At 63.0% G+C, this 54,957-nt stretch carries 59 protein-coding genes and 1 tRNA gene (1 of these 60 only partly in view); 33 read left to right on the forward strand and 27 right to left on the reverse strand.

Annotated elements, in window-relative coordinates:
* Positions 1 to 157 precede the first annotated feature (157 nt).
* A complete protein-coding gene (locus Q4G24_RS13325) occupies positions 158 to 523 on the forward strand; it encodes a hypothetical protein (protein WP_303367031.1) in 366 nt (121 codons plus the stop codon).
* A gap of 60 nt (positions 524 to 583) precedes the next feature.
* On the opposite strand, the gene rpsI is transcribed toward Q4G24_RS13325, so the two are convergent.
* The 3 genes from rpsI to Q4G24_RS13340 all read right to left on the reverse strand — a co-directional run bounded on the left by rpsI (position 584) and on the right by Q4G24_RS13340 (position 2,111).
* Positions 584 to 1,075 carry a 30S ribosomal protein S9 gene (rpsI, locus tag Q4G24_RS13330; RefSeq protein WP_303367032.1) on the reverse strand — a complete coding sequence of 164 codons (492 nt, stop codon included), beginning with the start codon at positions 1,073 to 1,075 and terminating at the stop codon, positions 584 to 586.
* A gap of 2 nt (positions 1,076 to 1,077) precedes the next feature.
* The gene (gene rplM, locus Q4G24_RS13335; RefSeq protein ID WP_303367033.1) at positions 1,078 to 1,542 is read right to left on the reverse strand and encodes a 50S ribosomal protein L13; all 465 of its coding nucleotides are present in this window, start codon (positions 1,540 to 1,542) and stop codon (positions 1,078 to 1,080) included.
* A 146-nt stretch (positions 1,543 to 1,688) separates the two neighbouring features.
* Positions 1,689 to 2,111 (reverse strand): PaaI family thioesterase, encoded by a 423-nt coding sequence (locus Q4G24_RS13340; RefSeq protein WP_303367034.1) that lies wholly within the window; start codon positions 2,109 to 2,111, stop codon positions 1,689 to 1,691.
* 57 nt (positions 2,112 to 2,168) lie between these two features.
* Here Q4G24_RS13340 and Q4G24_RS13345 point away from each other — a divergent pair, with 57 nt between their 5' ends.
* Positions 2,169 to 2,954: an enoyl-CoA hydratase gene (locus tag Q4G24_RS13345; protein WP_303367035.1), complete on the forward strand. Its 786-nt coding sequence runs from the start codon at positions 2,169 to 2,171 to the stop codon at positions 2,952 to 2,954.
* A 9-nt stretch (positions 2,955 to 2,963) separates the two neighbouring features.
* Here Q4G24_RS13345 and Q4G24_RS13350 read toward each other — a convergent pair whose 3' ends face one another.
* From Q4G24_RS13350 to Q4G24_RS13385, 8 genes are all read right to left on the reverse strand, one after another.
* Entirely contained in the window at positions 2,964 to 3,707 is a 744-nt protein-coding gene (locus tag Q4G24_RS13350) for a cytochrome c biogenesis CcdA family protein (RefSeq protein ID WP_303367036.1), read from the reverse strand.
* 119 nt (positions 3,708 to 3,826) lie between these two features.
* The gene (locus tag Q4G24_RS13355) at positions 3,827 to 6,355 is read right to left on the reverse strand and encodes a ribonuclease E/G (RefSeq protein ID WP_303367037.1); all 2,529 of its coding nucleotides are present in this window, start codon (positions 6,353 to 6,355) and stop codon (positions 3,827 to 3,829) included.
* Positions 6,356 to 6,865: 510 nt separating this feature from the next.
* Positions 6,866 to 7,294, reverse strand: a complete 429-nt coding sequence (locus Q4G24_RS13360; RefSeq protein ID WP_303367038.1) for a hypothetical protein — start codon at positions 7,292 to 7,294, stop codon at positions 6,866 to 6,868.
* Positions 7,295 to 7,306: 12 nt separating this feature from the next.
* Positions 7,307 to 8,632 carry a sigma-54 dependent transcriptional regulator gene (locus tag Q4G24_RS13365; RefSeq protein ID WP_303367039.1) on the reverse strand — a complete coding sequence of 442 codons (1,326 nt, stop codon included), beginning with the start codon at positions 8,630 to 8,632 and terminating at the stop codon, positions 7,307 to 7,309.
* Between the two features lie 14 nt (positions 8,633 to 8,646).
* Entirely contained in the window at positions 8,647 to 10,368 is a 1,722-nt protein-coding gene (locus Q4G24_RS13370; RefSeq protein WP_303367095.1) for an ATP-binding protein, read from the reverse strand.
* Positions 10,369 to 10,492: 124 nt separating this feature from the next.
* A complete protein-coding gene (gene purQ / locus Q4G24_RS13375; protein WP_303367040.1) occupies positions 10,493 to 11,161 on the reverse strand; it encodes a phosphoribosylformylglycinamidine synthase subunit PurQ in 669 nt (222 codons plus the stop codon).
* A 61-nt stretch (positions 11,162 to 11,222) separates the two neighbouring features.
* A complete protein-coding gene (locus Q4G24_RS13380) occupies positions 11,223 to 11,645 on the reverse strand; it encodes an EamA family transporter (protein WP_303367041.1) in 423 nt (140 codons plus the stop codon).
* Positions 11,646 to 11,706: 61 nt separating this feature from the next.
* Positions 11,707 to 12,918, reverse strand: a complete 1,212-nt coding sequence (locus Q4G24_RS13385; RefSeq protein WP_303367042.1) for an NADP-dependent isocitrate dehydrogenase — start codon at positions 12,916 to 12,918, stop codon at positions 11,707 to 11,709.
* Here Q4G24_RS13385 and Q4G24_RS13390 point away from each other — a divergent pair.
* A complete protein-coding gene (locus tag Q4G24_RS13390) occupies positions 12,905 to 13,252 on the forward strand; it encodes a hypothetical protein (RefSeq protein WP_303367043.1) in 348 nt (115 codons plus the stop codon). The two genes, Q4G24_RS13385 and Q4G24_RS13390, sit on opposite strands and share 14 nt — an antisense overlap.
* A gap of 294 nt (positions 13,253 to 13,546) precedes the next feature.
* On the opposite strand, the gene Q4G24_RS13395 is transcribed toward Q4G24_RS13390, so the two are convergent.
* Both Q4G24_RS13395 and Q4G24_RS13400 read right to left on the reverse strand, forming a co-directional pair.
* A complete protein-coding gene (locus tag Q4G24_RS13395; RefSeq protein WP_303367044.1) occupies positions 13,547 to 14,671 on the reverse strand; it encodes an HD family hydrolase in 1,125 nt (374 codons plus the stop codon).
* 74 nt (positions 14,672 to 14,745) lie between these two features.
* Entirely contained in the window at positions 14,746 to 15,405 is a 660-nt protein-coding gene (locus tag Q4G24_RS13400; RefSeq protein ID WP_303367045.1) for an alpha/beta hydrolase, read from the reverse strand.
* Positions 15,406 to 15,564: 159 nt separating this feature from the next.
* Between Q4G24_RS13400 and Q4G24_RS13405 the strand changes: the two genes are divergently transcribed.
* Positions 15,565 to 16,026 carry an Rrf2 family transcriptional regulator gene (locus Q4G24_RS13405; RefSeq protein ID WP_303367046.1) on the forward strand — a complete coding sequence of 154 codons (462 nt, stop codon included), beginning with the start codon at positions 15,565 to 15,567 and terminating at the stop codon, positions 16,024 to 16,026.
* On the opposite strand, the gene rnhA is transcribed toward Q4G24_RS13405, so the two are convergent.
* The 4 genes from rnhA to ispH are packed head-to-tail and all read right to left on the reverse strand — an operon-like array spanning position 16,023 to position 18,549.
* A complete protein-coding gene (gene rnhA, locus Q4G24_RS13410; protein ID WP_303367047.1) occupies positions 16,023 to 16,490 on the reverse strand; it encodes a ribonuclease HI in 468 nt (155 codons plus the stop codon). The genes Q4G24_RS13405 and rnhA overlap by 4 nt on opposite strands.
* A 9-nt stretch (positions 16,491 to 16,499) precedes the next feature.
* Positions 16,500 to 16,937, reverse strand: a complete 438-nt coding sequence (locus Q4G24_RS13415) for a DUF3429 domain-containing protein (RefSeq protein ID WP_303367048.1) — start codon at positions 16,935 to 16,937, stop codon at positions 16,500 to 16,502.
* Positions 16,934 to 17,539 carry a glutathione S-transferase family protein gene (locus Q4G24_RS13420; RefSeq protein WP_303367049.1) on the reverse strand — a complete coding sequence of 202 codons (606 nt, stop codon included), beginning with the start codon at positions 17,537 to 17,539 and terminating at the stop codon, positions 16,934 to 16,936. Before Q4G24_RS13420 ends, Q4G24_RS13415 begins: the two co-directional genes overlap by 4 nt.
* A 59-nt stretch (positions 17,540 to 17,598) precedes the next feature.
* Positions 17,599 to 18,549 (reverse strand): 4-hydroxy-3-methylbut-2-enyl diphosphate reductase, encoded by a 951-nt coding sequence (gene ispH / locus Q4G24_RS13425; protein WP_303367050.1) that lies wholly within the window; start codon positions 18,547 to 18,549, stop codon positions 17,599 to 17,601.
* A gap of 87 nt (positions 18,550 to 18,636) precedes the next feature.
* On the opposite strand from ispH, the gene Q4G24_RS13430 reads away from it, so the two are divergent.
* Positions 18,637 to 19,818, forward strand: coding sequence for a PQQ-dependent sugar dehydrogenase (locus tag Q4G24_RS13430; protein WP_303367051.1), 1,182 nt, complete (start codon positions 18,637 to 18,639; stop codon positions 19,816 to 19,818).
* Between the two features lie 81 nt (positions 19,819 to 19,899).
* On the opposite strand, the gene Q4G24_RS13435 is transcribed toward Q4G24_RS13430, so the two are convergent.
* Positions 19,900 to 20,460, reverse strand: coding sequence for an NYN domain-containing protein (locus Q4G24_RS13435; RefSeq protein WP_303367052.1), 561 nt, complete (start codon positions 20,458 to 20,460; stop codon positions 19,900 to 19,902).
* A gap of 76 nt (positions 20,461 to 20,536) precedes the next feature.
* On the opposite strand from Q4G24_RS13435, the gene folK reads away from it, so the two are divergent.
* The 5 genes from folK (at position 20,537) to Q4G24_RS13460 (ending at position 26,162) form a co-directional block, all read left to right on the forward strand.
* Positions 20,537 to 21,121 carry a 2-amino-4-hydroxy-6-hydroxymethyldihydropteridine diphosphokinase gene (folK, locus tag Q4G24_RS13440; RefSeq protein WP_303367053.1) on the forward strand — a complete coding sequence of 195 codons (585 nt, stop codon included), beginning with the start codon at positions 20,537 to 20,539 and terminating at the stop codon, positions 21,119 to 21,121.
* A gap of 69 nt (positions 21,122 to 21,190) precedes the next feature.
* Complete coding sequence (gene rpoZ, locus Q4G24_RS13445) at positions 21,191 to 21,550, forward strand: DNA-directed RNA polymerase subunit omega (protein WP_303367054.1); 360 nt, start codon at positions 21,191 to 21,193, stop codon at positions 21,548 to 21,550.
* A 25-nt stretch (positions 21,551 to 21,575) separates the two neighbouring features.
* Positions 21,576 to 23,690: a bifunctional (p)ppGpp synthetase/guanosine-3',5'-bis(diphosphate) 3'-pyrophosphohydrolase gene (locus Q4G24_RS13450; RefSeq protein ID WP_303367055.1), complete on the forward strand. Its 2,115-nt coding sequence runs from the start codon at positions 21,576 to 21,578 to the stop codon at positions 23,688 to 23,690.
* A 24-nt stretch (positions 23,691 to 23,714) separates the two neighbouring features.
* Complete coding sequence (locus tag Q4G24_RS13455; RefSeq protein ID WP_303367056.1) at positions 23,715 to 24,344, forward strand: DUF2062 domain-containing protein; 630 nt, start codon at positions 23,715 to 23,717, stop codon at positions 24,342 to 24,344.
* 255 nt (positions 24,345 to 24,599) lie between these two features.
* Positions 24,600 to 26,162 (forward strand): 2-isopropylmalate synthase, encoded by a 1,563-nt coding sequence (locus tag Q4G24_RS13460; RefSeq protein WP_303367057.1) that lies wholly within the window; start codon positions 24,600 to 24,602, stop codon positions 26,160 to 26,162.
* A 42-nt stretch (positions 26,163 to 26,204) separates the two neighbouring features.
* Here Q4G24_RS13460 and Q4G24_RS13465 read toward each other — a convergent pair whose 3' ends face one another.
* Positions 26,205 to 27,044 (reverse strand): glycosyltransferase, encoded by an 840-nt coding sequence (locus Q4G24_RS13465; protein WP_303367058.1) that lies wholly within the window; start codon positions 27,042 to 27,044, stop codon positions 26,205 to 26,207.
* A gap of 218 nt (positions 27,045 to 27,262) precedes the next feature.
* On the opposite strand from Q4G24_RS13465, the gene Q4G24_RS13470 reads away from it, so the two are divergent.
* Genes Q4G24_RS13470 through Q4G24_RS13495 form a run of 6 tightly spaced genes read left to right on the forward strand, consistent with a single transcriptional unit; the run spans position 27,263 to position 33,830 of the window.
* The gene (locus tag Q4G24_RS13470; protein ID WP_303367059.1) at positions 27,263 to 28,297 is read left to right on the forward strand and encodes a rod shape-determining protein; all 1,035 of its coding nucleotides are present in this window, start codon (positions 27,263 to 27,265) and stop codon (positions 28,295 to 28,297) included.
* Between the two features lie 10 nt (positions 28,298 to 28,307).
* Positions 28,308 to 29,237: a rod shape-determining protein MreC gene (gene mreC, locus Q4G24_RS13475; RefSeq protein WP_303367060.1), complete on the forward strand. Its 930-nt coding sequence runs from the start codon at positions 28,308 to 28,310 to the stop codon at positions 29,235 to 29,237.
* Positions 29,234 to 29,830, forward strand: a complete 597-nt coding sequence (locus Q4G24_RS13480) for a rod shape-determining protein MreD (RefSeq protein ID WP_303367061.1) — start codon at positions 29,234 to 29,236, stop codon at positions 29,828 to 29,830. Before mreC ends, Q4G24_RS13480 begins: the two co-directional genes overlap by 4 nt.
* Before the next feature lie 5 nt (positions 29,831 to 29,835).
* Positions 29,836 to 31,791: a penicillin-binding protein 2 gene (mrdA, locus tag Q4G24_RS13485; protein WP_303367062.1), complete on the forward strand. Its 1,956-nt coding sequence runs from the start codon at positions 29,836 to 29,838 to the stop codon at positions 31,789 to 31,791.
* A complete protein-coding gene (gene rodA / locus Q4G24_RS13490) occupies positions 31,792 to 32,931 on the forward strand; it encodes a rod shape-determining protein RodA (protein WP_303367063.1) in 1,140 nt (379 codons plus the stop codon).
* On the forward strand, positions 32,928 to 33,830 hold the full coding sequence (locus tag Q4G24_RS13495) for a glyoxylate/hydroxypyruvate reductase A (RefSeq protein WP_303367064.1): 903 nt from the start codon (positions 32,928 to 32,930) through the stop codon (positions 33,828 to 33,830). The genes rodA and Q4G24_RS13495 overlap by 4 nt, the downstream gene beginning before the upstream one ends.
* Here Q4G24_RS13495 and Q4G24_RS13500 read toward each other — a convergent pair.
* Positions 33,827 to 34,642 carry an SseB family protein gene (locus Q4G24_RS13500; RefSeq protein ID WP_303367065.1) on the reverse strand — a complete coding sequence of 272 codons (816 nt, stop codon included), beginning with the start codon at positions 34,640 to 34,642 and terminating at the stop codon, positions 33,827 to 33,829. The genes Q4G24_RS13495 and Q4G24_RS13500 overlap by 4 nt on opposite strands.
* Positions 34,639 to 35,217 (reverse strand): uracil-DNA glycosylase family protein, encoded by a 579-nt coding sequence (locus Q4G24_RS13505; RefSeq protein WP_303367066.1) that lies wholly within the window; start codon positions 35,215 to 35,217, stop codon positions 34,639 to 34,641. The genes Q4G24_RS13500 and Q4G24_RS13505 overlap by 4 nt, the downstream gene beginning before the upstream one ends.
* Positions 35,218 to 35,398: 181 nt before the next feature.
* Here Q4G24_RS13505 and Q4G24_RS13510 point away from each other — a divergent pair, with 181 nt between their 5' ends.
* From Q4G24_RS13510 to kdsA, 3 genes are read left to right on the forward strand one after another with little or no spacing between them, the layout of a single operon-like run.
* On the forward strand, positions 35,399 to 36,052 hold the full coding sequence (locus Q4G24_RS13510; protein WP_303367067.1) for an ABC transporter ATP-binding protein: 654 nt from the start codon (positions 35,399 to 35,401) through the stop codon (positions 36,050 to 36,052).
* Entirely contained in the window at positions 36,036 to 37,802 is a 1,767-nt protein-coding gene (locus tag Q4G24_RS13515) for a capsule biosynthesis protein (RefSeq protein WP_303367068.1), read from the forward strand. The genes Q4G24_RS13510 and Q4G24_RS13515 overlap by 17 nt, the downstream gene beginning before the upstream one ends.
* Entirely contained in the window at positions 37,799 to 38,641 is an 843-nt protein-coding gene (gene kdsA, locus Q4G24_RS13520) for a 3-deoxy-8-phosphooctulonate synthase (protein WP_303367069.1), read from the forward strand. The genes Q4G24_RS13515 and kdsA overlap by 4 nt, the downstream gene beginning before the upstream one ends.
* Before the next feature lie 17 nt (positions 38,642 to 38,658).
* Here kdsA and Q4G24_RS13525 read toward each other — a convergent pair whose 3' ends face one another.
* A complete protein-coding gene (locus Q4G24_RS13525) occupies positions 38,659 to 39,834 on the reverse strand; it encodes an NAD(P)/FAD-dependent oxidoreductase (RefSeq protein ID WP_303367070.1) in 1,176 nt (391 codons plus the stop codon).
* 93 nt (positions 39,835 to 39,927) lie between these two features.
* On the opposite strand from Q4G24_RS13525, the gene Q4G24_RS13530 reads away from it, so the two are divergent.
* Positions 39,928 to 40,002 (forward strand) — tRNA-Gln (locus Q4G24_RS13530).
* Between the two features lie 156 nt (positions 40,003 to 40,158).
* Here the strand turns inward: Q4G24_RS13530 and Q4G24_RS13535 are convergent.
* Positions 40,159 to 40,890: a Stf0 family sulfotransferase gene (locus Q4G24_RS13535; RefSeq protein ID WP_303367071.1), complete on the reverse strand. Its 732-nt coding sequence runs from the start codon at positions 40,888 to 40,890 to the stop codon at positions 40,159 to 40,161.
* Between the two features lie 285 nt (positions 40,891 to 41,175).
* Between Q4G24_RS13535 and Q4G24_RS13540 the strand changes: the two genes are divergently transcribed.
* The 11 genes from Q4G24_RS13540 to Q4G24_RS13590 all read left to right on the forward strand — a co-directional run bounded on the left by Q4G24_RS13540 (position 41,176) and on the right by Q4G24_RS13590 (position 50,205).
* Positions 41,176 to 41,535: a c-type cytochrome gene (locus tag Q4G24_RS13540; protein WP_303367072.1), complete on the forward strand. Its 360-nt coding sequence runs from the start codon at positions 41,176 to 41,178 to the stop codon at positions 41,533 to 41,535.
* Positions 41,532 to 42,803: an NAD(P)/FAD-dependent oxidoreductase gene (locus Q4G24_RS13545; RefSeq protein WP_303367073.1), complete on the forward strand. Its 1,272-nt coding sequence runs from the start codon at positions 41,532 to 41,534 to the stop codon at positions 42,801 to 42,803. The genes Q4G24_RS13540 and Q4G24_RS13545 overlap by 4 nt, the downstream gene beginning before the upstream one ends.
* On the forward strand, positions 42,803 to 43,777 hold the full coding sequence (locus tag Q4G24_RS13550) for a YeeE/YedE family protein (RefSeq protein WP_303367074.1): 975 nt from the start codon (positions 42,803 to 42,805) through the stop codon (positions 43,775 to 43,777). Before Q4G24_RS13545 ends, Q4G24_RS13550 begins: the two co-directional genes overlap by 1 nt.
* A gap of 2 nt (positions 43,778 to 43,779) precedes the next feature.
* The gene (locus tag Q4G24_RS13555) at positions 43,780 to 45,108 is read left to right on the forward strand and encodes an FAD-dependent oxidoreductase (RefSeq protein WP_303367075.1); all 1,329 of its coding nucleotides are present in this window, start codon (positions 43,780 to 43,782) and stop codon (positions 45,106 to 45,108) included.
* On the forward strand, positions 45,092 to 45,574 hold the full coding sequence (locus Q4G24_RS13560) for a thiosulfate oxidation carrier protein SoxY (protein WP_303367076.1): 483 nt from the start codon (positions 45,092 to 45,094) through the stop codon (positions 45,572 to 45,574). The genes Q4G24_RS13555 and Q4G24_RS13560 overlap by 17 nt, the downstream gene beginning before the upstream one ends.
* A gap of 3 nt (positions 45,575 to 45,577) precedes the next feature.
* Positions 45,578 to 45,907: a thiosulfate oxidation carrier complex protein SoxZ gene (locus Q4G24_RS13565; protein WP_303367077.1), complete on the forward strand. Its 330-nt coding sequence runs from the start codon at positions 45,578 to 45,580 to the stop codon at positions 45,905 to 45,907.
* Between the two features lie 260 nt (positions 45,908 to 46,167).
* A complete protein-coding gene (locus Q4G24_RS13570) occupies positions 46,168 to 46,632 on the forward strand; it encodes an Rrf2 family transcriptional regulator (protein WP_303367078.1) in 465 nt (154 codons plus the stop codon).
* Positions 46,633 to 46,782: 150 nt separating this feature from the next.
* On the forward strand, positions 46,783 to 47,781 hold the full coding sequence (locus Q4G24_RS13575) for a sulfate ABC transporter substrate-binding protein (RefSeq protein WP_303367079.1): 999 nt from the start codon (positions 46,783 to 46,785) through the stop codon (positions 47,779 to 47,781).
* A 1-nt stretch (position 47,782) separates the two neighbouring features.
* A complete protein-coding gene (gene cysT / locus Q4G24_RS13580; RefSeq protein WP_303367080.1) occupies positions 47,783 to 48,619 on the forward strand; it encodes a sulfate ABC transporter permease subunit CysT in 837 nt (278 codons plus the stop codon).
* Complete coding sequence (cysW, locus tag Q4G24_RS13585; protein WP_303367081.1) at positions 48,612 to 49,475, forward strand: sulfate ABC transporter permease subunit CysW; 864 nt, start codon at positions 48,612 to 48,614, stop codon at positions 49,473 to 49,475. The genes cysT and cysW overlap by 8 nt, the downstream gene beginning before the upstream one ends.
* A gap of 10 nt (positions 49,476 to 49,485) precedes the next feature.
* A complete protein-coding gene (locus Q4G24_RS13590; RefSeq protein WP_303367082.1) occupies positions 49,486 to 50,205 on the forward strand; it encodes a sulfate/molybdate ABC transporter ATP-binding protein in 720 nt (239 codons plus the stop codon).
* Between the two features lie 33 nt (positions 50,206 to 50,238).
* Here the strand turns inward: Q4G24_RS13590 and Q4G24_RS13595 are convergent, their stop codons facing one another.
* Positions 50,239 to 50,655 carry a cupin domain-containing protein gene (locus Q4G24_RS13595; protein WP_303367083.1) on the reverse strand — a complete coding sequence of 139 codons (417 nt, stop codon included), beginning with the start codon at positions 50,653 to 50,655 and terminating at the stop codon, positions 50,239 to 50,241.
* A gap of 155 nt (positions 50,656 to 50,810) precedes the next feature.
* Between Q4G24_RS13595 and Q4G24_RS13600 the strand changes: the two genes are divergently transcribed.
* Positions 50,811 to 51,704, forward strand: coding sequence for a LysR family transcriptional regulator (locus Q4G24_RS13600; RefSeq protein ID WP_303367084.1), 894 nt, complete (start codon positions 50,811 to 50,813; stop codon positions 51,702 to 51,704).
* Positions 51,705 to 51,752: 48 nt separating this feature from the next.
* On the forward strand, positions 51,753 to 52,031 hold the full coding sequence (locus tag Q4G24_RS13605) for a DUF2218 domain-containing protein (RefSeq protein WP_303367085.1): 279 nt from the start codon (positions 51,753 to 51,755) through the stop codon (positions 52,029 to 52,031).
* Positions 52,032 to 52,038: 7 nt separating this feature from the next.
* Here the strand turns inward: Q4G24_RS13605 and Q4G24_RS13610 are convergent, their stop codons facing one another.
* The 3 genes in view from Q4G24_RS13610 to Q4G24_RS13620 are tightly spaced (at most 58 nt apart) and all read right to left on the reverse strand, a layout consistent with a single transcriptional unit that may run on beyond the window.
* Complete coding sequence (locus tag Q4G24_RS13610) at positions 52,039 to 52,593, reverse strand: tetratricopeptide repeat protein (protein WP_303367086.1); 555 nt, start codon at positions 52,591 to 52,593, stop codon at positions 52,039 to 52,041.
* Positions 52,590 to 53,276, reverse strand: a complete 687-nt coding sequence (locus tag Q4G24_RS13615; RefSeq protein ID WP_303367087.1) for a Fe2+-dependent dioxygenase — start codon at positions 53,274 to 53,276, stop codon at positions 52,590 to 52,592. The genes Q4G24_RS13610 and Q4G24_RS13615 overlap by 4 nt, the downstream gene beginning before the upstream one ends.
* 58 nt (positions 53,277 to 53,334) lie before the next feature.
* Positions 53,335 to 54,957, reverse strand: the 3' portion of a protein-coding gene (locus Q4G24_RS13620) for a TonB-dependent siderophore receptor (protein WP_303367088.1). Its footprint extends 648 nt past the window's final position; 1,623 of the gene's 2,271 nt are visible here — the last part of the coding sequence; its start codon lies off the right edge, out of view; the stop codon is at positions 53,335 to 53,337.

Here is a 54,957-nt window from a genome sequence, read left to right on the forward strand (position 1 = left end):
CCCAACAAACAACGCGCAGATGAAGGAGACGTAAGAGCAAGAAGCAGCAGAATCAGCCCTGTCAATTAACTATGCACAGCAGGCGTCCGCATCGCGGCATCCGCAACATGAACCACGTCACCCATATGCCCACGGCATAGCGACAAGAGGGAACAGCATGACCTATAAGCTGATCGGGTATGAAGACATGCTCTACCCCGAAACACGACTGCTGGCCTTTGATCCTCTGAACAGCTTTCGGCACCTTGATAACCCATATCACGACATGGACCGCGACGACTTTCTGCATCAGCGGTCGGCACTGGAGTTCGTCCGTGATCAGATGACCGACGCCCAGCGGGCCGAGCTGGCACAAGTAGATGACCACCTTCGACAGAACGCCACAGTCTTTAATGAGGCTTTCACTCGCGTCCATGCGCTGACGGATCGCAGCACGGCATTGGATGGTTGGGTTGAGGATGCAGAAGGCAACACGCCGGCCATCCCGCGCAGCCATTGGTGGTGGTGGCCGCTTCCCACCTGAGCCCAAAAGCAAAAACGCGGCCCCGAGGGACCGCGTTTTCGTATCGCAATAGCGCCAGAATCAGCGCTTCGAGAACTGGAAGCTACGGCGTGCTTTCGCCTTACCGTATTTCTTCCGTTCCACCACGCGACTGTCGCGGGTCAGGAAACCAGCGGCTTTCAGCGCGGCGCGCAGGGCCGGCTCGTGCAGTTGCAAAGCTTTGGAAATGCCGTGCTTGACCGCACCGGCCTGACCGGACAGGCCGCCACCGGCAACGGTCGCCATCACGTCATACTGACCGGCAACGCCAGCAACTTCGAACGGCTGGCGCAGGATCATTTGCAGCACCGGACGGGCGAAATATTCGCTCATGTCTTTACCGTTCACAGTCACTTTGCCCGAACCCGGCTTGACCCAAACGCGGGCAACCGCGTCTTTGCGCTTGCCGGTCGCATAGGAACGGCCATGCTGGTCACGCTGCGCTTCGCGCTTGACCGGGGCTTCCGCCACGGCGGCTTCGCTGCCCGAAACGGCGGATTTCAGATCGTCGAGGGTTTTCACTTCTTCGGCCATGATCACGCGCTCCGGGTGTTCTTCTTGTTCAGCGACGCCACGTCGAGAACTTCGGGCTGCTGCGCCTCATGCGGGTGCTCGGCACCGGCGTAAACGCGCAGGTTGGTCATTTGCTGACGGCCCAGTTTGTTACGGGTGATCATACGCTCAACGGCTTTGACCACGACGCGCTCGGGGTGAGCGCCTTCCAGCACCTGACGTGCGGTGCGGTGCTTGATGCCGCCCGGATGGCCGGTGTGCCAGTAGTATTTCTTCTGGTCGCGCTTGTCGCCGGTCATCTGCACCTTGTCGGCGTTGATGACGATAACATTGTCGCCCATATCCATGTGCGGGGTGAAGGTCGGCTTGTGCTTGCCGCGCAAGCGGTTGGCGACGATCGTTGCCAAGCGGCCCAGAACGATGCCTTCGGCGTCGATCAGGATCCACTTCTTTTCGATCTCCGCCGGTTTAGCGGTATAGGTTTTCATCTGTCTGCCCTTAAGGGGTGTAATCCGAGATGCGGGCTTATCCACGATCCGGGCGCGTAAATCAACCCGCGCACCGGCTATTTAGTTAAGCGTTTTCAATGTGATACAAAATAGGTAATTAAATACCACATCGCAAGAGCCGGTTTTCACCCCGCTTTCGGCGGAATCGAATAGGTCATGCTGGATCGCGCCACCACCGCGTCGCTGCCCTCTGACCGGATCAGCACATCACCCACGGCCAGCGCCCGGCCCAGTTTCAGCAGCCGGCAATCCGCAATCAGCGCCACACCCGCCGCAGGTTTGCGCATGAAATCAATGCTGGCATTGGTCGTCACCGCCAGCGCCACCGGGCCGATCCGCGACAGAATCGCACAATAGACAGCCACATCGGCCAGCGCGAACATCGCCGGACCGCTGACCGTGCCACCGGGACGCAGGCTGCCATTATCAACTGCCAGCCGCATCCGCACCCCGTCGGGCGTAACCTCAGCTACCGTGAAGCCCTGCGCTTGCGGGAAATCCCGCGCCAGAAAATCGTTCAGCGCCGCTGCATCCATAATGGCTTTCATGCTTTCCCCCTGCCCTCTCTGCGCCTACCCTGAACCGGCAAAGGGAGGGTTTGCAACATGTCCGATCTGATTTTACGCGACGATTCCGGTGGCATTGCCCATCTGGAGCTGAACAGCCCCGGCAATTTCAACGCCCTGTCAGACCAGATGATCACGGCGCTGGATGCGGTGCTGGACAGTATCGCCGCAGACCCGACGATTCGCGTGGTGGTGCTGTCCGGGGCGGGCAAGGCGTTTTGTGCAGGTCACGATCTGCGCCAGATGCAAGCAGCACGCGACAGCGCCGATCAGGGGCGCGCCGCGTTTGAGGCGCTGTTTGCCCGCTGCGCTAAAGTTATGCAAAAGATCCCCACCCTGCCTCAGCCGGTGATTGCGCAGGTCCATGGGATCGCCACCGCTGCGGGCTGCCAGTTGGCGGCAAGCTGCGACCTGGTGACGGCCGCCGAAGATGCCCGCTTTGGCGTCAATGGCATCAATATCGGGCTGTTCTGTTCAACCCCGATGGTCGCGCTGACCCGCGTGGTGCCGCCAAAGCTCGCTTTTGAAATGCTGACGACCGGCGGCTTTATCAGCGCAGAACGTGCCTATGAGGCCGGATTGGTGAACCGGATATTTGCACCGGATGATCTGGCGCCGGGCACCCGTGTTCTGGCGGAAACGCTTGCGGCCAAGCTGCCTGCCGCGCTGCGAATCGGAAAGCGCGCGTTTTACGACCAGCAGGGGCTGGCACTGACGGACGCCTATCAGCAGATGGGCGAGACCATATGTGACAACCTGATGCGCGCCGACACCGCCGAAGGTATCGCGGCCTTTCTGGACAAGCGCGAGCCGGACTGGCCTTAACCGCTGGCCTTAACCGATCGTCGCCAGCACCGGGAAAGTCTCAAGCAGCCAGAACGAGAACGCGCTGAACTGCCCCGTCAGCATCATCAGCCCGACCGTCCAGAGCAGCAGGCCCGAGATACGCTCGATCTTATCCATGTGCCGTTTGATGCGGTTCATCACGCCCATGGCGCGATTGATGAAAATGGCGGCCATCAGGAACGGAATCCCCAGCCCCAGTGCATAAATCGCCAACAATGCCGCACCCCGGCCCATATCGGCGCTGGATGCGGCCAGCGACAGAATCATTCCCAGTTGCGGCCCGATGCAGGGCGTCCAGCCAAAGGCAAAGGCCAGCCCCAGCACATAGGCCCCCAGCGCCGAGCCGCCCTGATCGCCCGCATCCAGCCTTGCCTCGCGGTCCAGCAGCGGAATGCGGATGATTTTGAGGAAATGCAGCCCCAGCACCATAATCATCACGCCCGAAACCTGCATCAGCAGGTCCATATACTGCCCAAAAGCCCGGCCAAAAGCCGAGGCGGCGAAGCCCATCAGCAGAAACACCGTGGACAGGCCCAGCACGAACATCACCGCAGGCAGCACCGCGCTGCGTTCCCGCGTTTTCAGCCCGCCGACGCTGACGCCGGCCATATAGGCCAGATAGGGCGGCACGATGGGCAGCACGCAGGGCGACAAAAACGACAGGACACCAGCCAGCAACGCCACAAAAGCGGCTGGCATGAAAGCGGCTTCGGCAAGTTCAATTCCAAACATGGCGGCACCCTGACCCAAAGCCGGGCGGCGTGCCAGCCTTTTCAGCCTTCACAAATGCGTAGAGCAACGAAAAAGGCGCGACCTATGGCCGCGCCTCTCATTAATCTGAATTGTTCGTCTCAGGCGCTCCACCAGCCGCGCCGTTTCGGCTTGGCAGGTTCAGCCGGGACCGGCTCGACAACGGCTTCCGGGGCCGGGGCGGGTTCCGCCTCATCGGGTGCCGCGATCTGCTCAACCGCCGGAGCTTCATCCGATGCCGCGACCGGATCAGCCGCAGGCGCTGTTTCAGCCAGTTCCGCAACCGGGGCAGCCTGCGGGGCCTCGACCTCTGCCGCAGAGACGGCTGCCATATCGGCGCTTTCTTCGGTGGCGGCCCCATCAGCCGCCTGCGTTTCGGTCAGCGGCGCGGGCTGTGCCACCTCATCCGCGACGCCCTCAACCGGCATATCCTCGACAGCATCCGCCTTTTTGCGGCTGCGCGAACGAGAGCGGGACCGGCTTTTCGACTTGGGTTCAGCATCAGCCCCAGCCCCGGACTTCACCTCGGTTGCAACGGCTTCGACACCGGCTTCATCATCCGAATCGGCACTGTCCGAATCTGCTGTATCAGCGCCATTTTCGGCACCATCACCGTTTTTCTTGCGCCGCCGACGACGACGGCGCTTGGAGCGCCCGCCGCCCTCACCATCCTCGGAATCGGTCTCGGCGCGGGTGACGGCGGTTTCCCCCTCATCCGCCGCCTCGATGATGTCGTCATCCTCATCCTCGGCGGCCTCGTCGATCTGCGCCATCAGGCTGGCGCTGACCGACACCACCGGCGCGGTCACTTCCGGCACCGAGCGGATTGCGGTCTTGAACTTTTCGATGCTGTAATCGGGCGAGATCAGCGAGGGGTCAGCCTCGACCCGCACCGACATACCGTAACGCGCCTCGATCATGCCGATATGTTCGCGTTTGCCGTTCATCAGGAAATTAGCCACCGCGACCGGCGCCTTGACCAGCACCTCGCGCGAGCGGCGGCGCGTGCCTTCTTCCTCGATTGCACGCAGAATCGTCAGCGCCATGGAATCATCAGAGCGGATCAGCCCGGTGCCGTGGCAATGCGCGCAGGGCTGGGTGGTCGATTCCAGCATCCCCGGCCGCAACCGCTGGCGCGACATTTCCAGCAGGCCAAAGCCGCTGATCTTGCCGACCTGAATCCGCGCCCGGTCGGATTTCAGCTTGTCCTTGAAGCGTTTTTCGACGGCGGCGTTGTTCTTGCGCTCGTCCATGTCGATAAAATCGACAACGATCAGCCCGGCAAGGTCACGCAGGCGCAATTGCCGCGCGATCTCATCCGCCGCCTCGCAGTTGGTCTTATAGGCTGTGTCCTCGATCGAGCCTTCCTTGGTCGCCCGGCCCGAGTTCACGTCGATGGCCACCAGCGCCTCGGTGATACCGATAACGATATAGCCGCCGGATTTTAGCTGAACCACCGGGTTGAACATGCCGCCCAGATAGCTTTCCACCTGATAACGCGCATAAAGCGGCATCGGGTCGGCGTAATGTTTCACGTTCTTGGCGTGAGACGGCATGATCATTTTCATAAAGTCTTTGGCCACGCGATAGCCGCGTTCGCCCTCGACCAGCACCTCGTCGATCTCTTTGCTGTAGAGGTCGCGGATGGTGCGTTTAATCAGGTCGCCTTCCTCATAAATCGGCGCGGGGGCGATGGATTTGAACGTCAATTCGCGGATCTGCTCCCACAGCCGCATCAGATATTCGTAATCACGCTTGATTTCCGTCCGGGTGCGCTGGCTTCCCGCGGTGCGGATAATCAGGCCAGCCCCTTCCGGCACGGCCAGTTCGCCAGCGATGTCCTTCAGCTTCTTGCGGTCGGCGGCATTGGTGATCTTGCGGCTGATCCCGCCACCGCGCGCGGTGTTCGGCATCAGGACGCAGTAACGCCCGGCCAGCGACAGATAGGTGGTCAGCGCCGCGCCTTTATTGCCGCGTTCTTCCTTGACCACCTGCACCAGCATGATCTGGCGAACCTTGATGACTTCCTGAATCTTGTAGCGGCGGGCGCGAGGTTTGCGCGGGGCGCGAGCTTCCTCGGTCACATCTTCATCGGTCAGCGATTCGATTGCCTCATCAGCGCCCTGCTCCGCAGCCTCATCCTCAGCCTCGGGGGCGATTTCCATGCCCGCGATCTGCTCAGACACCGGCGCATCGGCACCAGCCTCGGCCGCATCAGCGGCAGCCACTTCATCGCTGGCGACGGCTTCCGCATCCGCGACCACCGCTTCGGCCTTGGCGGGCCTGCGGCTACGGGATTTCTTGTCCGCGCGGGCGCTTTCCTCGGCAGCGGCGGCCTCGGCATGGGCGCGCTCTTCCTCGATCAACGCCTGCCGGTCGGCAGCGGGGATCTGGTAATAATCCGGGTGGATTTCCGCAAAGGCCAGGAACCCGTGCCGGTTCCCGCCATAATCCACGAAGGCGGCCTGAAGCGAGGGTTCAACCCGCGTTACCTTGGCCAGATAGATATTGCCCGCAAGCTGACGCTTGTTGACCGTCTCGAAATCAAATTCTTCGACTTTGGTTCCATCCACCACCACGACGCGGGTTTCTTCCGCGTGGGTGGCGTCGATCAGCATTTTCTTTGCCATATGTCAGTCTTTCGCACGACCGCAGCGGCCCGCGCGAAGGCGGGGCCACTGTCCGGGCGTGATATGAGAAAGACGCGACAGGCACCCGGATATAGGGTGACGCGGCGGCAGGGGCTGCCCCCTGCCTCCGGTCTGGTCCTGTATCCAAAGCGCGATCCATCGCGTCTGTTACCTTTCTGGCCCCACCAAAAGCGAGGCGACGAATATCGGCCCAGAGGCCCGCAGGGGGCATGAGCGTGATTTTCCGCGCATCTGACCCCCTGCCCCTTCGGGGTCAGGCCGGGTTGGTTGCGCTGCGAAACTGCTACGGGTGCGCAACCTGTGATTGCATTGCGCCCCCGGATATTCTGACAATAAAGGGGAAGATACCGAAAAGACAATGGCTTTTCTGCCCGCCGCCCGCCAAGCCCCCGAAAATCGCAGATATTTCCCGCATGGGTTTACAGCAGATCAGCCAGCCCCGGAAAATGGTCTGCGACCGGAACCAAAGTGTAAGGGGTGCCGAACGGCTCAAGCAAATCGAAGGTCCGCACGCGCAACGGCCCGCCCAAGGATCAGCGGGCGCAGGTCCGTAACGCGCCCCGCCACAACCTCATATGGCCGCCGTCCAACCCAGACAGACGCCCCGCTGCGGATCAGGGCGGCGCAGCCCGGATCAGTCTCGGTCGGCCGGTCATTTTCCCGTTCCCGCAGATACAGCACCGCCTGTCCGGCCAGATCAGGCACCGGCTGCGCCTTTGTGACCGCCGCCACAGCCGCCTGCGCCTGCCGTTGCTTCAACAGGGGCGGCACTACTTCACGCAGCGCCGCCGCCATGCAGATCAGCGCCCCGCGCAGCCGCACCCGCCGCCATGCCAGCAACGGGAACAGCACCAGACCGGCCAGACCGCCGAACCAGATCAGCGCCGCCAGTAGTTCCACGACCACCAGCATCCACATGGTGCAGGCCCCTTACAGATAATCGCCGCGCGACAGCCCGTATTTCGCCATCTTTTCGTTCAAGGTCCGGCGCGGCAGGCAGAGTTCCTCCATCACCGCCGCAATACTGCCCTTGTGGCGGCGCATCGTGTTGTCGATCAGCATTTTTTCAAAGCTCTCGACATATTCTTTCAGCGGCTTGCCTTCGGTCGTGGTGGCGGTCTGCGCTTCTTCGCCGTCGGCCATCAGCAGCGAGGCGATGCTGCCGGTGCCGCGCCGGTTTTGCAGCACCGCGCGTTCCGCCACGTTGATAAGCTGGCGCACATTGCCCGGCCAAGGGGCCTGCAAAAGCTGCGCGGCCTCTTGCGCGGTGACTTGCGGCGGCTCGCAGCCGTATTCCTCGGAAAACTGCTCGGACATACGGGTGAACAGGGTCAGGATGTCCTCGCCCCGCGCCCGCAGCGGCGGCACGGTGATTTTCAGCGCGGACAGGCGATAAAACAGGTCCGGGCGCAGCAAGTCCTCGACCTTCCGGCCCTCTCCCCGCGCGTTGGAAATGGCGATGATCCGGGTTTCAGGCGGGTTGCCAAGCTCGGACAGGACCGCCAGCAGACGGCCTTGCAACGCGTCCGACAGCGCCTCGATGTCCTCAAGGCACAATGTCCCGCCGCGGGCATCCTCGACCGCCGGAATCCCGTCCTCGACCGGGCCGAACAGCCGCGCCGCCAACGCCTCCTCATTGTAGGCACCGCAGGAAATCGGCACGAACTTCTTGCCTGCACGGGAACTGACCGCGTGCAGCGCATGGGCCACCAGAGTCTTGCCGGTGCCGGTTTCGCCGTCGATCAGGACATGGCCATCGGCCTGCCCCAGATCCAGAATATCCTCGCGCAGACGTTCCATCACCGGGCTGGAGCCGAGCAGCTTGGACATGACCTGCTGGCCTTCGGACAGGTCGCGGCGCAGAGCGCGGTTGTCCAGCGTCATTCGCCGGGCCTGCGTGGCCTTTTTCGCCAGTTCGGTCATGCGTTCGGGGTTGAACGGCTTTTCCATGAAATCCATGGCGCCAAGGCGCATCGCCTCGACCGCCATCGGCACATCACCGTGGCCGGTAATCATAATCACCGGCAGCGCCGAATCGACGCCCATCAGGCGCTTCAGAAAGGCCATTCCGTCCATACCGGGCATTTTAATGTCGGAAATGACCACCCCCGGCCAATCCGCACCGATCACTTTCAGCGCTTCTTCGGCACTGGCAAAGGTCTCGGTCTCGAATCCCGAAAGCACCAGCCACTGACTGATCGATTCGCGCATGTCGGGTTCATCATCGACAATCGCAATCTTTAATGTGCGCGGCATAACGCGTCTTCCTTTCACATACGCCTGTCCGGGGCAGCGCCATCCGGCACCCCCGGTCCAAGCGGCAATTCAACCACGAAAACGGCGCCCGAAGGTTCAAGGTTCCGTGCCGTCAGCCGTCCGCCAAGATCAGAAACGATCCCGGATGAGATCGCCAGCCCCAATCCCGTGCCTTCGCCCGGCTTCTTCGTGGTCCAGAATGGTTCAAAGAGTTTTTCCAGATCTGCAACCCCCGGCCCGTTGTCACGCACCGTCACATAGGCATGTGAGCCACTTTCCACCGTCAGTTCAATCTGCGGATCTGGCCGGTTTTTCAGCGCATCAAAGGCATTGCGCAGCAGGTTCACAATCACCTGTTCCAGCCGGATGCGGTCAGCCATGACCATCACCGGCTGTCGCGGAATACGGCGCAGCACCCGCACCGGGCTGCCGCGCAACTGTGGTTCCATCATGGTCAATGCATTGGACACCGATTCGCGCAGGTCCACGACCTCGACCGCCTCGCCGCCCTTGCGGGCATAGGATTTGAGCTGGCGGGTGATCGCGCCCATGCGCTCGATCAGGTCGTCGATGCGCTGAAAGCTGGACAGAGCCTCCTGACCGCGCCCACGCTGCAACAGCAGCCGCGCCCCGGCCAGATAGGTTTTCATCGCCGCAAGCGGCTGGTTCAGTTCGTGGCTGACGCCCGCCGACATCTCACCCAAAGCGGCCAGCTTGCTGGATTGCTGCACGGTTTGTTCGGCCACGCGCAGTTCTTTCTGCATCCGCTCGCGTTCCGCGATTTCCTGCGTCAGACGCGCGTTCAGCGCCCGCAGATCGGCCGATTCGCGCATATAGACCCGGCTTTGCCGCCGCGCCCGCCGTGACATCAGCCAGAACCCCGCCGCCAGCGCCACGGCAAAGCCCATCACCTCCAGCGCCAGCACGGCATTCACCCGTTCCCGGATGGAATCATAGGTGGCAAAAACCGTCATCCGCCAGCCCCGGAAGGGAATCCGGGTTTCAGTCCGCATCACCGCCTTGCCGCGCAGATAGGCGTCTGCCTCTGGGTTCGCCCAATCCGCCGTGACCTGAAACGCCCGCTGGATGGCCGAAGGCGCGGATCGCACCGCCAGCGCCTCATCCATCGTCAGGCCGCGCCAGCGTGCTTCAGTCGCCAGAATGATCCGGCCCTCGCTGTCCGTCACCGCGACCGCATCGGAAATCCCCGACCATGAGCGTTCCAGCCGGGTCAGATCGCTGCCCACCACGATCACGCCCAGCGTGCGGCCTTCGGACAATATCACCCGCGAATAGGCGAAATCGAACCCCCCCGCAGGCCCCGCCGACACCGTGAACACCGTGTCCCGCGCCCGCAGCGCATCGACATAAAACGGATCGCTGGAGTAGCTTTTGCCGATCAGTTGCCGGTCTGTCGCCCCGACCGTCCGCCCCGAGGCATCCAGCAGCCGTATCCATGCCGCGCCGATTTCCTGCTGCGACTGGATCAGCCGCGCTGAGGTGGTCGAGAAATCCCCGCTTTGCAGCGCCCCGATCAGCGCCGGGTCACGCGCCAGAAGCTGCGGCACGACCGAGGTGCGCTGCAATTCCGAAATCAGGTTGCCGGTGTAAAGGGCTGACCGCAACTCCGACCGGACCCGCGTTGTTTCGGAAAACCGCTCGCTCAGCCAGCTATTCGTCAGCCAGATAATCCCCAGCCCCAGTGTCATCAGCACCAGCAGCACCAGCGAGGTCATCGACAACCACGGGCGCCCGCGCCTTGTCGGCGCGCCGGTCTGGATCACATCCGTCATGCCAAAAGCCTGCGTATCATGGGCGCAAATCTAGGCGCGCCCCGGCAGTATCTCAAGCGCGAACCGCTCAGGCCGCCACCACCGAGGCCACCAGCCCCGCGAACAGCGCCTGCCCGTCGGTGCCGCCATGCGCCGCATCGACCGCCCGTTCCGGGTGCGGCATCAGCCCCAGCACCCGGCGGTTTTCCGACAAGACCCCGGCAATATCCGCAACCGAGCCATTGATCCCCGGCGCATAGGTAAAGGCCACCCGGTCCTGATCGCGCAGCGCGGCCAGCCCTTCGGCGTCGATCTGATAATTCCCATCGTGATGCGCCACCGGCACCCGCAGCACCGCGCCCGCAGCATAACCGCTGGTAAAATCGCTGGCGCTGGTTTCCACCCGCAGCCCGACCTCGCGGCAGACAAAGGTCAGCCCGGCATTGCGCATCAAAGCGCCGGGCAGCAGCTTCAGCTCGGTCAGCACCTGAAATCCGTTACAGACCCCCAGCACATAGCCGCCACGTTCCGCATGAGCGCGCAGCGCCGCCGCAATGGGCGACTGCGCCGCAATCGCGCCGCAGCGCAGATAGTCGCCAAAGGAAAACCCGCCCGGCACCGCAACCAGATCGACACCTTGCGGCAGCGCATCATCCTTGTGCCAGACCTTTTCGACCTGCGCCCCCGCGCGGGTCAGCGCAACCACCATGTCGCGGTCGCAATTCGATCCGGGAAAGGTAATGACGGCGGCTTTCATTGCAAAACTCCTGCACCTGTTCCCTTGCCGTTACACCAAAGCCCGCCGCCGGAAAAGCCCCTCAGCGCCAGCCGACCAGAAGCGCACCAAAGGCAATCAGCGCCACGCCCGCCCAGTTGATCCCCGACAGCTTTTCCCCCAGCAACAGGGTGCCAAGCACCGCCACAAACACCACACTCAGCTTGTCCAAAGGCGCCACCCGCGCCGCATCGCCCAGTTTCAGCGCCCGGAAATAACATAACCAGCTTGCCCCGGTCGCCAGTCCCGACAGGCCCAGAAACACCATCGCACGGGGCGGTATTCCGTCCACCCGCTGCCAGCCATGCGTAACCGTCAGCACCAGCGCCAGCACCGGCAGGATCACCAGCACCCGCAGGAAGGTCGCCATATCCGAACCAATATCCGACACCCCCAGCTTGGCGAAAATCGCCGTCGCTGCCGCAAACACAGCCGAGGCCAAGGCCCAGAAAATCCATTCCATCATACGCCCCGATCAGCGGCCCATTCAGCGAAAAGGCCGGGCTGATGCCCGGCCTTTCTGAAACTCAGCGCAGCGCCTTGTTCAGATATTCGTCCACTTTTTCCAGATAGCCCATGGTGGTCAGCCATTTCTGATCCGGCCCGACCAGCAGCGCGAGGTCTTTGGTCATGTAGCCATCCTCGACCGCCTGCACGGTCACACGCTCCAGCGTTTGGGCAAAGTTCAGCAGCGCCGCATTGTCGTCCAGCTTGGCGCGATGCTTCAGACCGCCGGTCCAGGCAAAGATCGACGCGATCGAGTTGGTCGAGGTCTGGTTGCCCTTCTGGTGTTCACGATAGTGGCGGGTAACGGTGCCGTGGGCCGCCTCGGCCTCGACCGTTTTCCCGTCCGGCGTCATCAGAACCGAGGTCATCAGCCCCAGTGAGCCAAAGCCCTGCGCGACGGTATCGGACTGCACATCGCCGTCATAGTTCTTGCAGGCCCAGACATAGCCGCCCGACCATTTCAGGTTCGACGCCACCATGTCGTCGATCAGGCGGTGTTCGTAATGGATGCCGGCTTTCTTGAACTTGTCCTCGAACTCGGCCTCGTAAACCTCTTGGAACAGATCCTTGAAGCGGCCGTCATAGGCTTTCAGGATGGTGTTCTTGGTGGACAGATAGACCGGATAGCCGCGCGACAGGCCATAGTTCATCGAGGCGCGGGCAAAATCGCGGATCGAATCGTCAAGGTTATACATCGCCATGGCCACGCCCGAGGACGGCGCGTCAAAGACTTCGTGTTCGATGGTCTCGCCATCCTCACCCACGAATTTGATCGTCAGCTTGCCCTTGCCGGGGAAGCGGAAATCAGTGGCTTTATATTGGTCGCCGAACGCGTGACGGCCGACGATCACCGGTTGGGTCCAGTGCGGAACCAGACGCGGGACGTTCTTGCAGATGATCGGTTCGCGGAAGATCACGCCGCCCAGGATGTTGCGGATGGTGCCGTTGGGCGACTTCCACATCTTTTTCAGGCCGAACTCTTCCACGCGGGCTTCGTCCGGGGTGATGGTCGCGCATTTTACGCCGACGCCGTATTGCTTGATCGCGTTGGCCGCATCAATGGTGATCTGGTCATTGGTGCGGTCGCGCTCCTCGATGCCCAGATCGTAATATTTCAGGTCCACGTCCAGATAGGGCAGGATCAGCTTTTGCTTGATGAAGTCCCAGATGATCCGGGTCATTTCATCGCCATCAAGCTCGACGACGGGGTTAGCTACCTTGATCTTCGACATCGGTGGTCCCTTTGGTTGGATTCGGCCTGTCGGGGGTATAGCGGAACGCAAACCGGAAGGAAAGTGCGGTATGCAACGGTATGCAGTTAATTCGGCGAACCATGCCTCAACCTATGCAGAGCGTCGCACCGAGGCACGCGCGGCCTTGGCCAGCATCCGTGAGGATCGCGCCGCCCTGAACTTCGCCTTCTGGACCGGCAGGCGGTATCTGCGGCTGATGGACAAGATCACGCTTGATCCAACATGGCTTTATGAACCTAAAAGCGGCTTGCCCGATTGCTATTCCCCTGCCGTTCTTCCCATTCCTCCCGTGCTGGCGGCGCGCTGCATCTGATGGGGTTGGTGTTGGCAGCGTCAGGATTACGCCGATTTCGACGATCTCCACACGCCCGGCCTCGTGACACCTATGTTCAATCATCACAACGACATTTGGCGGCGCGGGATACATCTCGGCTGCGCATTGAAACGGGCGCTCCCGGATCGGGACACCGCGTTCATGTATCTGGAAAGCGGTCATACCGCCGAAAGCACCGGGTTCGATGGGGACGGCTACACGGTCACAATCAACGACAAAGCGATGCAGCGGGCCGCCGCTTGGCGCAGCGGATCAGTTTAGGCAGGCGAAGCCTCAACGCCCCTCGAAATACCCATGCGCCCGCGCGGCAAGCCAGTCCCACACCCCCGGCGCACCGCTGGCGATCCTGACTCCCGCCCGGTCCACAAGCTGCGCCCATGTCACGCCGTATTCCGCCCATGTGCCGCCCTCGGCGCAGATGTTCAGCCAGACGGGCTGCGCCCGGTCCAGCGATTTGGCAAAACGCGCGTCGGGTGTCTGGTTCGCCTCGAACTCATCCCAAAGCGTGCGAAATGCGGCACCCGTCGCCGGCGGCAACAGCCCGAAAATCCGGTCGGCGGCGGCGGCCTCGGCGGCAAGCTGGTCATCGGAATGATGCGCCGCGCCGTTTTGGGCATGGATCGGCACATCGCCGGTGTCGATCTCGACCAGATCATGCAGCAACAGCATACGGATCACCCGGCCAATATCGACCCCAGGCCCCGCCTGCCCGGCCAGAACCAAGGCGTAAAGCGCCAGATGCCAGCTATGCTCGGCGCTGTTCTCGCGCCGCCCGGAATGAATCACGCTGGCCCGCATCACAGTTTTCAGCCGGTCCGCCTCGGCCAGAAAGGCCAGCCGCGCGGCCAGATCACCCGCCCGCGTCCCGCTATTCAGCCGCGCTTCGGCAGCGGCAATCACCTCGGGCCATTCCTCACGGAACCGCGCGATGCGCCCGGCACGCATCATTTGCCGCGCGATTTCCAGATGGTCAGGCAGGGGGGCCGGGGCATCGACGACCTGAAACAGCGGCTGCACATGGTCCATCCGCTTGGCCATGGCGGCATCTTCGCTCAGCCCGGCCTCGAACTCGCGCCACAGCGCGGCCAGCGCATCACCACCGGGCAACATCCCGAACAGCCGGTCCGCCGCTGCATTTTCCGCAGCCTGCAAGGCTGCTGCATCATGGTCCAGATAGATCGGCTGATCGCCCGCGTCGATCTCGACCAGATCATGCAGCAACAGCATCGCAATCGCCCGGTCCGAGGCCCCGAACACCATCGCATACAGCGCCACATGCCAGCAATGTTCCGCCGTATTCTCGCGCCGCGACAGGTCCATCAGCACATTGGCGCGCTCAACGGATTTCAGCCGGTCGGCTTCAGCCAGAAACGCAAACTGCGCCGCAAGCTCTCCCAAGCCAAAGCCCTTTCTTCTTCACCTAAATATCCCGGGGGAATCGCCGCAGGCGATGGGGGCAGCGCCCCCAGCCCTTACCGGGTCGTTTCCGTCAACCGCCGCCGCACATAAGCCTGCACATTGTCGATCATTGGCTTCATATACAGTTCATCATCACGGAAGAAATGATCCGCGCCCTCGATCACCTCATGGGTGACGGTGATGCCCTTCTGCTCGGCCAGCTTGGCGACCAGCGCATCGGTGTCCTTGGGCGGAGCCACCCGGTCGGCCGAACCGTTGATAATCAGCCCCGAGGCCGGGCATGGCGCCAGAAAGCTGAAATCATACATATTCGCTGGCGGAGCCACGCTGACAAAGCCGGTGATCTCGGGACGCCGCATCAGCAGTTGCATCCCGATCCATGCGCCAAAACTGAACCCGGCGACCCAGCAATGCTTGCTATTGGGGTTCATTGCCTGCAAATAATCCAGCGCCGCGGCGGCGTCGGACAGCTCACCGATACCCTGATCGAACTCCCCCTGCGAGCGGCCTACGCCCCGAAAGTTGAACCGCATCACGGTAAAGCCCATGCGGTGAAAGGCGTAATGCAGGTTGTAAACCACGCGGTTGTTCATGGTGCCGCCGAATTGCGGATGCGGATGCATCACCAGCGCCAGCGGCGCATCGGGGATCGGCTGCGGGTGGTAACGGCCTTCCAGACGCCCCTCGGGGCCGGGGAAGATCAGTTCGGGCATGGTGTTCCTTCCGCTTTGGGCTTTCTTGACGCAAAGGCGCCTGCGCCGTAGATCGGTGCCAACCGGGTCACGCATGGGTTGGCGCGACGGAATCCGGGCAACTTTGCCGATTACACCGGCAAGGGCGCAAGCGTCAACCGGCCAGAGAGAGGGGATAAGATGAAACTGTCAACCAAAGGCCGCTATGCCATGGTCGCGCTGGTCGATCTGGCACTGGCAAAAACCGACGCGCTGACCTCGCTGGCGGAAATCTCGCGCCGTCAGGACGTGTCCTTGCCCTATCTGGAACAGCTTTTCGTGCGCCTGCGCCGCGCCGGGCTGGTCGAATCGGTGCGCGGCCCCGGCGGCGGCTACCGCCTGTCGCGCCTGCCGGAACAGATCCGCGTTGCCGAAGTTCTTGCCGCCGTCGATGAAACCGTCAGCGCCCTGCATGTCGGCGCGGGGGCCTCGGGCGGCGTTTCCGGGTCTCTGGCACAATCGCTGACCAACCGGCTGTGGCAAAGTTTCTCGGCACAAGTCTATGTCTTCCTACACAACACCACCCTTGCGGATGTCGTCAAGAATCAACTTTTGCCCTGCCCGGCAGTCCCCAACCTGATGCAGATTGTGGACGAGGATTAAGCCTTTTCCCGCTTTGGCTTGAACGGGGCCATCCCGGCACGAGCCAGCTCATCGGCACGTTCGTTCTCGGGGTGGCCGGCATGACCCTTGATCCATGCCCAGGTCACCTGATGCCGGCCCTGCGCCGCATCAAGGCGTTGCCACAGGTCCACATTCTTGACCGGCTTGCGATCAGCCGTCCGCCAGCCGTTGCGCTTCCAGCCATGAATCCAGCCGGTGACGCCATTCTTCACATAGGCGCTGTCGGTGGTGATAGTGATGGCACTTGGCCGAACCAAAACCTCAAGCGCGGAAATCGCTGCCATCAGCTCCATCCGGTTGTTGGTGGTGTCAGCCTCACCGCCCTGCAATTCGCGTTCCTTGACGGTGGTTTCGCCATCCATCGCCCGCATCAGAACGCCCCAACCGCCGGGGCCGGGGTTGCCGCTGCACGCGCCATCAGTCCATGCGAAAAGCTCTGTCATCCTCATTCCTCAGAACATCGGCTGGCCGTAAAGCCCCACCGCAAGGCAAAATGCCGCACCAAGGCTGACCCAGACCCGGAACCCCGGCCACCAGCCCGGCGCGATCCCCGCGCGGGCCGCGATCCAGTCCAGCAGCGGCAGCAGCACAAATCCCCAAAGCAGCGCCGACAGCACCACATCGGTGCGATCAATCGCCGTCACCAGCACCCAAACCGCCGGAATCAGCGCCAGACCATGCGCCCAGACGACCCCCGCCCGCGCCGCAAAACCCCACAGCGCCCCCGCCGACAGCGACAACAGCACCTGCCCATAGACCACCATCAGCACCAGGCCCCGCTCGGCCAAAGCACCGGGCAGGATCGGCGCGAATGTCAGCACCTCAACTGCGGCCAGCCCAAAGGGCAACAGCAATAGCGCCCATAACGTGACCTGCGCGGCAGCACTCATCCGTCCAGCACCACATAGCCGGGCAGCGCCGCGACCCGTGCCAGCCAGGCGTTTATCGCCGGAAACCGCGCCATCTCGAACCCGCCCCGGCTGCCCGCCGTGCAGGTGTAGCCATACAGACAAACATCCGCGACCGAGGCCCGCTCCCCCACCAGCCAGTCCTGACGGCTCAGCCGATCTTCCATCACCGCCAGCAAAGCGTGACCACGCTCCAGCAGATCGGCCATGCGCTCGGGCGTGGCCAAAGCCCGGCGCGAGGGGTAAAAGGTCAGCGCCCCACGCACCGCAATCACGCCTTCATGCTGGTTCTGTTCCCAAAACATCCATGACAGCACTTCGGCCCGCAGAAAGGCATCCTCGGGCAGAAACCCCGTCCCTTCGGCCAGCCAGCACAGAATCGCATTGGACTCCGCCAGCATCCGCCCATCATCCAGATGCAGCACCGGCGCCTTGCCAAAGGGCAGCGCCCCGGCGGCCTTGGCCTGCGCCAGCGCCGGGCTGGAATCCTCGACATCCACCACCTCGGCCCGCTGTCCCAACAGACCCAGCAGCAGCCGCACCTTGTAAGAATTGCCCGACGACGGCATCGAATAAAGCCTCATCACGCCCCCGCTTTCTTCTTCACTTAAATATCCCGGGGTCCGGGGCAGCGCCCCGGTCCTTACGCCCGCAACACACGCGGCACTTTGAACTCGACCCGCTCCTGCGCGGTTTCGACCACCTCGACCATCACATCATAGCGTTCCGCAAAGGCCGCGATCACCTCATCGACCAGCACTTCCGGCGCTGAGGCCCCCGCCGTCACCCCGACCGAGGCCACCCCCTCCAGCGCCCGCCAGTCGATCTCATCGGCCCGCATCACCAATTGCGCATAGCCGCAACCCGCAGCCCGCCCGACTTCGACCAGACGGCGCGAGTTCGATGAGTTCGGCGCCCCGATCACCAAGAGCGCGTCGATCCGGCCCGCAATTGCCTTGACCGAGGCTTGCCGGTTAGTGGTGGCATAGCAGATGTCCTCTTTGCCCGGCCCGACGATACCGGGAAACCGCACTTGCAGAGCTGCCACGATCTGCGCGGTATCATCGACCGATAAGGTCGTCTGCGTGATCCAGGCCAGCCGCTGCGGGTCGCGCGGCTCCAGCGCCGCAACATCAGCGATGGTCTCGACCAGCAACACCTCGCCCTCGGGCAATTGGCCCATGGTGCCCAGAACCTCGGGGTGGCCGGCGTGGCCGATCATCACCATCTGCAAGCCCTCGGCATGGTGACGCTCGGCCTCGACATGCACCTTGCTGACCAGCGGACAGGTCGCATCGACATAGATCATGTTGCGCCGCTCGGCTTCCGCCGGGACGGCCTTCGGCACGCCATGGGCGGAAAAGATCACCGGGCGGTCGGCGGGACATTCATCCAGTTCTTCGACAAAGACTGCGCCCTTGTCGCGCAGGCTGTCCACCACGAATTTGTTATGCACGATCTCATGCCGGACATAGACCGGGGCACCCCATTTTTGCAGCGCCAGTTCCACAATGCGAATCGCCCGGTCCACGCCCGCGCAAAAGCCGCGCGGTGCCGCCAGATAAAGGGTCAGAGGGGGTTTTGCCTGTTTCATTCCACCCGCCTACCCCGACCCGGCGGGAAAATCCAGTTGAACCCGCCGCCCCGTCACCGCGTTGTCCCCGAAAGCAAAGGAGGCCGCATGAAACCGATCCTGACCACCGCCGCCCTGCTTCTCGCCAGCACAGCACTGGCCGAGCCATGGCCCACCCCCGCCCCGAACGCCGCGAACCAGACCCCGGCCTTTGCGGAACAGACCCGCGCCCCGGCGATGAACAGCGGCGTAACGCTGACTGCGCAGCCCATCGTGCGGGGGCTGAACCACCCTTGGGCGCTGGCTCTGACCCCTGATGGCGGGGCGCTGGTCATGGAACGCGCGGGCAACCTGCGCCTGTATCAAAACGGCACCCTGTCCGAGCCGGTCCGCGGCATCCCCGAGGTCGCCGCCAGCGGTCAGGGCGGCCTGCTGGATGTGGCGCTGTCGCCGGATTTCGCGCAAAGCCGGGTGATTTTCCTGTCCTATGCCGAACCGCGCGAGGGCGGGAACGGCACTTCGGTCGCACGGATGCGGCTGGCGGATGACGGCGCGTCGGTCAGCGATGTGCAGGTGATCTTCCGCCAGACTCCGACCTATCAGGGCAACCTGCATTTCGGCGGGCGCATCGTCCCCGCACCGGATGGCAGCCTGTTCATCACGCTGGGGGAACGCTCGAACACACCAATCCGCGACACCGCGCAGGATTTGGGCAACACGCTGGGCAAGCTGGTGCGGATCCTGCCCGATGGCAGCATCCCCGCCGACAACCCCTTTGTCACCACGCAAGGCGCCCGCCCCGAGATCTACGCCCTTGGCTTCCGCAATGTGCAGGCAGCGGCGCTGGACCCGCAGGGGCGGCTGTGGACCGTTGAACACGGCCCGCGTGGCGGGGATGAGGTGAACCGCCCCGAGCCGGGCAAGAATTACGGCTGGCCGGTGATAACCTATGGTCAGGCGTATTCCGGTGCGCCGATCAATCAGGGCATCACCGCCGCGGATGGGATGGAACAGCCGGTCTATTACTGGGACCCGGTAATTGCGCCTTCGGGGGCGGCCTTCTATGACGGCGCGGCGCTGCCAGACTGGCGCGGCAACCTGCTGATCGGGGCGATGAACCCCGCCGGGCTGGTGCGGCTGAAGATCGACGGCAACCGCGTCACCGGCGAAGAACGCTTTGACCCCGGCATCGGACGCATCCGCGACGTTCAGATCGCCCCGGACGGCAGCATCTGGGTGGTGACAGACGAGGCGAATGGCGGGCTGTATCGGCTGACACCCGCAGGATAGGTCGCACGGGGCAAGGCCCAAAACGCCAAGACCCGCCCAAACGGGCGGGTCATTGATGGCAGCCTGCGAACGGCCGTCGGGTCAAACCTCGTCCGGCTGATCCTCGCGCGGTTCACGCGGCGGACGGCCAATCACCTCGCGCAGCGCATCCAGTTCGATGAAATTATCCGCCTGACGGCGCAATTCATCGGCAATCATCGGCGGCTGGCTGCGCGTGGTCGAAACGATCGACACCCGCACCCCACGCCGCTGCAACGCCTCGACCAGCGGACGAAAATCGCCATCACCGGAAAACAACACGGCATGATCCATATGCGGGGCCAGTTCCATCGCATCGACGGCCAGTTCCACATCCATATTGCCCTTGACCTTTCGACGGCCCATCGCATCGGTATATTCCTTGGCCGTCTTGGTCACGGTCGAATAACCGTTGTAATTCAGCCAATCGACCAGAGGGCGAATAGGCGAATAATCTTCGCTTTCCAGCAGAGCCGTATAATAATACGCTCGGATCAGCTTGCCACGACGTTGGAACTCGGACCGCAGCAGCTTGTAATCAATATCAAAACCAAGAGATTTTGCCGCTGCGTAAAGATTCCCCCCATCAATGAACAGGGCCAGCCGGTCATCTTTGTAAAACATAAAAACCTCACTATGATCGGAGATCGCCTGATATGAACAGATCAGTCAGACGATACAATGGCAGGGGGCCATAAAAATGGTTAAGTGTGACGAATATGTGAATCCCCTGATTGCTTTGGGTGCAAATCTGGACGGTCCGGCAGGCCGTCCGGCGGCCAGTCTGATCGCCGCGCTGGATCAGATTGCGGCGCTGCCGGGGGTCACGCTGCACGCGGTCAGCCGGTTCTGGCGCAGTCCGGCATGGCCCATCGGCGCGGGGCCGGATTTCGTCAATGCGGCCTGCGCCGTCACCACCACCCTGCCCGCGTCCAGACTGCTGGAGGCGCTGCACCGGATCGAGGCGGACCTTGGCCGGGTGCGTCAACACCGCTGGGGGGCGCGGGCGGTCGATCTGGACCTGATTGCCTATGGCGCGGCGCTGCTGCCCGACGCCGCCACCGCCGCCCACTGGCGCGACCTGCCCCCCGAGGCGCAGACGCAAGAAACCCCCGACAGGCTGATCCTGCCGCACCCCCGGATGCAGGATCGCGGCTTTGTGCTGCTGCCGCTGGCTGAAATCGCCGCCGACTGGCGGCACCCGGCGCTTGGGGCCAGCGTGGCGGAACTGGCCGCCCGGCTGTCGGATGCGGCGCGGCAAGGGCTGGAGCCGTTTCAGCCTTGACAAAAGCGCGGTTTGTGAGCATCTATGCAGCCTTGCCCCGGAATCTGTGATTCGATGAAAAGGTGACTTATGGCCCGCGTGACGGTTGAAGATTGCGTCGATAAGGTTCCGAACCGCTTTGATCTGGTAATGGTCGCGGCCTTCCGCGCCCGCGAAATCGCGGCGGGCAGCCCTCTGACCGTGGACCGCGACAATGATAAGAACCCGGTCGTCGCCCTGCGTGAAATCGCGGATGAAACCCAGCCGGTCGATGCGTTGAACGAACGCATGATCGAATCCACCCAGACCCAGATCGAGGTGGACGAACCCGAGGAAGACGCGATGGCCCTGCTGCTTGGCGCGGAAATCGACCGCCCCAAGCCCGCCGACGAGGAATCCGAGGAAAAAATGCTGCGCATGATGATGGAAGCGCAGCAGGAACGCGGCTGATACACCAAGGGGTCTTCGGCAGGAAATGATTGATGTCGAAGACCTGATTGCCCTTGTCCGCAACTATAATCCGCGCTGTGACGAAGCCCTGCTGCGGCGGGCTTATGATTACGGTCGGCAGATGCACGAGGGGCAATTCCGCCATTCGGGCGAGCCTTATTTCACCCATCCCGTTGCCGTTGCCGCCATCCTGACCGAGATGCGGCTGGATGATGCCACCATCATCACCGCTCTGTTGCATGACACGATCGAGGACACCCGATCCACCTTTTCCGAAGTCGCAGAGCTATTCGGGCGCGAAGTCGCGGATCTGGTCGATGGCGTCACCAAGCTGACCAATCTGCAACTGTCCTCGCCCGGCAGCAAACAGGCCGAAAACCTGCGCAAGTTGCTGCTGGCCATGTCGCGCGACCTGCGGGTGATTCTGGTCAAGCTGGCCGACCGGCTGCACAATATGCGCACAATCCGCTCGATGCGGCCCGACAAGCAGGTGACGAAAGCCCGCGAAACCATGGACATCTATGCCCCGCTGGCCGGGCGCATGGGGATGCAGTGGATGCGCGAGGAATTGGAAGACCTCGCCTTCAAGGTCATCAACCCCGAGGCGCGGAACTCGATCATCCGCCGCTTTGTCACCCTGCAACGCGACACCGGCGACGTGGTGCCGACGATCACCGCCGATATTTTGCTGGAACTGGAAAAAGCCGGGATCGAGGCCGACGCCTTTGGCCGCGCCAAGCGCCCGTTCAGCATCTGGCGCAAAATGCAGGAAAAACAACTGGCGTTCAGCCGTTTGTCCGACATCTACGGCTTCCGCATCATCACCCGGTCCGAGGCTGACTGCTACCGCGCGCTTGGCGTCATCCACCACCGCTGGCGGGCTGTTCCGGGCCGGTTCAAGGATTATATCAGCCAGCCGAAATCCAACGGCTATCGCTCGATCCATACCACGGTGACGGGCCGCGACGGTAAGCGGGTCGAGGTCCAGATCCGCACCCGGCAGATGCATGAGGTCGCGGAATCCGGCGTGGCGGCGCATTGGGCCTATCGTGACGGTCAGCGCAGCCAGAACCCCTTTGCGGTGAACCCGGCGGAATGGGTTGCCAGCCTGACCGAAACCATCGGCAGCATTGACCATGACGAGTTTCTGGAACATGTCAAACTTGAGATGTATTCCGATCAGGTCTTTTGCTTTACCCCGAAAGGTGACGTGATCGCCCTGCCCAAAGGCGCGACCCCGGTCGATTTCGCCTATGCGATCCACACCCGGATCGGCAATTCCTGCGTGGGCGCCAAGATCGACGGCATCCGCGTGCCGCTGTGGACGCGCATCCGCAACGGCCAGTCGGTCGAGGTCATCACCGCATCCGGCCAGCGTCCACAGGCGGCGTGGCTGGACATCGTGGTGACGGGTCGCGCCAAGACCGCCATCCGCCGCAGTCTGCGCGAGGAGGACCGCGACCGTTTCGTGCGCTTGGGCGCGGAACTGGCGCGGGTGGCCTTTGAACATCACGGCCGCAAGGTCACGGACAAGGCCCTGCGCACCGCCGCCAAAATGCTGGCCCTGCCGGAGGCCGACGAGTTGCTGGCCCGTATCGGCAGCGCCGAGATTTCCGCGCAAAAGGTGCTGACGACGCTTTACCCGGAGCTGTCGGACAAGACCGAAACCATTGATCCCGCGCATCCGGTGCTGGGGCTGGCTGCGGACCAGAGCCTGACCCGCGCCCAATGCTGCAACCCGCTGCCGGGGGAACGCATCGTCGGCATCACCTATCGTGGCAAGGGCGTGGTGATCCATGCCATCGACTGCCCGGTGCTGGCCGATTTTGAGGACCAACTGGATCGCTGGGTCGATCTTGGTTGGCGCGAGGGGCTGCACCCGACCGCCTATCCGGTGCCGCTGCTGCTGACGATTCGCAACGATGCGGGCGTTTTAGGCCGCATCTGCACCTTGATCGGAACGCAACGGGCGAATATCTCGGACCTTGAGTTTCTGGACCGCAAGCCGGATTTCTACAAACTGCGGCTGGAGGTCGAGCTGCGCGACAGCGAGCATCTGCACGCCGTTATGACCGCGCTTGACGCTGAAAGCGATGTCGCGCAGGTCCAGCGCCTGCGCGATCCGGCAAAGCGGCCCTGACGGGCTGACAAACGGGATTAAGACGTGTTCAAACGGCGCAAACCTCGCAGTTATGGCGAAGCCGCGACCCGGTTTTTCTATCCCAAAGGCGGATGGGGCCGGGCAAGCCGCTATATGATCCACCGTGTCCGTCGCTTGCCAGACCAGCCGCACCGGGTCGGGCGCGGCGTAGCGGCGGGCGTGTTCATCTCGTTCACGCCGTTGTTTGGCCTGCATTTTCTGGGTGCTGCGGCAATCGCATGGCTGATTGGCGGCAATATTCTGGCTGCGCTTTTGGCAACCTTTGTCGGCAATCCGCTGACCTTTCCCTTTATCGCCGTGCTGGCGGTGCAGCTTGGCCGCTGGATGCTGGGGCTGCGCGAGGACTTGGGCGCACAGCGCATCCTTGGTGAGATTTCCCGCGCCGTGGGCGAATTTTACAATAACGTGCTGGCCCCATTCAGCCAGCGCGAGGTGCATTGGGACAAGCTCGGGGATTTCTTTCACCAGATTTTCCTGCCTTATCTGCTGGGCGGGATCATTCCGGGCATCATTGCGGGCGTGATTGCACATTACCTGACCGTGCCGCTGGTGCGCGGCCACCATCGCCGCCGCGAACGCAAGATGGCCGAGCGCATCGCCCGGCTGCGGGCTGATAAAGACAAACCTGAATAAACCGGCCCAAACAAAAAGGTCCGCTCCGGCCTTTTTAGGCTTTTCCGTTGCGTAACAATGTGCATAGTCAGGCACATGATACGCACAAGACACATTGCCACCCATCGCAACGCGCAATCCTGTGCGCCCGTGGCTGTGCATCTGCGCGGTCTGCTGCTTCTTACGCTGCGCTGAGCGGGTCTTACCGGGCCGCCGCTCAGTCTGGTTCGCGCCCGGTTTCCCAAAATCAGCCAAACTCAGCGAAAGACAGCAGATATGACCGACAAGAACCGTGTTTTCATCTTTGACACCACCCTGCGCGATGGCGAGCAATCGCCCGGCGCAACCATGACCCATGCCGAAAAGCTGGAAATCGCCGCCATGCTGGACGAAATGGGCGTCGATGTGATCGAGGCGGGCTTCCCCATCGCATCCGAGGGCGATTTCGCCGCCGTGTCCGAAATTGCCAAGAACAGCAAGAACGCCGTGATCTGCGGCCTTGCCCGTGCGCAACTGCCCGACATCGACCGCTGCTGGGAGGCCGTCAAACACGCCGCCCGGCCACGGATTCACACCTTTATCGGCACGTCGCCGCTGCATCGGGCGATCCCGAATCTGGACATGGACCAGATGGCCGAGCGCATCGAACAGACCGTGACCCATGCCCGCAACCTCTGCGACAATGTGCAGTGGTCGCCCATGGACGCGACGCGGACGGAACATGATTACCTGTGCCGCGTGGTGGAAATCGCCATCAAATGCGGGGCCACGACGATCAATATTCCCGACACCGTAGGCTATACCGCACCCCGCGAATCGGCCGATCTGATCCGTATGCTGCTGGAGCGGGTGCCGGGTGCGGATAACGTCATTTTCGCCACCCACTGCCACAACGACCTTGGCATGGCGACCGCCAATGCGCTGGCTGCGGTCGAGGCCGGGGCGCGTCAGATCGAATGCACCATCAACGGCCTTGGCGAGCGCGCCGGCAACACCGCATTGGAAGAAGTCGTGATGGCGCTGAAGGTGCGCCATGACATCATGCCTTTTGACACCGGCATTGATACCACGAAAATCATGGGCATTTCTCGCCGTGTGGCACAGGTTTCCGGCTTCCCGGTGCAGTTCAACAAGGCCATTGTCGGCAAAAATGCTTTCCTGCATGAATCCGGCATCCATCAGGATGGCGTACTGAAAAACGTCGAAACCTTCGAAATCATGCGCCCCGCCGATATTGGTCTGAATGAGGCGAATATTGCCATGGGCAAGCACTCGGGCCGGGCGGCGCTGCGGGCCAAGCTGCGTGACCTGGGGTATGAGCTGGGCGACAACCAGTTGAAAGACGTGTTCGTGCGCTTCAAGGCGCTGGCCGATCGCAAGAAGGAAATCTTCGACGAGGATCTGGTCGCACTGATGCAGGACAGCGCCGCCAATACCGACAGCGATTACCTTCAGGTCAAGCATCTGCGTGTGGTTTGCGGCTCTGACGGCCAAAGCGCCACGCTGACCCTGACCGTGGACGGTGTGGAAAAAACTGCCGAAACCAGCGGCGACGGCCCGGTTGACGCCGTGTTCAACGCGGTGAAGGCGATCTACCCGACCAAGGCGCATCTGCAACTGTATCAGGTCCATGCCGTGACCGAAGGCACCGATGCACAAGCCACAGTGTCCGTGCGCATGGAAGAAGACGGTCGCATCGCCACGGGTCAGGCCAGCGACACCGACACCATTCTGGCCAGCGTCAAGGCCTATGTCGGGGCGCTGAACCGGCTGAAAACCCGCCGCGAAATGGTGGGCGAAGGCGCCGATGCCAAACAGGTCAGCATGTATTCGCACTGATCGTTTGGGCGGCCTTCGGGCCGCCCTTTCCGTCGGACCCGCTTACAACGCTGGCGGGTGCAGCAGGCTGATAAAGCGAAAATCCTGCATATAGGGATAATCCGCCCGCAGTTTTTCGCGGAACGGCCCCGAACGCAGCGCCTCGACATAGGGCGGCAGTTTATCCAGATTCATCTGCACGGAATCGCTTTCCCAGCGCATGATAAAAGCGCCGGGGTTTTCGACATCCTGAAGGTTCAGCATTTTCCGCCCCAGGGCGAAATGCCCGACCTCATAGATCATCTTATAGCGGCGATGGTCGCAAAACGCACAGGCCGCCCCCAGAAAGGGCAGGTGAAACGCAAGCGGCTGCGGCGGCCGTCCCGGTTGCAGGGCCATCATCACCCCCCGGTTAAAGCTGATCGCAAAGCGGTCCTGATCCGCGAAACGGGCGGCATGGCGGCGCAGGTTTTCGATATAGCGCACCGGCAGGGCGTCATCATCATCCAGCCGAAACTGCACCACATGCCCTTCGGTCTTTTCGCGCTCACGCACCAGAACCGGACGCAACACCTGACTTAGCCCCGGCGCGTCGGAATAGATCAGCTCGACCTGCGGCACCGGGGCGCAAAGCGCCTCCAGCCGCGCGCGCATATGCGGCGGCAGGCGGTTGGTCGTGACGACGACGAAGCGGAAATCCGGGTCGGTCTGCGCCTTGATGGATGCCAGCGTCAGATGCTCGAAACTGGCGAACCGGCGGGCCATCCGCTGCGGCGTCAGCAGATCGGCGGCGATCTTGTCCAGATGCTCGGTGGTGATCTCATCAATCCCGCGCAAGGACCGCCAGTCACTGCGGCCCACATAGGAAAAACGGCAAAAGCCAATGATCGTGTCGCGGGCCATATTTCCCCCTTTGCGTAGCCCGAGTTAGGCCAGTGGCCCCGTTCACGTCAACGGCAACTGCCCGCCGTTCAAAAAATCCGGGCTTCCCAAGTCGTGTTAACCGATATTATACGACTATCGGCTAACCTGCGAGGCGACTCGGCAGGCTGGCCCAATGAATCCAGCGCCGGGCAATGAACGGCAAGACCTCGGCAGGCGCAGCAGACAAGGACGTAAACATGGCATTCGGCGGGCTGTTTTCGACGGACATCGCAATTGATCTTGGGACAGCGAACACGCTGGTCTATGTCAAGGGCAAGGGCATCATCCTGAATGAACCCTCGGTGGTGGCCTATCACGTCAAGGACGGCAAAAAGCAGGTTCTGGCCGTGGGCGAGGATGCGAAACTGATGCTGGGCCGCACCCCCGGCAGCATCGAGGCGATCCGCCCGATGCGCGAAGGCGTCATCGCGGATTTCGACAGCGCCGAACACATGATCAAGGATTTTATCCGCAAGGTGCATAAGCGCACCGCCTTTGCCAAGCCCAAGATCATCGTCTGTGTGCCGCATGGCGCGACTCCGGTCGAAAAGCGGGCGATTCGCCAGTCGGTGCTGTCGGCAGGGGCGCGTCGGGCCGGGCTGATTGCCGAACCGATTGCGGCAGCCATCGGGGCGGGTATGCCGATCACCGACCCGACCGGCAGCATGGTCGTGGACATCGGCGGCGGCACCACCGAGGTGGCGGTTCTGTCGCTGGGTGACATTGTTTATGCCCGCTCGGTCCGCGTCGGCGGCGACCGGATGGATGAATCGATCATCAACTATCTGCGCCGTCATCATAACCTGCTGATCGGGGAATCGACGGCAGAGCGGGTCAAGACCAACATCGGCACCGCCCGTATGCCCGACGATGGCCGCGGGGCGACCATGATGGTGCGCGGGCGTGACCTGCTGAACGGGATTCCCAAGGAAATGGAAATCACCCAGGCCATGATCGCAGAGGCGCTGTCCGAACCCGTGCAGTCGATCTGCGAGGCGGTGATGGTCGCGCTTGAGGCGACCCCGCCCGATCTGGCGGCTGACATCGTGGATCGTGGCGTGATCCTGACCGGCGGCGGTGCGCTGCTGGGGGAACTGGATCTGGCGCTGCGTGAGCAAACCGGCCTGTCGATCTCCATTGCCGACCAGCCGATGAGCTGCGTGGCGCTTGGCACCGGCAAGGCGCTGGAATACGAAAAACAACTGCGCCACGTCATTGACTACGATAGCTAAGGGGTGAACCTTGGCGCGCAAGGGCTATGACTTTGCAACCCCGGTGCGCCGGGTCATAATCGCCCTGCTGGCCCTGCTGCTGGCGGGGCTTTTCCTGTTTTCGCTGATCGACAGCCCCCGCGCCGAACGGATGCGACAGGCGTTTCTGGACCGTTTCGTGCCGGGCATAGACTGGGTTCTGCGCCCCGCGACCGAGGCCACGCGACTGGCGCGCAACCTGCAATCCTATGCCCGGCTGTCGCAGCAAAATCAGGATTTGCGCCGCGAATTGCAGATCATGCAAGTCTGGAAAGAGGCCGCCGTTCAGCTTGAACAGCAAAACGCCAAGCTGCTGGCGCTGAACAATGTGCGGCTGGACCCGGCGCTGACCTCGGTTTCCGGCGTGGTGATGACGGACAGCGGCACCGCTTTCCGCCAATCGCTGCTGCTGAATCTTGGCGCACGGGACGGGATCGTGGACGGCTGGGCCACGATGGACGGGCTGGGGCTGGTCGGGCGGATTTCCGGCGTGGGTCAAAGCACCAGCCGGGTCATGCTGCTGACCGACCCTTCCAGCCGGATTCCGGTCACGATCCAGCCGTCGGGTCAGCACGCGCTGCTGACCGGCGACAACACCGCTCTGCCGTTTCTGGACTTTATCGAGCGAGCCGAAAATGTGCGCCCCGGCGACCGGGTTATCAGCTCCGGCGATGGCGGGGTGTTCCCGCCGGGACTGCCGGTCGGTCAGGTGGCGCTGGCGACCGACGGACGGTTGCGGGTGCGGTTGGCCGCCGATTACGGCCGGCTGGAGTTTCTGCGCGTCCTGCGCAGCCACGCAGCGGAACGGCTGACCGATCAGGGCGCACTGATCCCGCCAAACTTGCCGGATTTCATCGGCCCACAGCCCCCCATACCGGGCCTGCTGCGCGATGACGCGGCCCAGACGGAACCGCAGGAATGATCCCGCAGGACACCCGTCGCCAGTTTGGCGGCATGGCGCTTTACACGCTGGTGGCGCTGCTTCTGATCGTGCTGCGGCTGGTCCCCGGCACCGCCGGGTCATGGGACGAGGCCGAGGGGCTTCGCGCTCTGGCCCTGCGCCATCTGATCCCCGACACGCCCGGCAGCACCGGACTTCCGGGGCCGGATTTGCTGCTGTGTCTGTCCTTCGCATGGGTGCTGCACCGCCCGCATGAGGTTCCCGCCCCGCTGATCGCGCTGATGGGGCTGATCGACGATTTTGTGACCATGCGCCCGCCGGGCCTTTGGGCACTGATCCTGCTGCTTGGAACCGAGGCTGCACGAAAGCGAGAGCACCGTTGGCGAGACCACGCATTTCTGGTTGAATGGCTGCGCGTGGCCATTCTGATGACCGCCATGCTGATCGGGGCGCGGGTGGTGCTGATGCTGGCCATGCAACCCACCCCGCCGCTGTGGCAAACGGTTCTGAAAGTCATGGCGACGATTGCCGCCTATCCCGTGGTCGTGGTGTTGGCACGCTGGATTCTGCGCCTGCGCCGGGCCACCCCGGCAGAGATCGAGATGCAAAGGTAAACGCGATGCGCCGCTCTGTGAAAGACATTCAGGAAAGCAGCCGCAGCATCACCCGCCGCGGGTTGTTGCTTGGCGTTGCGCAGGCCGGAATCGTGGCGGTGCTGGCGGCGCGGATGCGCTCGATGCAGGTCGAACACGCCGAAGAATACCGGCTGCTGTCGGATGGCAACTCAATCAAGATCCGGCTGATTGCGCCGGTGCGCGGACTGATTCAGGACCGAAACGGCACGATTCTGGCCGGGAATGAACAGAATTACCGCGTCACCCTGACCCGCGCCGAAACCCCGGATGTCTCGCAGACGCTGGCCGCGCTGCGGCGGCTGGTGCCGATGAGTGACGCACATGCCGCCAGCCTGCTGGCCGAAATCCGCCGCCGCAGCGCAGTTACGCCGGTGCCGGTGGCGGACCGTCTGACCTGGGATCAGTTCAGCGCCATTGCCGTCAATGCACCCTCGCTGCCCGGTGTGACCACAGAATCGGTGCTGTCGCGCACCTATCCGCGCAAGGGCGATTTCGCGCATGTGCTTGGCTATGTCGGGCCGGTCAGCGATTATGACCTGTCCAAGATCGAAAACCCCGACCCCGTGCTGATGCTGCCCGAGTTCCAGATGGGCAAGGTCGGGGTCGAGGCCCGGATGGAGGACGCGCTGCGCGGCAAAGAGGGCGCCCGCCGGGTCGAGGTCAACAGCGTCGGCCGCGAGATGCGTGAGCTGTCCCGGCAAGAGGGCCGGCAGGGCGCGACCATCCAGACGACGCTGGATGCCGGGCTGCAAAGCTATATGCAGCAGCGCTTGGGCGAGGAATCCGCCGCCGCCATCACCATGGATGTGACCACCGGCGAGATTTTAGGCATCACCAGCTCGCCCACCTTTGACCCGAACAAGTTCGTGCGCGGGATTTCCGGGCCGGAATACCGGGCCTTGATGAACCACGACCATCGCCCGCTGGCCGACAAGACCGTGCAGGGCGTCTATCCGCCGGGGTCCACCTTCAAGATGGTGACGCTGCTGGCCGGGCTGGAATCGGGGATCGTCGGGCTTGGCGACCGCTTTTATTGCCCCGGCCATTATGAGGTCGCGGGCCGGCGTTTCCACTGCTGGCGACGCGGCGGCCATGGCATGATGGGCGCGATCGAGAGCCTCGAACAATCTTGCGACGTTTACTATTACGAGCTGGCGCATCGCGTGGGGATCGATCGCATCGGCGCGATGGCCCGGCGCTTTGGCATTGGCGTGCGCCACGATCTGCCCATGTCCGCCATTGCCGAGGGCATCGCCCCCGACCGCGAATGGAAACGCCGCCGCCACGATCAGGAATGGCGCGTGGGTGACACCATCAACGCCAGCATCGGGCAAGGTTATGTTCTGGCCTCGCCGCTGCAACTGGCGGTGATGACAGCGCGGGTGGCGACCGGCCGCATGGTGGAACCGCGCCTGATCCGCGCCATCGACGGACAGCCGCTGGCCATCCCGGATTTTGAGGATATGGGCCTCGACCCGCGCTTCCTGAGGGCCGCACGGGCGGGAATGGATGCGGTGATGAACAACAGCCGCGGCACCGCGCTGCGGTCGCGCATTATCCGCCCGGAATGGCGGATGGCGGGCAAGACCGGCACCAGTCAGGTGCGCAACATCACCGCCGCCGAGCGTGCGCGCGGGGTGATTTCCAACGCACAACTGCCGTGGAACCGGCGCGATCACGCGCTGTTCGTCTGCTATGCGCCCTATGACAACCCGCGCTATGCGGTGTCTTTGGTGGTGGAACATGGCGGCGGCGGCTCGACCGCGGCGGCACCTCTGGCGCGTGATATTCTGCTTTATGCGCTCAATGGTGGCGTGCCGCCACTGAACGCTTACCCCGAGGGGCAGCGCGGCGAAATCCGCGCCATGCACGAACAGATGAACCTGCCCGAGCCGCCCTCGCCGCAGCAACAGGCCGGAGGCGGCAGAAGCCGGGCGTAAATGAGCTATCTGGACTATTCCAACCCGACGACCCCCACCGGGCTGCGCAAGATCCTGTATCTGAACTGGCCACTGGTGTTTCTGCTGACGGCGGTGGCCTCGGTCGGGTTTCTGATGCTGTATTCGGTTGCGGGCGGTAATGCGGCAACCTGGGCAGAACCGCAGATGTATCGCTTTGCCGTCGGGCTGGTGTTGATGCTTGGCCTTGGCTTCGTGCCGATGTGGTTCTGGCGGGGTATTTCGATTCCGTTCTATGTGATCTGCTTTCTGCTGTTGGTGGCGGTGGACCTGTTCGGCAGCATCGGCATGGGTGCGCAACGCTGGATCGACCTTGGCCCGATCCGGCTGCAACCCTCTGAACTGATGAAGATTTCCCTGATCCTGCTGCTGGCCGCCTATTACGACTGGCTGGACCCGCACCGGGTATCGCGGCCGCTGTGGGTGCTGATCCCGGTGGTGCTGATCCTTGCCCCCACGGCACTGGTGCTGATCCAGCCCGATCTTGGCACTTCGATCATGCTGGTGGCGGGCGGCGGCATCGTGATGTTCGCGGCGGGGGTCAGCCTGTGGTATTTCGGCGCGGTTATCGGCATGGCCGTCGGGCTGGTCAGCGCGGTGATGCAAAGCCGCGGCACCGACTGGCAATTACTGAAGGACTATCAGTTCCGCCGCATCGACACTTTCCTTGACCCCGCCGCCGATCCGCTTGGCGCAGGTTACAACATCATCCAAAGCCAGATCGCGTTGGGGTCCGGCGGCTGGTCGGGGCGCGGCTTCATGCAAGGCACGCAGTCACGGCTGAACTTTCTGCCCGAAAAGCACACCGACTTTATCTTTACCGTTCTGGCCGAGGAATTCGGCTTTGTCGGCGCGGCCTCGCTGCTCTTGCTTTATGTGCTGATTATCGGGTTCTGCCTGTATTCGGCGCTGACCAACCGCGACCGTTTCGCCAGCCTGATTACCATTGGCATCAGCGGCACGTTCTTTCTGTATTTCTCGATCAACATGGCCACGGTCATGGGGATGCTGCCAGCCAAAGGCTCGCCCCTGCCGCTGGTCAGCTATGGCGGCACCTCGCTGATGATCCTGATGCTTGGGTTCGGGCTGGTGCAGGCCGCCCATGTCCATCGCCCGCGATGAGGGTGCTGTTCGCCGCGCCGGATTGGGACGCATGGGCGCCACATCTGCGCAGCGCCTGCCCCGAGGCTGATTTCACAACCGCGGGCGACCCGGCCGGTTTCGACGTCATCCTTCACGCCCCAAGCAGCGGGCTAAACGATTTCACCCCCTTCACCCGCGCCCGGCTGGTGCAGAGCCTTTGGGCCGGGGTCGAGCGCATCGTAGGCAATCCAACCCTGACCCAGCCGCTCTGTCGCATGGTCGATCCGGGGCTGGCACAGGGCATGGCGGAATATTGCACCGGCTGGGTTTTGCGGGCGCATTTGGGGATGGACCGTTATCAGCAGGACGGGCAATGGCGCAGCGCGACCCTGCCGCCGCTGGCACAAGATCGCCGCGTGACCATCCTGGGCATGGGTGAGCTTGGCCGCCGTCTGGCCGCGATGCTGGCCGGGATCGGGTTTCAGGTCACGGGCTGGTCGGCCTCGGGTCGGGCGCTACCGGGGGTGACAGCCCTGCCCGGCCCGGCGCTGGTTCAGGCGTTAGAGGGCGCGGAAATCCTTGTGACGCTGCTGCCCGACACGCCGGACACCCGCAACCTGCTGGACGCGCGACGGCTGGCGGTGCTGCCGCGCGGAGCGGTGCTGATCAACCCCGGTCGCGGCACGCTGATCGACGATATGGCGCTGATTGCGGCGCTGGATCGTGGGGCGCTGGCCCATGCGGTGCTGGATGTGTTCCGGTCGGAACCTCTGCCACCCAAGCATCCCTTCTGGTCCCATCCCGGCGTGACCGTCACCCCGCATATCGCCGCCGCAACCCGGCCCGAGACTGCCGCTCCGGTCGCCACTGACAACCTGCGCCGGGCGATGGCGGGCCAGCCGCTGCGGTTTCTGGTGGATCGTCAGCGCGGCTATTAGAACCGCAGGATCGGCGGCTTGGCCGGGTCTAATCCGGGGGCTTTCGGCTTCGGTGCCTCATGCTGGTGATCGTGTTGATGATCCGGCCCATGATCCTGCCCACAGCCGCAAGCCACCGGGGCCGAGGTCAGCACAAAAGCCGCATCCGGCAACGCCCCAAGGTCAAAGGCAATATCCACCCGCTGATCCTGCACCGGCAAAAAGGCCAGCATCTCGGCCATGCTTTTGGCCACCGCACCCCGGTCGGCAGGTTCGACCCCCGACAGCGCAATGATATGGCCGCGCCCACCGCCCGGCCAGTCGGCCCCGACCAGCGCCGCCTGATGCACATGACCACGCAGGCTGGCCAGTCGCTCGGCCAGCGGTTCGGCAAGGAGCGTCAGCAACAACGGCGCGGGCGAGGTCAGCCGCGACGGGCGCTCCCCCGCCCCCTGCTCCGGCAGCGCCGAGGACAGGCTTTCCACCAGCCAGTTCAGCATCTCGGGCGGGATCAGCGCCTCGGACGGCTGGCCGGGGTTGACCAGCAGCGACAGCCCGCGCCCGGCCAGCATCGCCGCCAGCACCCGCCCCGGCATCGCCGCGTAATCCGCCGCCTGCCCCAGAAAATCTGCCAGCCTCTCGTCGCTGTCACAGGCCAGCGCAGCCTGCATCCCGGTCAGGTCAAACAACCGCAGGTTCGCCTTGTTGTCCACGGCCTCGCCTGCCAGCGCGACGAAAACTTCGGTATCCGCCAGCTTTTGCAGGTAACGCGCGCGCCCGGCCTCATCGGCCTGATGAAACGGCTGCGGGCAAAGCTGGTCCAGCGGGGTCATGTCAGCACCTCTTGCAAACGGTTGCGCAGCGCGGGCAACAGATCGGTCTGGAACCACGGGTTACGCCTGAGCCAAGCGGTATTCCGCCATGACGGATGAGGCAAGGGGAACACGCCCGGCGCATAGGCCCGCCAGTCCGCCACCGTTGCGCTGACCGCCCGCGTGCCAAGGTGCCAGCGCTGCGCATAGCCGCCGACCAGCAGCGTCAGCCGCGGCGACAACCCGGCCAGCACCTGCGCCCGCCATGTCGCGGCACAGACCGGCGGCGGCGGCAGATCCGCGCCCTTGGCATCATAGCCCGGAAAGCAAAACGCCATCGGCACAATCGCAATCCGGTCGCGGTCATAGAACGTCTGCCGGTCAAGCCCCATCCAGTCCCGCAGCCGGTCGCCCGACGGATCGTTGAACGGCACCCCGGTCTGATACACCCGCATCCCCGGCGCCTGCCCCACAACCAACACCCGCGCTGAAGCCCGAAACCACGGCACCGGGCGCGGCTGATGCGCGCTTGCCGTCGCCGCAAACCGCGCTTCGCACAGGCGGCAGGCTGAAATCCGGTGGGTCAACTCATCCATGACGCGAAGATAATCAGCCCAAGGCGATAAAAAAGTGAAAAACGGTAACAATAAATCAATAAATACAGGCTAAGGTGGACATAAGCCCGTCATTTACCTATGTTAGCGGCCAGATTCCCGTGCCTTTTGCGGGTCGTTTATCACCTGCCGCCCTTGCCGCGGCCCGCTCAGGATGCTCTGGATGCTGGAGTTCGACAACGTATCGAAATCCTTCTGGACCGGCACCCAGCGCAAGGTGATTCTGGATCAGGCGTCCTTTCAGGTCCAGCTTGGTCACTCGCTGGGGATTCTGGCACCGAACGGCACCGGGAAAACCACCCTTATCAACATGATGTGCGGACTGGAAAAGCCGGATGAAGGCGTGATCCGCCGCGACTGCCGGGTGTCCTTTCCACTGGGCTTCATGGGCGGCATCGTGGGCAAGCACAGCGCCAATGAAAACGCCCGTTTCATCGCCCGCGTCTATGGTCTCGACCCCGATTATGTCGAGGCGTTCTGCCGCTGGATGACCGATATTGGGGAATATTTCGACCAGCCGGTCGGGGTTTACAGCTCGGGGATGCGTCAGCGTTTTACCTTTGCGCTGCTGCTGGCGCTCGAGTTTGATATATACCTGATCGACGAAGGGATGCCGCAGGCCACCGATGTCGAGTTCAACCGCCGCGCAGGCACGGTTTTGTTTGAACGGCTGAAAAGCTCGACGGTGGTTGTTGTCTCGCATCAGGCGGCAACGCTGGAAAAGTTCTGCCGCACGGCTGCGGTGCTGCGGGACGGGAAATTATATATGTTTGAAACTCTGGACGAGGCCAAGCAATTCTATGACTACACCGCCTAAGGCCACCGTCTTTCACACGCGGCGCGGACAATCTGCCCTGACCGCCGCCAGAACCGAGGCCGCACAGACAACCGCGGATCAACCGCTGCCAGACGGTGCCACTCCCCAGCGTCCGGCGGTCTTTCTGCGCCGCCAGATGAATGACGCCCCGCAGCAACCCGAATCAGAGGCCGAAGCCATCGCCCGGCTGACATCAGGCACGCCGGATGACGATGGTTTTGGCAATTTCGCCCTGCCCGGTTCTGCCGCCGCTGAACGTCAGGCGGCCAACACCCCGCAACCGATGGCCGACCGGATTGCCGCAGTTCAGGCCGAAAACCACAGCCCCCGCAAATTGCGGCTGGCCCGCCGGATCGCGGCACTGAACGGCATTGACGCCGCATCCGACGAGGAAGCCGTCGTGCTGCTGCGTGACCGGGGAGTTGATCCGTTCCACCGGGCGCAACTTGGCAAGATCCTGTCCTCTGCCGGCGCACAGGCACAGCGCCAGCCGGCCGCCAACCCACCGGCGCGGGTCGATTCGGCCAACCTGCCGCAAACCACCGCAGCACTGGGCCAGATCGTCCCCGCACAACGTCAGATGCCCTCGCGCGAGGCGCTGACCGAGGAGCGCCGCACCGCCGAGATTTTGCGGGTCCAGCAAGATATTGCCCGCCGCCGCCGCCGCCGTTCGTTCATGCTGCTGCTGCGGTTGTCGTTCTTTATCTTCCTGCCGACCATCATTGCGGGCTGGTATTATTTCACCCAAGCCTCGCCGCTTTACGCCACCCATTCGCAATTCGCGATCCAAAGCGCCGATATGGCTGGCAGCAGCGGCGGCGGCCTGTTGGGGGCTGCGGCCATCAACACCGATGCGGTGCAGGTTCAGGGCTATCTGACCTCACGCGATGCGATGCAGCGGCTGGACAAGGAGCTTGGCTTCAAAAAAGTGTTTCAGGACCCCGACATCGACGTGCTGAAACGCCTGCCCGCAGATGCGACAGATGAACAAGCCTATGGGGTTTATCAAAACTCCGTCAAGGTCGGCTATGACCCGACCGAGGGCGTCATCAACATGGAGGTGATCGCGCCCTCGGCGGAACTGTCGGAAACCTATGCGCAAACCCTGCTGGGCTATGCCGAAGGTCAGGTCGATCAGCTTTCCGCCCGGATGCGCAGCGACCAGATGCGCGAGGCCCGCGACAATTACGCGGATGCCGAACAAAAGCTGGTCGATGCACAAATCCGCATCCAGACCCTGCAAGAGCAGATGGGCGTCATGGATGCCGGCACCGAAGGCGGCATGGTGATGGGCCAGATCTCGACGCTTGAGGCCGAACTTATCAAGAAACAGCTTGAGCTGTCGCAGCTCATGGCAAACGCACGCCCGAACCAAAGCCGCGTTGACGGGGTGCGTGGGGACATTGCCCGGATCGAAGGGTTGCTGACCAGCACCCGCGCCCGACTGACCGAGGCGCAGCAGGGGCAAAGCTCGATCGTCGGGATGCAAAGCCAACTGACGCTGGCGCAGGCCGAACTGGCAACGCGCCAGACCCTGCTTGGCACCGCCGCCGAAATGATGGAGGCCGCCCGGCTGGAAGCGAACAAGCAGGTGCGTTACCTGTCCGTCTCGATTGAGCCGATTCGCCCTGACGAACCCGCCTATCCCAAAGCCTTCGAGAATACGCTGGTCGCCTTCCTCATCTTCTCGGGCATTTATCTGATGCTGTCGCTGACCGCATCCATCCTTCGTGAACAGGTGTCCTCATGACCCAAGCCCATCATGTTTCCGCCCGCGACGTGACCTTTGGCAACGACCTGCCGCTGGTGCTGATCGCCGGTCCCTGCCAGTTGGAGGGGCTGGATCACGCCCTGAACATCGCAGAGGTTCTGGCCAAGGCTTGCCGCGCGGCGGGGGCCGGGTTCATCTTCAAGGCCAGCTATGACAAGGCCAATCGCACGTCGCTGTCGGGTCGGCGCGGCGTCGGTATTCAGGAAGGGCTGCAAATGCTGGCCGATGTGCGTGACCATATCGGTTGCCCGGTGCTGACCGATATTCACGACATCGAACAGGCCCGCGCGGCGGCACAGGTGGCTGACATCATCCAGATCCCGGCGTTTTTGTGCCGCCAGACCGACCTGCTGCTTGCGGCGGGTGAGACCGGCGCGGTGGTAAATATCAAAAAGGGCCAATTCCTGGCCCCTTGGGATATGTCCAATGTTGCCGATAAGGTCGCCTCGACCGGGAACCGCAGCATTCTGCTGACCGAACGCGGTGCCAGTTTTGGCTATAACACGCTGGTCGCGGATATGCGCAGCCTGCCGATCATGGCCCGTACCGGCTATCCGGTCATCATGGACGCCACCCATTCGGTGCAGCAGCCCGGCGGTCAGGGCGGCTCCTCTGGCGGTCAGCGAGAGTTCGCGCCGGTCATGGCCCGCGCAGCGGTCTCGCTTGGCGTGGCGGGGGTGTTCATCGAAACCCATCCCGACCCGGACAGCGCCCCCTCTGACGGGCCGAACATGATCCGTCTGGACCAGATGCCCGCGCTGATCGACAGCCTGATGCGCTTTGACGCGCTGGCGAAATCCGATCCGGTGATGGGCTGACGCGCTTTGCGGTGTGATTAAAGCGCCTTGGCGGCGGCATGGGCGCTGGCCCATGCCCATTGGAAATTATAGCCGCCAAGCCAGCCGGTCACATCCACCGCCTCGCCAATGAAAAACAGCCCCGGCACCGCGCGGGTCTGCATGGTTTTCGCGTCCAGATCACGGGTATCGACGCCGCCAACGGTGACTTCGGCGGTGCGATACCCCTCGCTGCCGACCGGACGCACCTGCCAGCGGTTCACCCGCGCCCCAAGCGCATCCAGCACCCTGTTGGGCTGATCCGCCAGCCGCATTCCGATCAGGCCAGCCTCGGCCACAATCGCCTCGGCCAGTCGCGCGGGCAGGAAACCTGCCAGCACTGTGGCCACCGCCACGCGCCCCGAGGCACTGCGCCGGTCTTTCAGCGCGGCGGCAAGATCAGTGCCCGGACACAGATCCAGAATCAGCACCTCTCCCGGCTGCCAATAGCTCGACAGTTGCAGGATAACCGGCCCCGACAGCCCGCGATGGGTAAACAGCAGGTCATCCTGAAACCGGACCTTGCCAACCTGCCCCGAGGCCGCCACGGCAACCCCCGCCAGCGGACGGCACAGCGTCAGATCCTGCTCGGCAAATGTCAGAGGCACCAGACCGGGGCGCGTCTCGACCAGCCGCAAACCGAAATCGCGGGCAATATCATAGGCCAGCCCGGTCGCCCCCATCTTCGGGATCGACTTGCCACCCGTTGCCACTACCACCCGCGCAGCCGCAACCGGCCCACCCCCGGTCTGCACGATAAAGCCATCCGCACCGCGGCTGACACCCTGCACCGGACAGTTCAGGCGCAGTTCGGCCCCCCGCATCCGGTCCAGCAGCATCGAAACGATCTGCCCCGCCTTGCCATCGCAAAACAACTGCCCGGCCGTTTTCTCATGCCAGGCGATACCCGCCCGATCCACCAGCGCCACGAAATCCGCAGGTCGGAAGCCCGCCAGCGCCGAGGCTGCAAAGCGTGGGTTTTCGGACAGAAACCGATCCCGCGTCGTGGCCATATTGGTGAAGTTGCAACGCCCGCCGCCGGAAATGCGAATCTTTTCGCCCGGTCGCCGCGCATGATCCAGCACCAGCACCCGCCGCCCCGGCGCAACCGCGCTGCCCGCGCAAAACAGCCCCGCCGCCCCAGCGCCCAAAATGACCAGATCGAAATGTTCCATGCGCTCCGGTAACGCCCTGTTCACCAACCGGCAAGTTTTTTATCAAACCCCCTTGCACCCCCCGCCACACCCCGCTAAATACGCCCGCACCGTTGGGGCGTAGCCAAGTGGTAAGGCACCGGTTTTTGGTACCGCGCACCGTAGGTTCGAATCCTACCGCCCCAGCCAACTTCATCCAGCTATTCGATATGATTGGCATTTCGGTGCCGTATTATGAGCTTACTGACCAGCCTGTGCCGTCAGCATCACGGCCCACCGGGCAGGCAGCACTTTGCAGGCAAAACATTTCGCCTGCACGAAGTCCCGACCCTGCCGGGCCGGACCTCAAAGCCCAAGATCAAGTTTTTTCAGGTATTCCTTGCGGAAACGATCTTCCCATTCGGCATTAAGGTCCGTGGACTGGCGCTCGACCCAAGGTTTATACGAGGCCGCATCTGGATAATCAGAGACATCGCATCCAAGAAATGTTGCGATCTCTGCCAGAATACGGTTCTGGTCGGCAAGAAGCTCTTCGTAAACCACATTATAGCAGGGCCGGCCAAGTATCCCGATCATCCGCTCGATAATGCGGTTTCCCTGCACATAATGCCCCAGAAGTTTCAATATCCCGTCAAAGGAATAATCGCTGTCCGTGACCTCTCCCTCTTTGGACATTGTGGAAAACCATTGTCCCGTCCGCAGCGCAATGAAACCGGAAATCGCCTGCCGCACCAGATTCTCCCGGCGCGGATAAACAAAGCGCCATTGGTCCAGATTTTTCGGAAACTCTCCCATTGCAAACATATACTGCAACGCATTCGCCGTGGTTTTGATCGAAATGCGGCCATTGTTGCTGACATAATCCACGAAATGCGGGGCCAGCTCACTGCTGCGCCGGATGTCACGGGTTTCAACCAATTCCCCAAGCAAGCCCGTCGGCCTGAGGAACTCCTGAAAGTCAAAGCCGTAAGCCCCTAAAGAAGCCGACAACAGGGTGCTGCCCGAACGCGAGGTACAAAGGATGGCGCTTTTCTGTAACCCATCTGGAAAACCCGCGCCGGGTTGGTCGTAAACCATATTTCCGGGCATTTTACTGAACAGGGCGGTTTCGGAAATCCCCAGAAAACCAGCAAGATCACCTCGGTCTGCCACGGTCCATATCCTCGATCACATGCATTTCGTGTCGCCGCATATCTTGGCGTGCGAGTTTTGACAATGTTGCAGGCCGGCCACCGCTGCCCGACAGATCAGCCGTATAGAACAAACGCCCTGTATCCTTGGCAGAATCAAACCCAGCCTTCCCTTGTCACGGCACCACAGTCTGCCGTAACCCTGCACGAAACAGATGGGGAAACATTGCTGATGACACGCCTGCCGTGCCTGATTTTGCCGCTGGCTTTGCTGGCCGCGCCCGCGCTGGCCCAAGAAACGCTGGAACTGCGCGAAATGACGCCCGAGCTTCTGGCCCGGATCGATGCCGCCAGCGATACCGCTGGTCAGCAAATGCTGGCCGGGCCTTGCGCAAGCTGCCACGGGCCGGACGGCCATTCCGCCGGGGCGATTCCGTCCATCGCCGGGATGGATGCAATCGAGATGCAGCGGAAATTGCTGGCCTTTCGCAAAGACGAGGCCCCGGCCACGGTCATGGGCCGGTTGATGAAGGGTTATGACGATCAGCAGATCATGGCGCTGTCACTTTGGTTCTCGGGGGTAGAGAAATGACGTTTACGCGGCGTAATCTTTTGGGTGGCATGGCGGCGGGCGCGGGATTGATGGCCGCGCCGGGGCTGCTGCGGGCGCAAGGCGCGGCGCATGTCGTTGTGGTCGGCGGCGGGTTCGGCGGGGCGACGGCGGCGCGCTATCTGAAACGCCACAACCCCGACCTGCGGGTGACGCTGATCGAGCCGTCACAGCGGTTCGTGACCTGCCCGTTCTCGAATCTCTACCTTGGCGGGCTGCGCGATTGGGACAGCATCAGCCACGGTTTCGACGGGCTGCGGGCTGCGGGGATCGAGGTTATCCACGCCACCGCCGATGATGTGGACACGGCGGCCCGCACCGTTCAGGTCGGCGGCGACCGTATCAGCTATGATCGGCTGATCCTGTCGCCCGGCATCGACATCCGCTGGTCCGCGCTGGAGGGTTATGACGAGGCCGCCGCCGAACTCGCCCCCCATGCGTGGAAGGCCGGGCCGCAGACGCAATTGCTGAAACAACAGCTAGAGGCGATGCCGGACGGCGGCACGTTCATCATGTCGATCACCGACGGCGCTTTCCGCTGCCCCCCCGGCCCGTATGAGCGGGCATCCATGGTCGCGCATTATTTCAAGACCCATAAGCCTGCATCGAAAATCCTGCTGCTCGACAGCAAGGAAAGTTTTTCCAAACAGGGCCTGTTCCGGCAGGGTTGGGATGCGCTTTATGGCGATATGATCGAATGGGTCAGTCAGGTTGATGACGGGCAGGTGGTGCGCGTCGATGCGGCCGCGCGGCAGGTGGAAACCGCCTTTGGCGCGGTGCATACCGCCGACGTGCTGAACGTGGTGCCGCCGCAAAAAGCTGGTTGGATCGCGGATCGCGCCGGTGTCAGCGACGCAACCGGCTGGGTACCGGTCAAGGGCAATACGTTTGAATCCGCGCTGGCCGAGCATGTCTATGTGATCGGTGATGCGACCATCGCCGCGCCGATGCCGAAATCGGGATTCTGTGCCAATGCGCAGGGCAAGGTCGCGGCGGCGGCGATCACTGCCGATCTGGCAGGGCGTGAGCCGCCCGCCGCCAGTTTCGCAAACACCTGTTACAGCCTGATCGGCCCGGACTACGGCATTTCCGTCGCCGGAGTCTATGCCGCCGATGGCGACAAGGTGGTGGAAATCGAAGGCTCGGGCGGGGTCAGCCCGATGGATGCCGACGCCGATTTCCGCAAGGCCGAGGCGGTTTATGGCGCGGGCTGGTATGCCTCGATCAGCGCGGACATCTGGGGGGCCTGATGGCGGTTCTGGCCGGTCTGATCCTTGGGCTGATCTTTGGCGCGGCGGCGCGGGCCGGGCGGTTCTGCCTGTTGCGCGGGGTCAAGGGCTTCTGGACCGGCGATCTGTCGCCGCTGCGGGCCTTTGCGCTGGCTTTGGCCGTGGGCATTGCGGTGACGCAAGGGCTGGTTCTGGCCGGTCTGCTGGATCTGTCGAACAGCCTGCCCCTGCGCCCGCGCTGGTCTTGGGTCGGGTTGCTGAGCGGCGGGGCGATCTTCGGCGTGGGCATGGTGCTGGCGAATGCCTGTGGGGCGCGGTCGCTGGTTCTGGCCGCTGGCGGGAACATGCGCTCGGTTCTGGTGCTCTTGGTGATGGGGCTGGCGGCGCAGGCCAGCCTGACCGGCGTTCTGGCCCCGCTGCGCGGCTGGATCGGTGGGATTGGTCTGGCAGATCACAACACGCTGACCGCGCCGCTCTGGCTGGCCGGGGTCGCCGTTCTGGCGCTGCTGGGTTTCGCCTGGCCTCTGCGCAAGCGCCCGCTTGAAGCGATCACCGCCACGATCATCGGCGCCACCATCGCGGGCGGCTGGTGGGCGGTCTATGCCAGCGATGATCCGTTCGACCCGCGCATCCTGACCGCGATCAGCTTTATTGCGCCGACCGCCGACAGCCTGCTGTATGTGATGCTGTCCACCGGGCGCAGCCTTGGCTTTGGTGTCGCGCTGGTTGGCGGCACTTTGATCGGGGCGTTCGTTATGGCGCTGATCGGGCGTGACGCACGGCTGGAAACCTTCACTGGCACCGGCCAGACCTTGCGCGCCATATCGGGCGGGCTGTTCATGGGATTTGGCGGTGTGCTTGCAATGGGCTGTTCAATCGGGCAAGGTTTAAGCGGAGTTTCTACGCTGTCGCTGGCCAGTCTGGTCGCGTTTGCCGGTATCCTGACCGGGATTGCGGTTGCTCTGACCATCCTCAGACCGCAACGAACAGGTTAACCATGATCCGCCGCCGATCCATTCTGACCGGGATTCCCGGCCTTGCCCTAGGTATGGCCGCCACGCCTTTGCTGGCCGCGCCCGCCGTTCTGACCGCTGTAACCGTGCTGCTGCCCCGGTCCGGCCCGGCGCCGCGCATCGTGATCTGCGGCGGCGGCTGGGGCGGGCTGACCGCTGCGCGTTACCTGCGCGAACAGATCCCCGATGCTGATGTGATCCTGCTGGAGCGTAACCCGTTCTTCTGGTCGCTGCCGATGTCGAACAAATGGCTGATCGACGTGGTGGATACCGCGTTTCTGACCCATGATTTCCTGCACCCGGCGCTGAAATACGGCTATCGCACGATGCAATGCGATGTCACCGGCTTCGACCGTGACCGCAAGATCGTGCGCACCTCCAAGGGCAATGTCGATTACGATTTCCTGATCCTCGCAGGCGGTATCCGCAACGCCTATGATATGTGGTTCGGGGATGATGTGGATGCGGCGGAATACACCCGCCAGCATTTCCCATCCGCCTATACGCCCGGCAATGAGATGCTGGCGGTCAAGAACAAGGTCCGCAACTTTACCGGCGGCACCATGGTGATGACCCTGCCGCCGCCGCCGCACCGCTGCCCGCCCTCGCCCTATGAGCGCGCCTGCCTGATAGCCTGGCATTTCAAGACCAACAAGATTCCGGCCAAGATCCTGATTCTGGACCCGAAACCGGGCGTCGCCCCGATCAGCGCCGGTTATCGTGCGGCGTTTACGGAACTCTATGGCGATATTATCGAACATGTCCCGAATGCGGGCGTCAAAAGCCTTGATCCCTATGCCAAGAAGATCAGCACCGAAGCGGGCGATTTCGACTTTGACGACGCGATCTTCATGCCGCCCCACCGGGCGTCCGATATGGTGTATTGGGCCGATGTGATCGGCACCGACGATCAGGGCCAGCCGACGGGCTGGGCCGATACCGACCCGGCGTTTTTCCATATGCGCCGCGATGACAGCGTGTATGTCATTGGCGACAGCATGGGCATGATCTCGCCGCAATTCGGTCATTACCCGAAATCGGCACATGTGGCGAATTACATCGGCAAGATCGTCGCCGGTTATATCGCGCAGCGTGTCCGGGGCGAGGATGTGACCCGCCGCCTGCCCGATAACCTGTGCTATATGCTGGTGAACAACGACCCGCAGGAGGCGATCTCGGTCGAGTTTGATTATGAAATCGGGCCGGACGGCAATGTGATCCAGAACCAGATTGACATTGACGTGCGCACCCCCGACCTGCTGGTCGAGGATTTTGCCTGGGTGAATGGGATGTTTGATGACTTTTTACGCTGAGCCTACACGACGCGCGGTTCTGGCTGGCGGGGCAGCGGCGATGGCGCTGTGGCCCCTGTCCGCGCACGCGCAGATCATGACCCATGCGGTGCCGCAGCCGGACAGCACCGTGTCCGACGCCGAGGCCGATGCCTTTCTGAACGGCGCCACCCCGGTTGACGCGGGGCTGGAGCTGATCCTGCCCGCGCTGGGTGACAACCCTGCCGCCGTGCCGGTGCAGGTCCGGGTGACGGAACCGATCACCGAGGACAGTTGGTGCGAGGAGATCATTCTGTTGGCGGAACGCAATCCGATCCCCGTCGCCAGCCATTTCCGCTTTACCAAAGCCAGCGGCGCGGCCGAAGTGGCGGTGCGGGTGCGACTGATCGAAAGCATGAAACTGCGGGCCTTGGCCCGGATGAATGACGGTCGTTTTTTGCAGGCCAGCGCGGAGATTACCGTCGCTGCCGGCGGCTGCGGGATGTAAGACATGGCACGACCTCCACGCATCTGGCTCAGCACCGAAACCCCGGCAAAGGGCGAAATCGTCCGCGTGCGCGCGCAGACCGTTCACACGATGGAAACCGGCTTTCGCTTTGACGCCGAGGGCCGTGTTCTGCCGCAGGACACGATGACGGCCTTTCGCACCACGCTGAACGACGACCTGTTGCTGGACTGGCAACCGGAACGCGCCATCGCGCAGAACCCCTATATCGAGTTCACCTTTGCCGCCCGGCAAAGCGGCACCCTGCGCATGGTCTGGACCGACGACAGCGGCGACTTTGCCGAGGCCGAACGCGAGATCACGCTTCAGGGCTGATCCTGCACCACCGGCTAGAACGGACAAGCCCAGCATGTTCGGGGTTGTCCATCCCCCAAACACCGGTTCACGCGGCTGTTCCATGTCTGCCGCCATCTGCACTTGCCAATTCCCGCAGGGGCGGCCCCGGCCGGTTTTCAGCGTCCCATAGGGCAACATCGCAAGCTTTTGTCACAACAGCCTGCGCAGATTGACGCAATCGCTGCGGGATCAGCAAGCGCCTGCTTGCCGTCTGGCCTCTGGCTGGCGTATGGAAGGCCATGATAACGCAAAAGATGAAATACGCCCTGAAAGCAATGATCGAGCTGGCCCTCGAAAAGGCCGGCGACGGTAAGGCGTTGCGTATCGAGGAAATCGCCCGCCGTTCCGGCACGCCCAAGCGGTTTCTGGAACATATCCTGCTGGAGATCCGCAACGCAGGCTATGTGGCCTCGGTCCGGGGACGGGCGGGCGGCTATCTGCTGATCAAGGAACCCGATCAGGTGCCTCTGTCAGAGCTGATGCGTCTGATCGACGGCCCCATCGCGCCCCTGCCCTGCCTGTCGCGCAGCGCCTATCAACGCTGTGAAGATTGCGTGGACGAAGTGACCTGCCGCATCCGCAAGATCTTTGGCGAGGTGTTCTGGTCCTATCTGGTGCTGCTTGATTCGCTGACCCTGGCTGATCTGGTGAATGTCGATACCAGTGCCGAGGGCGCCGCCCTGCTGGAACAGATCAGCGGCTAACGCCCCCCAATCTTACATTGTGTTGTTTCTGAACGTTTTTCACGCGCGAAAAAATATCCTACCAACACGACAAACATTAGCGTGATTTTTTCGTTGCTTTTAACGACTAATCCTGTCGATATTAACGCAATAAAGACAGGAGAGATCACCATGACCGCAACCACCCGCCCCCTCTGGCGCAGCCTGCTGGCTGGTGCCGCGCTGTCGCTGCTGACGCTGACCGGCGCACAGGCACAATCCCTGCTGAACGTCAGCTATGACCCCACGCGAGAGTTTTACCGTGACTATAACGCCCTGTTCGCCGCGCATTGGCAGGCGCTGGGGCATCCTGCACCGCAGATCGAGACCAGCCACGGCGGGTCCGGGGCGCAGGCCCGCGCGGTTGTGGACGGGCTGAACGCGCAGGTCGTCACGCTGGCGCTGGCCAGCGACATCGAGCGGATCGCCGCCACCGGCAAACTGCCCGAGGACTGGCAGTCGAAACTGCCGCATAATTCCTCGCCCTATACCTCGACCATGGTGTTTCTGGTCCGGCAGGGGAACCCAAAGAACATTCAGGACTGGGGCGACCTGACCCGCGACGGGATCGAGGTCATCACTCCAAACCCGAAAACCAGCGGCGCGGCGCGGTGGAATTACCTTGCCGCATGGGCTTGGGCGGAAAAGAACGACCGCGACCCGGCCGAGTTCGTCGGTCAGATTTACAAGAACGTGCCGGTGCTGGACAGCGGCGCACGCGGTTCGACAACCACATTCGCGCAGCGCGGTATTGGTGATGTGCTGCTGGCTTGGGAAAACGAAGCCTATCTGGCGCTGAAGGAGTTGGGCGAGGATAATTTCGACATCGTGGTGCCATCGGTCTCGGTTCTGGCCGAGCCGCCCGTGGCGCTGGTTGAGGGCAACCTGACGGATGCGACACGCCCGCTGGCCGAGGAATATCTGAATTACCTCTATTCCCCCGAGGCACAGGCGCTGGCCTATAAGCATTTCTACCGCGCATGGGACCAATCCGCCGCCGACCCGGCCGATGTCGCCCGCTTCCCTGCACTGGAACTGGTGGACATCGCCCATTTCGGCGGCTGGGCCAAGGTGCAGCCCGAGCATTTCGGTGAGGGCGGCATTTTCGATCAGATCTATACGGCGAAATAAGATGGCGCGGGCAATCATTCACCGCTCGCCCATGCCGGGGCTGGGGATCAGCGCCGGGATCACGCTGACCATGTTGTCGCTGATCGTGCTGGTTCCGATTGCCGCCCTGCTGCTGCAGGGTGCGCAATTCGGACTTGGCAATATCTGGGACACGATCAACCGTCCCCGCGTTTGGACCGCGCTGTTTCTGTCGTTCCGGCTGTCGCTGCTGGCGGCGCTGTTCAATCTGGTGTTCGGAGTGCTGCTGGCATGGGTTCTGGTGCGCTATCGCTTTCCGGGACGCCGCCTGATCGACGCCGCCGTTGACCTGCCCTTTGCCTTGCCCACCGCCGTTGCGGGCATCGCGCTGACCGCGCTTTATGCGCCGAACGGGGTGCTTGGGTCGCTGGCCGGCGGGATCGGCTGGAAGATCGCCTATACCCAATGGGGCATCTTTCTGGCGCTGGTGTTTGTCGGCCTGCCCTTTGTCACCCGCACAGTCCAGCCGGTGATCGAGGAGATCGACCGCGAGGTCGAGGAAGCCTCGGCCACCCTTGGCGCCAGCCGGTTCCACACCCTGCGCCGGGTTGTGCTGCCGATGCTTATGCCCGCTGCGCTGACCGGCTTTGCGCTGTCTCTGGCGCGGGCGGTCGGGGAATATGGCAGTGTGATCTTTATCGCCGGGAACATCCCGATGAAGACCGAGATCGCCCCTCTGCTGATCGTGATTCAGCTTGAGGAGTTCAACTATGACGCCGCCGCAGCCATCGGCATTGCGATGCTGATCATCAGCTTTTCGATGCTGCTGCTGATTAACCTGATCCAGATTTTCAGCCGCCGGAGGATCGGTCATGTCTGACACCACCACCGCCCGCTATCGCAGCGTGACCACCGAAACCCCGGCCACCCGGCTTGTGCTGATTACGCTGGCCGTCGGCGGGCTGGCGCTGCTGGTGCTGGCGCCCCTGGCCGTCGTCTTTGCCGAGGCTTTGGCACGCGGTTGGGCCGCCGCCATCAGCAGCCTTGGCAGCCCCGATGCGCAATCCGCGGTCAGGCTGACGCTGATCATCGCCGCCATTACCGTGCCGCTGAATGCCATTTTCGGGGTCGCAGCCGCATGGTTCATCACCAAGTTCCAGTTCCGCGGCAAAGCGTTCCTGATTACGCTGATCGACCTGCCGTTCTCGGTCTCGCCGGTGGTGGCGGGCCTGTGCATCGTGCTGACCTTTGGTGCCAATTCCATGGTTGGCGGCTGGCTGGTCGCACATGGCTACCCGATCGTCTTTGCCCTGCCCGGCATCGTGATTGCGACCATGTTCGTTACCTTTCCCTTTGTCGCGCGGGAATTGATCCCGGTGATGATCGAACAGGGCCGCGCCGAAGAGGAAGCCGCCCTGACCCTTGGCGCTTCTGGCTGGCACACGTTCCGCACCGTGACCCTGCCCAATATCCGCTGGGCGCTGCTTTACGGCGTGCTGTTGTGCAACGCCCGCGCCATGGGCGAGTTCGGCGCGGTGGCGGTCGTTTCCGGCAAGATCCGGGGCCAGACCGCGACCATGCCGATCACGATTGAGATGCTCTATAACGAATACCTCTCGGTCGCCGCCTTTTCGATGGCCGCGCTGCTGACCGCGCTGGCGCTGCTGACGCTGCTGCTGAAAACCCTGCTGGAACTGCGCCACGCCGACCAGCTTGCCGCCACCCACCGCCATTAAGGACATCGCCATGAATATCGACATCGACCAGATCAGCAAAGCCTTTGGCGCGACCGCCGCGCTGCATCCGACCTCGCTGCGGATACCCTCGGGAACGCTGGTGGCGCTGCTGGGGCCGTCCGGTTCGGGCAAAACCACGCTGCTGCGCATCCTTGGCGGGCTGGAATATCCGACGGGCGGGCGCGTGCGTTTCGACGGGCAGGACGCAACCAACCTGTCGGTTCAGGAACGCCGTGCGGGGTTCGTGTTCCAGTCCTATGCGCTGTTCCGGCATATGACCGTGTTCGACAATATCGCCTATGGCCTGAACGCGCGCCCGCGCCGGGACCGCCCGGCCAAAGCCGACATTGCCCGCCGGGTGAACGATCTGCTGAACCTGATCCGCCTGCCCGACATCGGCGCACGCTATCCCAATCAGCTTTCCGGCGGTCAGCGTCAACGGGTTGCGCTGGCCCGTGCGCTGGCGATTGAACCCCGGATGCTGCTGCTGGACGAGCCGTTCGGCGCGCTGGACGCCAAGGTGCGCAAAGAGCTGCGCCAGGGCCTGCGCGACATTCACGACCAGACCGGGCTGACCTCGATCTTTGTCACCCACGATCAGGACGAGGCGATGGAGCTGGCCGATCTGGTCGTGGTCATGTCCATGGGCCGGATCGAGCAGGTTGGCACCCCGCAAGAGATCCGCGCCAACCCGGCCACCGCCTTTGTCCGCGATTTCATTGCCGCCTGAGACGCCCGGCGGGGCCGCGTTTTACGGCCCCTGCTATTCCCCCAGATATTCCGCGTCAGTTACGGGTTCCAGCCATGTCACCACGCTGCCGTCCCTGGCTTCGTTCAGCGCGATATGGGTCATGGCACAGCAATCCGTGGCACCATGCCAATGCGGAATATCCGCCGGGCACCAGATCACATCGCCCGCCTGAAACTCGTGCCGCACCCCGTCACGGGTCTGCGTCCAGCCGACCCCGGCGGTGACGATCATCGTCTGCCCCTTTGGGTGGGTGTGCCAATGCGTCCGAGCGCCCGGCAGAAACGTCACCGATGCCGCGCCAAAGCTGCGATCTTCGGTAATCCCGAACAGCGGTTGAACCGACACGGTGCTGGTGAACCACTCCGCCAGGCCAGCCATGGCGGGTTGCGTTCCGGCTTTGGTGATTTCGGTCAGGTCAGCCTGTGTCATTCTGATGCCCTTTCATCCATTGCAACTGATATAGGGATCACCCCGCGCCGAATTACCCGCATCATACCGATAGCGCCTATCACCAGCCGATATGAAACCGCTTTCATTGCATCATTCAGGTGTTAAATTATCCCCATCCACGGACGGAGGGCGGGATGAAACGCGATGAGCTTGGCGATCTGGCCGCCTTTCTGGCCGTGGCCGAGGAACGCAGCTTTACCCGCGCGGCGGCGCGGCTTGGCACCTCGCAATCGGCGCTGTCGGCCACCGTGCGGCGGCTGGAGGAGCGGCTGGACGTGCGCCTGCTGACCCGCACCACCCGCAGCGTCACCCCAACCGAGGCCGGAGCGGCGCTGATCGAACGGCTGCGCCCGGCTTTTGACGACATCCGCAGCGGGCTGGCCAGTCTGGACGCGATGCGCAACCGTCCGGCGGGAACCATCCGGCTGACCAGCGGCAAGCCCGCGGCCGAAGCTCTGGTGCTGCCGGTGGCGCGGCGGCTGATGGCCGAACACCCTGATCTGAATATCGAAATAACCATCGAAAGCCGTCTGGTCGATATTGCCAAGGATGGCTATGATGCCGGCATCCGCCTTGGCGAACAGCTTGACCGCGACATGATCGCGGTGCGCATCGGTCCGGATGTGGAAATAGTCGTGGCCGGATCACCGGAATATCTGGCCGCCAATCCCGCGCCGCTGACCCCGCATGATCTGGCGGGACATAATTGCCTGAACCTGCGGATGCCGACCCATGGCGGCCTTTATGTGTGGGAGTTCGAGCGCGACCACCGTCCGCTGAATGTCCGCGTTACCGGCCAGTTTACCAGCAACGAACCTGACCTGCTGATCGCCGCCGCCTTGCAAGGGGTCGGGCTAATCTGCCTGCCGGGGGATGAGCTGGCGCCGCTGCTGGAACAGGGGCGGCTGGTGCGGGTGCTGGCGGATTGGTGTCCGCCCTTTCCCGGCTATCACCTGTATTATCCCAGCCGCAGGCAGATGACACCGGGGTTTCGCCTGCTGGTGGACGCGCTGCGCTGGCACGGCTAAAACAGAGTGATTCCCTCGGCTATCCCAGCCGGAACCAGAGGAGACCTCATGCGCCTGACCGCTCAATTCCCGACGGATCGCGGCCCGCAACTGCTTGGCACCATGGCCAAACATTTCGGCCACAAGATCGAGGTCGAACAGACCGATACCGAAGCCCATATCCACTTCACCGCCGGGATCGGCAGCATCGCCCTGACCGAAAACGGACTGGCGCTGACGGCTGATGCTGAAACGCTGGAGGGTGCCAAAACCGTGGCTGATGTGGTGGAACGTCACCTGTTGCGCTTTGCCCATCGTGAAGATCCGCAACCGCTGACCTGGACCTGAGGCCCCTCTACAGCCAGTCCAGCCGCGCCCGGTCCAGCATCGCCAGATAGCCCGGTGGCGCGTCCTTGCGCGACCGGGCGATCCAGTCACGGGCCTCGGCCTGCTGACCATCCGCAGCCAGCGCGCAGGCATGGTTGAACATCGCCCAAGGGTCGCCGCCCTCGGCCCCGGCGCGGAAATAGGCGCGGGCCTCGGCTTCATCCTCTGCCAACATGCCCAGCATGTTCAGCGCCTGAAGCAGCCCCTTGCGGGCGGCCTGTGCGTAAAGATCACGGGCGGCGGCGGGGTCGCGCAGGACGCCCTCGCCTCTCAGGTGCAATTCGGCAAGGTTGAACATCGCCCAAGGCTCGCCGGTCAGGATCGCCTTGCGGTAATAGCCCGCAGCCTGCGCCGGATCAGGGTCCATACCCCAGCCACGCTCGGCACAGCGGCCCAGCATGTTCAGCGCCGCCCCGTCACCCGACCGCGCCGCCATGCGCAGGCTCTCCAACGCCTGCGTATAGCGCCCCGCATCAAGGTCAACCTGCGCCAGCGTCAGCGCAGCCGTGGCAGCGCGGCTCACAATTCGGCCCACATCCGCATCAGGTTGTGATAATGGCTGACCAGCCCCAGCACCGCCGGGTCGTCATCCCCCAGCGCCGCGCGGGTGCGCCGGATCGCCACATCCAGATCGTAAAGCATCGCCCGGCGGCCGTCGTCACGCACCATCGACTGCGCCCAAAAGAACGAGGCCCAGCGGCTGCCGCGCGTCACCGGCTGCACCAGATGCAGGCTTGACGAGGGGTAAATCACCATATGCCCGGCAGGCAGTTTGACCGAATGGGGACCATAGGTGTCCTCGACGATCAGCTCGCCGCCTTCGTATTCGTCCGGTTCGGTCAGGAAAATCGTGGTCGAAACATCCGCACGCATCCGCATTCCGCCGGAACCCGGAATGGTACGGATGGAATTATCCGTATGCGCACCAAACGTCATACCCACATCATAGCGGTTGAACATCGGCGGCAGCACCCGCAGCGGCAGGGCGGCGGTGGTATAGGTCTCATTCCGCGCCAGCGCCCGCAGCACGATGTCGGACAATTCCCGCGCCAGATCGCTGTCGGGCGGGATTTGCAGGTTCAGCTTGGATTTCGCGGCCTGATCGCCGGCGGTTTCACGCCCGTCTTGCCATGCGCCATCGGAAAGGCGCTGGCGGATATGGGACAGCTCGTCTTTGGTCAGGACATCGGGAACTTGGATCAGCATGTGAGGGGGCTTTCAACAAAAACAAGGGGGCGGATCGCCCGCCCCCTTTTCAGGTCCATCAGAACCGATTGGTCAGCGTCAGCGCGAATGTGCGCCCCGCCGAAGGCACCGCCCGCGAGGACGAGAAGGCCGAGCTGTAATTGTCATGGTCGGTCAGGTTGTAACCGTTCAGCGCCACACGCCAGTTATCGACCTCATAAGACACCATCGCATCCAGAGAGACGGTTTCCGGGATCAACGCAGTATTGCCTGCATCTGCCCAGTATTCCGAGGCATAGCGGATACCGCCGCCCATGGTGACTTCGCCGCCCGAGGGGCCGAATTGCGCCGGCATGGTATAGGTGGTCCATAGCGACAGGTTGTGCTTGGCCACGCCCGGCGCTTCATTGCCCACGACATCGGCATTGGTACCGGGGCCGCTGATGATCTCGCCATCCATCCAGGCATAAGCTGCCAGCACCCGCCAGCGGTCGGTAATGTCACCTGAGGCGCCAAGCTCAATCCCCTGAATCTTGCGGCTTTGCCCCTGATCCGAGAAGCCGACCGTCACATCGCCCGTCGTCGGGTCAATGTCGAACGAGTTGCGCTTCTTGATCTGGAAAGCCGCAGCAGTCAGGCCAAGGCGGCCATCCATCAGATCCATCTTGCCGCCCAGTTCGATCAGGTCGGAACGCTCGGGTTCCAGATCGACCGCCGCGACTTCGTTGGCAAAGGCATTGACCGCCGAGGCCAGATCCGTCCCGACCGGACGATAGGTCCGCGAGAAAGTCAGATAGGCCATCGTGTCCGGGTCATGTTCATAAATCACGCTCAACGAGGGGCTGACCTTGGTGCTGTTGACCGAACCAGTCACGCGGTTGGGGTTGCCAATGATCCAGCCATCGAACGAGTTGTCGAAATAATCCAGACGGGTGCTGGCCAGAACCGACCATTTATCATCGAAACTCATCCGGTCGGACAGGAACAGCCCGGCGTTGAAGGCTTTCGAGGTGGATTTGTTGTCGCTCCACTCCAGCACAGCGGGGCCTGCGTCATAGACCGGGTTCAGGATGGTCGAGGTCGTTGCCCGCGCCACGGTCCAGCTACCGCTGCGACGGTGATCGACCTGATACAGCAGGTCCAGACCCGCCGCGAACTTGTGCCGCACGCTGCCCGTCTGCGCCTCGCCACGCACGGCAAGCACGTTCTGGAAGCCCCAGCCATCCTGCTGATAGCTCATGCCGCCACCGGCACCATAGCGCAGCGGCTGGTCATTCCCGGCCAGCAGTTCGGTCAGACAGGCATTATCACAAGATGCGGGGTTGCTGGCCGAAAACTCGCGCTTGTAACGGGTCAGGCGGGTATCATTGGTCAGGGTCAGGCCGTTGCCCATGTCATGCACCAGCCCCGAAGACAGCGTATGCACATCGGTATCGTCGCGGTCGGTGCTGCGGACGTAAGAGGTGCTGCGATCATAGCCCGGCACGCCATATTCCAGCAGCGGGCGGTAAATGCCATCATCCCCCTGCGCCATCGGCTGCCCCATGTCGGGCGTGCCACGGCCTTGCAGGAAGCTGTAACCCAGATGCCATTCGGTGCCGGTGCCGATCCCGGTCCCCCAATCCAGCGCCAGCCCGCGCCGGTCGGCCTTGACGTGATCGCGGTCGGCCACGTCGCCGCCCTGCACCATGACATTGGCCCG

The sequence above is a fragment of the Paracoccus sp. (in: a-proteobacteria) genome, assembly GCF_030538695.1.
Lineage (GTDB): Bacteria > Pseudomonadota > Alphaproteobacteria > Rhodobacterales > Rhodobacteraceae > Paracoccus.

Coding starts and splice junctions, on each gene's coding strand:
- Q4G24_RS13465 (WP_303367058.1), bottom strand. CDS start 27,044: ATGGCCCGCGACACGATCATTGGCTTTTGCCGTTTTTCCTATGTGGGC.
- Q4G24_RS13555 (WP_303367075.1), top strand. CDS start 43,780: ATGATCCGCCGCCGATCCATTCTGACCGGGATTCCCGGCCTTGCCCTA.
- cysW (WP_303367081.1), top strand. CDS start 48,612: ATGTCTGACACCACCACCGCCCGCTATCGCAGCGTGACCACCGAAACC.
- Q4G24_RS13560 (WP_303367076.1), top strand. CDS start 45,092: ATGACTTTTTACGCTGAGCCTACACGACGCGCGGTTCTGGCTGGCGGG.
- Q4G24_RS13350 (WP_303367036.1), bottom strand. CDS start 3,707: ATGTTTGGAATTGAACTTGCCGAAGCCGCTTTCATGCCAGCCGCTTTT.
- Q4G24_RS13600 (WP_303367084.1), top strand. CDS start 50,811: ATGAAACGCGATGAGCTTGGCGATCTGGCCGCCTTTCTGGCCGTGGCC.
- Q4G24_RS13450 (WP_303367055.1), top strand. CDS start 21,576: ATGATTGATGTCGAAGACCTGATTGCCCTTGTCCGCAACTATAATCCG.
- mrdA (WP_303367062.1), top strand. CDS start 29,836: ATGCGCCGCTCTGTGAAAGACATTCAGGAAAGCAGCCGCAGCATCACC.
- Q4G24_RS13355 (WP_303367037.1), bottom strand. CDS start 6,355: ATGGCAAAGAAAATGCTGATCGACGCCACCCACGCGGAAGAAACCCGC.
- Q4G24_RS13405 (WP_303367046.1), top strand. CDS start 15,565: ATGAAACTGTCAACCAAAGGCCGCTATGCCATGGTCGCGCTGGTCGAT.
- Q4G24_RS13540 (WP_303367072.1), top strand. CDS start 41,176: ATGACACGCCTGCCGTGCCTGATTTTGCCGCTGGCTTTGCTGGCCGCG.
- purQ (WP_303367040.1), bottom strand. CDS start 11,161: ATGAAAGCCGCCGTCATTACCTTTCCCGGATCGAATTGCGACCGCGAC.
- ispH (WP_303367050.1), bottom strand. CDS start 18,549: ATGAAACAGGCAAAACCCCCTCTGACCCTTTATCTGGCGGCACCGCGC.
- kdsA (WP_303367069.1), top strand. CDS start 37,799: ATGACCCAAGCCCATCATGTTTCCGCCCGCGACGTGACCTTTGGCAAC.
- Q4G24_RS13545 (WP_303367073.1), top strand. CDS start 41,532: ATGACGTTTACGCGGCGTAATCTTTTGGGTGGCATGGCGGCGGGCGCG.
- Q4G24_RS13495 (WP_303367064.1), top strand. CDS start 32,928: ATGAGGGTGCTGTTCGCCGCGCCGGATTGGGACGCATGGGCGCCACAT.
- Q4G24_RS13420 (WP_303367049.1), bottom strand. CDS start 17,539: ATGAGGCTTTATTCGATGCCGTCGTCGGGCAATTCTTACAAGGTGCGG.
- Q4G24_RS13575 (WP_303367079.1), top strand. CDS start 46,783: ATGACCGCAACCACCCGCCCCCTCTGGCGCAGCCTGCTGGCTGGTGCC.
- Q4G24_RS13365 (WP_303367039.1), bottom strand. CDS start 8,632: ATGCCGCGCACATTAAAGATTGCGATTGTCGATGATGAACCCGACATG.
- Q4G24_RS13525 (WP_303367070.1), bottom strand. CDS start 39,834: ATGGAACATTTCGATCTGGTCATTTTGGGCGCTGGGGCGGCGGGGCTG.
- Q4G24_RS13595 (WP_303367083.1), bottom strand. CDS start 50,655: ATGACACAGGCTGACCTGACCGAAATCACCAAAGCCGGAACGCAACCC.
- rnhA (WP_303367047.1), bottom strand. CDS start 16,490: ATGACAGAGCTTTTCGCATGGACTGATGGCGCGTGCAGCGGCAACCCC.
- Q4G24_RS13480 (WP_303367061.1), top strand. CDS start 29,234: ATGATCCCGCAGGACACCCGTCGCCAGTTTGGCGGCATGGCGCTTTAC.
- rpsI (WP_303367032.1), bottom strand. CDS start 1,075: ATGGCCGAAGAAGTGAAAACCCTCGACGATCTGAAATCCGCCGTTTCG.
- Q4G24_RS13430 (WP_303367051.1), top strand. CDS start 18,637: ATGAAACCGATCCTGACCACCGCCGCCCTGCTTCTCGCCAGCACAGCA.
- Q4G24_RS13570 (WP_303367078.1), top strand. CDS start 46,168: ATGATAACGCAAAAGATGAAATACGCCCTGAAAGCAATGATCGAGCTG.
- folK (WP_303367053.1), top strand. CDS start 20,537: ATGGTTAAGTGTGACGAATATGTGAATCCCCTGATTGCTTTGGGTGCA.
- Q4G24_RS13505 (WP_303367066.1), bottom strand. CDS start 35,217: ATGGATGAGTTGACCCACCGGATTTCAGCCTGCCGCCTGTGCGAAGCG.
- Q4G24_RS13380 (WP_303367041.1), bottom strand. CDS start 11,645: ATGATGGAATGGATTTTCTGGGCCTTGGCCTCGGCTGTGTTTGCGGCA.
- Q4G24_RS13415 (WP_303367048.1), bottom strand. CDS start 16,937: ATGAGTGCTGCCGCGCAGGTCACGTTATGGGCGCTATTGCTGTTGCCC.
- Q4G24_RS13460 (WP_303367057.1), top strand. CDS start 24,600: ATGACCGACAAGAACCGTGTTTTCATCTTTGACACCACCCTGCGCGAT.
- Q4G24_RS13500 (WP_303367065.1), bottom strand. CDS start 34,642: ATGACCCCGCTGGACCAGCTTTGCCCGCAGCCGTTTCATCAGGCCGAT.
- Q4G24_RS13470 (WP_303367059.1), top strand. CDS start 27,263: ATGGCATTCGGCGGGCTGTTTTCGACGGACATCGCAATTGATCTTGGG.
- Q4G24_RS13400 (WP_303367045.1), bottom strand. CDS start 15,405: ATGCCCGAACTGATCTTCCCCGGCCCCGAGGGGCGTCTGGAAGGCCGT.
- Q4G24_RS13435 (WP_303367052.1), bottom strand. CDS start 20,460: ATGTTTTACAAAGATGACCGGCTGGCCCTGTTCATTGATGGGGGGAAT.
- rodA (WP_303367063.1), top strand. CDS start 31,792: ATGAGCTATCTGGACTATTCCAACCCGACGACCCCCACCGGGCTGCGC.
- Q4G24_RS13535 (WP_303367071.1), bottom strand. CDS start 40,890: ATGGTTTACGACCAACCCGGCGCGGGTTTTCCAGATGGGTTACAGAAA.
- rplM (WP_303367033.1), bottom strand. CDS start 1,542: ATGAAAACCTATACCGCTAAACCGGCGGAGATCGAAAAGAAGTGGATC.
- Q4G24_RS13340 (WP_303367034.1), bottom strand. CDS start 2,111: ATGAAAGCCATTATGGATGCAGCGGCGCTGAACGATTTTCTGGCGCGG.
- Q4G24_RS13515 (WP_303367068.1), top strand. CDS start 36,036: ATGACTACACCGCCTAAGGCCACCGTCTTTCACACGCGGCGCGGACAA.
- Q4G24_RS13565 (WP_303367077.1), top strand. CDS start 45,578: ATGGCACGACCTCCACGCATCTGGCTCAGCACCGAAACCCCGGCAAAG.
- rpoZ (WP_303367054.1), top strand. CDS start 21,191: ATGGCCCGCGTGACGGTTGAAGATTGCGTCGATAAGGTTCCGAACCGC.
- Q4G24_RS13385 (WP_303367042.1), bottom strand. CDS start 12,918: ATGTCGAAGATCAAGGTAGCTAACCCCGTCGTCGAGCTTGATGGCGAT.
- Q4G24_RS13325 (WP_303367031.1), top strand. CDS start 158: ATGACCTATAAGCTGATCGGGTATGAAGACATGCTCTACCCCGAAACA.
- cysT (WP_303367080.1), top strand. CDS start 47,783: ATGGCGCGGGCAATCATTCACCGCTCGCCCATGCCGGGGCTGGGGATC.
- Q4G24_RS13510 (WP_303367067.1), top strand. CDS start 35,399: ATGCTGGAGTTCGACAACGTATCGAAATCCTTCTGGACCGGCACCCAG.
- Q4G24_RS13370 (WP_303367095.1), bottom strand. CDS start 10,368: ATGACCTCGCTGGTGCTGCTGGTGCTGATGACACTGGGGCTGGGGATT.
- Q4G24_RS13615 (WP_303367087.1), bottom strand. CDS start 53,276: ATGCTGATCCAAGTTCCCGATGTCCTGACCAAAGACGAGCTGTCCCAT.
- Q4G24_RS13605 (WP_303367085.1), top strand. CDS start 51,753: ATGCGCCTGACCGCTCAATTCCCGACGGATCGCGGCCCGCAACTGCTT.
- Q4G24_RS13590 (WP_303367082.1), top strand. CDS start 49,486: ATGAATATCGACATCGACCAGATCAGCAAAGCCTTTGGCGCGACCGCC.
- Q4G24_RS13360 (WP_303367038.1), bottom strand. CDS start 7,294: ATGTGGATGCTGGTGGTCGTGGAACTACTGGCGGCGCTGATCTGGTTC.
- Q4G24_RS13345 (WP_303367035.1), top strand. CDS start 2,169: ATGTCCGATCTGATTTTACGCGACGATTCCGGTGGCATTGCCCATCTG.
- Q4G24_RS13550 (WP_303367074.1), top strand. CDS start 42,803: ATGGCGGTTCTGGCCGGTCTGATCCTTGGGCTGATCTTTGGCGCGGCG.